Origin of the sequence: Streptomyces sp. NBC_00490 (assembly GCF_036013645.1) — a bacterium.
GTDB lineage: Bacteria > Actinomycetota > Actinomycetes > Streptomycetales > Streptomycetaceae > Streptomyces > Streptomyces canus_F.
In genome coordinates, this window is the sequence record NZ_CP107869.1 from 5,574,427 (window position 1) to 5,630,008 (window position 55,582).

General features: G+C 72.1%; 57 protein-coding genes (2 of these 57 running past the window's edge). 41 read left to right on the top strand and 16 right to left on the bottom strand.

Annotated features, from left to right (window positions below; genetic code table 11):
* Window positions 1–194, top strand: partial view of a YbjN domain-containing protein gene (locus OG381_RS25330; protein ID WP_327718358.1) — the 3' portion only. The gene continues 337 nt to the left of window position 1, outside the view; 194 of the gene's 531 nt are visible here — the last part of the coding sequence; its start codon lies off the left edge, out of view; it ends in the stop codon at window positions 192–194.
* Between the two features lie 26 nt (window positions 195–220).
* Here OG381_RS25330 and OG381_RS25335 read toward each other — a convergent pair whose 3' ends face one another.
* Together OG381_RS25335 and OG381_RS25340 are read right to left on the bottom strand one after the other, a co-directional pair.
* On the bottom strand, window positions 221–1,411 hold the full coding sequence (locus OG381_RS25335) for a hypothetical protein (protein ID WP_443061934.1): 1,191 nt from the start codon (window positions 1,409–1,411) through the stop codon (window positions 221–223).
* Between the two features lie 164 nt (window positions 1,412–1,575).
* Window positions 1,576–2,736 (bottom strand): pyridoxal phosphate-dependent aminotransferase, encoded by a 1,161-nt coding sequence (locus OG381_RS25340; RefSeq protein WP_307028046.1) that lies wholly within the window; start codon window positions 2,734–2,736, stop codon window positions 1,576–1,578.
* A 525-nt stretch (window positions 2,737–3,261) separates the two neighbouring features.
* On the opposite strand from OG381_RS25340, the gene OG381_RS25345 reads away from it, so the two are divergent.
* The 14 genes from OG381_RS25345 to OG381_RS25410 all read left to right on the top strand — a co-directional run bounded on the left by OG381_RS25345 (window position 3,262) and on the right by OG381_RS25410 (window position 17,667).
* On the top strand, window positions 3,262–3,492 hold the full coding sequence (locus tag OG381_RS25345) for a hypothetical protein (protein WP_327718360.1): 231 nt from the start codon (window positions 3,262–3,264) through the stop codon (window positions 3,490–3,492).
* A 383-nt stretch (window positions 3,493–3,875) separates the two neighbouring features.
* Window positions 3,876–4,412 carry a DUF2617 family protein gene (locus OG381_RS25350; protein WP_327718361.1) on the top strand — a complete coding sequence of 179 codons (537 nt, stop codon included), beginning with the start codon at window positions 3,876–3,878 and terminating at the stop codon, window positions 4,410–4,412.
* A 125-nt stretch (window positions 4,413–4,537) separates the two neighbouring features.
* On the top strand, window positions 4,538–6,169 hold the full coding sequence (locus tag OG381_RS25355) for a polyamine aminopropyltransferase (protein ID WP_327718362.1): 1,632 nt from the start codon (window positions 4,538–4,540) through the stop codon (window positions 6,167–6,169).
* Between the two features lie 74 nt (window positions 6,170–6,243).
* Window positions 6,244–7,467: an SRPBCC domain-containing protein gene (locus tag OG381_RS25360; RefSeq protein WP_327718363.1), complete on the top strand. Its 1,224-nt coding sequence runs from the start codon at window positions 6,244–6,246 to the stop codon at window positions 7,465–7,467.
* Between the two features lie 53 nt (window positions 7,468–7,520).
* Entirely contained in the window at window positions 7,521–8,309 is a 789-nt protein-coding gene (locus OG381_RS25365) for an aldose epimerase family protein (RefSeq protein WP_327718364.1), read from the top strand.
* A gap of 10 nt (window positions 8,310–8,319) precedes the next feature.
* Complete coding sequence (gene pyrE / locus OG381_RS25370; RefSeq protein WP_267015326.1) at window positions 8,320–8,871, top strand: orotate phosphoribosyltransferase; 552 nt, start codon at window positions 8,320–8,322, stop codon at window positions 8,869–8,871.
* A gap of 130 nt (window positions 8,872–9,001) precedes the next feature.
* Complete coding sequence (gene fbaA / locus OG381_RS25375; protein ID WP_307028028.1) at window positions 9,002–10,024, top strand: class II fructose-bisphosphate aldolase; 1,023 nt, start codon at window positions 9,002–9,004, stop codon at window positions 10,022–10,024.
* A gap of 61 nt (window positions 10,025–10,085) precedes the next feature.
* Window positions 10,086–11,552, top strand: coding sequence for an MFS transporter (locus OG381_RS25380; RefSeq protein ID WP_327718365.1), 1,467 nt, complete (start codon window positions 10,086–10,088; stop codon window positions 11,550–11,552).
* 41 nt (window positions 11,553–11,593) lie between these two features.
* Complete coding sequence (locus tag OG381_RS25385) at window positions 11,594–12,007, top strand: DUF3151 domain-containing protein (protein ID WP_307028024.1); 414 nt, start codon at window positions 11,594–11,596, stop codon at window positions 12,005–12,007.
* Between the two features lie 178 nt (window positions 12,008–12,185).
* Window positions 12,186–12,752: a hypothetical protein gene (locus tag OG381_RS25390; RefSeq protein WP_327718366.1), complete on the top strand. Its 567-nt coding sequence runs from the start codon at window positions 12,186–12,188 to the stop codon at window positions 12,750–12,752.
* A gap of 2 nt (window positions 12,753–12,754) precedes the next feature.
* Window positions 12,755–14,011, top strand: coding sequence for a peptidoglycan-binding domain-containing protein (locus OG381_RS25395; RefSeq protein ID WP_327718367.1), 1,257 nt, complete (start codon window positions 12,755–12,757; stop codon window positions 14,009–14,011).
* Window positions 14,008–14,718 (top strand): ABC transporter ATP-binding protein, encoded by a 711-nt coding sequence (locus OG381_RS25400; RefSeq protein WP_327718368.1) that lies wholly within the window; start codon window positions 14,008–14,010, stop codon window positions 14,716–14,718. The genes OG381_RS25395 and OG381_RS25400 overlap by 4 nt, the downstream gene beginning before the upstream one ends.
* Window positions 14,715–15,935: an ABC transporter permease gene (locus OG381_RS25405; protein ID WP_327718370.1), complete on the top strand. Its 1,221-nt coding sequence runs from the start codon at window positions 14,715–14,717 to the stop codon at window positions 15,933–15,935. Before OG381_RS25400 ends, OG381_RS25405 begins: the two co-directional genes overlap by 4 nt.
* Window positions 15,936–16,023: 88 nt before the next feature.
* A complete protein-coding gene (locus tag OG381_RS25410; protein ID WP_327718371.1) occupies window positions 16,024–17,667 on the top strand; it encodes a sensor histidine kinase in 1,644 nt (547 codons plus the stop codon).
* Here the strand turns inward: OG381_RS25410 and OG381_RS25415 are convergent.
* A complete protein-coding gene (locus OG381_RS25415) occupies window positions 17,653–18,360 on the bottom strand; it encodes a response regulator transcription factor (protein ID WP_327718372.1) in 708 nt (235 codons plus the stop codon). The two genes, OG381_RS25410 and OG381_RS25415, sit on opposite strands and share 15 nt — an antisense overlap.
* Window positions 18,361–18,571: 211 nt before the next feature.
* Between OG381_RS25415 and OG381_RS25420 the strand changes: the two genes are divergently transcribed.
* On the top strand, window positions 18,572–19,411 hold the full coding sequence (locus OG381_RS25420; protein ID WP_327718373.1) for a tryptophan 2,3-dioxygenase family protein: 840 nt from the start codon (window positions 18,572–18,574) through the stop codon (window positions 19,409–19,411).
* Window positions 19,404–20,588 (top strand): kynureninase, encoded by a 1,185-nt coding sequence (gene kynU / locus OG381_RS25425; protein WP_327718374.1) that lies wholly within the window; start codon window positions 19,404–19,406, stop codon window positions 20,586–20,588. The genes OG381_RS25420 and kynU overlap by 8 nt, the downstream gene beginning before the upstream one ends.
* 75 nt (window positions 20,589–20,663) lie before the next feature.
* Here kynU and OG381_RS25430 read toward each other — a convergent pair whose 3' ends face one another.
* Window positions 20,664–21,272, bottom strand: a complete 609-nt coding sequence (locus tag OG381_RS25430; RefSeq protein ID WP_327718375.1) for a TetR/AcrR family transcriptional regulator — start codon at window positions 21,270–21,272, stop codon at window positions 20,664–20,666.
* Window positions 21,273–21,471: 199 nt separating this feature from the next.
* Between OG381_RS25430 and OG381_RS25435 the strand changes: the two genes are divergently transcribed.
* Window positions 21,472–22,371 (top strand): alpha/beta hydrolase, encoded by a 900-nt coding sequence (locus OG381_RS25435; protein WP_327718376.1) that lies wholly within the window; start codon window positions 21,472–21,474, stop codon window positions 22,369–22,371.
* 58 nt (window positions 22,372–22,429) lie between these two features.
* Here OG381_RS25435 and OG381_RS25440 read toward each other — a convergent pair whose 3' ends face one another.
* Window positions 22,430–22,729 carry a hypothetical protein gene (locus OG381_RS25440; protein WP_327718377.1) on the bottom strand — a complete coding sequence of 100 codons (300 nt, stop codon included), beginning with the start codon at window positions 22,727–22,729 and terminating at the stop codon, window positions 22,430–22,432.
* Between OG381_RS25440 and OG381_RS25445 the strand changes: the two genes are divergently transcribed.
* The 8 genes from OG381_RS25445 (at window position 22,704) to OG381_RS25480 (ending at window position 30,854) form a co-directional block, all read left to right on the top strand.
* The gene (locus OG381_RS25445) at window positions 22,704–23,693 is read left to right on the top strand and encodes an alpha/beta hydrolase (RefSeq protein WP_327718378.1); all 990 of its coding nucleotides are present in this window, start codon (window positions 22,704–22,706) and stop codon (window positions 23,691–23,693) included. The genes OG381_RS25440 and OG381_RS25445 overlap by 26 nt on opposite strands.
* Complete coding sequence (locus tag OG381_RS25450; protein WP_327718379.1) at window positions 23,686–24,930, top strand: acyltransferase family protein; 1,245 nt, start codon at window positions 23,686–23,688, stop codon at window positions 24,928–24,930. The genes OG381_RS25445 and OG381_RS25450 overlap by 8 nt, the downstream gene beginning before the upstream one ends.
* Entirely contained in the window at window positions 24,923–26,260 is a 1,338-nt protein-coding gene (locus tag OG381_RS25455; RefSeq protein WP_443061935.1) for a sensor histidine kinase, read from the top strand. Before OG381_RS25450 ends, OG381_RS25455 begins: the two co-directional genes overlap by 8 nt.
* The gene (locus OG381_RS25460; protein ID WP_327718380.1) at window positions 26,257–26,931 is read left to right on the top strand and encodes a response regulator transcription factor; all 675 of its coding nucleotides are present in this window, start codon (window positions 26,257–26,259) and stop codon (window positions 26,929–26,931) included. Before OG381_RS25455 ends, OG381_RS25460 begins: the two co-directional genes overlap by 4 nt.
* A gap of 124 nt (window positions 26,932–27,055) precedes the next feature.
* On the top strand, window positions 27,056–28,396 hold the full coding sequence (locus OG381_RS25465; protein WP_327718381.1) for a sensor histidine kinase: 1,341 nt from the start codon (window positions 27,056–27,058) through the stop codon (window positions 28,394–28,396).
* The gene (locus OG381_RS25470) at window positions 28,393–29,067 is read left to right on the top strand and encodes a response regulator transcription factor (RefSeq protein WP_327718382.1); all 675 of its coding nucleotides are present in this window, start codon (window positions 28,393–28,395) and stop codon (window positions 29,065–29,067) included. Before OG381_RS25465 ends, OG381_RS25470 begins: the two co-directional genes overlap by 4 nt.
* 64 nt (window positions 29,068–29,131) lie before the next feature.
* Window positions 29,132–29,569 (top strand): VOC family protein, encoded by a 438-nt coding sequence (locus OG381_RS25475; RefSeq protein ID WP_327718383.1) that lies wholly within the window; start codon window positions 29,132–29,134, stop codon window positions 29,567–29,569.
* 82 nt (window positions 29,570–29,651) lie between these two features.
* On the top strand, window positions 29,652–30,854 hold the full coding sequence (locus OG381_RS25480) for a cytochrome P450 (RefSeq protein WP_327718384.1): 1,203 nt from the start codon (window positions 29,652–29,654) through the stop codon (window positions 30,852–30,854).
* On the opposite strand, the gene OG381_RS25485 is transcribed toward OG381_RS25480, so the two are convergent.
* The 3 genes from OG381_RS25485 to OG381_RS25495 all read right to left on the bottom strand — a co-directional run bounded on the left by OG381_RS25485 (window position 30,837) and on the right by OG381_RS25495 (window position 33,667).
* Complete coding sequence (locus OG381_RS25485) at window positions 30,837–31,112, bottom strand: hypothetical protein (protein ID WP_327718385.1); 276 nt, start codon at window positions 31,110–31,112, stop codon at window positions 30,837–30,839. The genes OG381_RS25480 and OG381_RS25485 overlap by 18 nt on opposite strands.
* A gap of 72 nt (window positions 31,113–31,184) precedes the next feature.
* Window positions 31,185–32,753: an ABC transporter permease gene (locus OG381_RS25490; protein ID WP_327718386.1), complete on the bottom strand. Its 1,569-nt coding sequence runs from the start codon at window positions 32,751–32,753 to the stop codon at window positions 31,185–31,187.
* Complete coding sequence (locus OG381_RS25495; RefSeq protein ID WP_327718387.1) at window positions 32,750–33,667, bottom strand: ABC transporter ATP-binding protein; 918 nt, start codon at window positions 33,665–33,667, stop codon at window positions 32,750–32,752. The genes OG381_RS25490 and OG381_RS25495 overlap by 4 nt, the downstream gene beginning before the upstream one ends.
* Window positions 33,668–33,740: 73 nt before the next feature.
* Between OG381_RS25495 and OG381_RS25500 the strand changes: the two genes are divergently transcribed.
* Window positions 33,741–34,235, top strand: a complete 495-nt coding sequence (locus OG381_RS25500; RefSeq protein ID WP_327718388.1) for a GbsR/MarR family transcriptional regulator — start codon at window positions 33,741–33,743, stop codon at window positions 34,233–34,235.
* Here OG381_RS25500 and OG381_RS25505 read toward each other — a convergent pair whose 3' ends face one another.
* Complete coding sequence (locus OG381_RS25505) at window positions 34,236–35,744, bottom strand: APC family permease (protein ID WP_327718389.1); 1,509 nt, start codon at window positions 35,742–35,744, stop codon at window positions 34,236–34,238.
* A gap of 150 nt (window positions 35,745–35,894) precedes the next feature.
* On the opposite strand from OG381_RS25505, the gene OG381_RS25510 reads away from it, so the two are divergent.
* The 3 genes from OG381_RS25510 to OG381_RS25520 are packed head-to-tail and all read left to right on the top strand — an operon-like array spanning window position 35,895 to window position 38,661.
* On the top strand, window positions 35,895–37,274 hold the full coding sequence (locus tag OG381_RS25510; RefSeq protein WP_327718390.1) for an ethanolamine ammonia-lyase subunit EutB: 1,380 nt from the start codon (window positions 35,895–35,897) through the stop codon (window positions 37,272–37,274).
* Window positions 37,271–38,029, top strand: coding sequence for an ethanolamine ammonia-lyase subunit EutC (gene eutC, locus OG381_RS25515; protein WP_327718391.1), 759 nt, complete (start codon window positions 37,271–37,273; stop codon window positions 38,027–38,029). Before OG381_RS25510 ends, eutC begins: the two co-directional genes overlap by 4 nt.
* Window positions 38,030–38,064: 35 nt before the next feature.
* The gene (locus OG381_RS25520; protein ID WP_327718392.1) at window positions 38,065–38,661 is read left to right on the top strand and encodes a Uma2 family endonuclease; all 597 of its coding nucleotides are present in this window, start codon (window positions 38,065–38,067) and stop codon (window positions 38,659–38,661) included.
* 159 nt (window positions 38,662–38,820) lie between these two features.
* On the opposite strand, the gene OG381_RS25525 is transcribed toward OG381_RS25520, so the two are convergent.
* Window positions 38,821–39,693, bottom strand: coding sequence for a diacylglycerol kinase (locus OG381_RS25525; protein WP_327718393.1), 873 nt, complete (start codon window positions 39,691–39,693; stop codon window positions 38,821–38,823).
* Between the two features lie 210 nt (window positions 39,694–39,903).
* On the opposite strand from OG381_RS25525, the gene OG381_RS25530 reads away from it, so the two are divergent.
* The 4 genes from OG381_RS25530 (at window position 39,904) to OG381_RS25545 (ending at window position 44,424) form a co-directional block, all read left to right on the top strand.
* A complete protein-coding gene (locus OG381_RS25530) occupies window positions 39,904–41,187 on the top strand; it encodes an adenylosuccinate synthase (RefSeq protein ID WP_327718394.1) in 1,284 nt (427 codons plus the stop codon).
* Between the two features lie 138 nt (window positions 41,188–41,325).
* Window positions 41,326–43,134 carry a bifunctional metallophosphatase/5'-nucleotidase gene (locus tag OG381_RS25535; protein WP_327718395.1) on the top strand — a complete coding sequence of 603 codons (1,809 nt, stop codon included), beginning with the start codon at window positions 41,326–41,328 and terminating at the stop codon, window positions 43,132–43,134.
* A gap of 25 nt (window positions 43,135–43,159) precedes the next feature.
* On the top strand, window positions 43,160–44,002 hold the full coding sequence (locus OG381_RS25540; protein WP_327722554.1) for a sigma-70 family RNA polymerase sigma factor: 843 nt from the start codon (window positions 43,160–43,162) through the stop codon (window positions 44,000–44,002).
* A gap of 128 nt (window positions 44,003–44,130) precedes the next feature.
* Window positions 44,131–44,424 (top strand): hypothetical protein, encoded by a 294-nt coding sequence (locus OG381_RS25545; protein WP_327718396.1) that lies wholly within the window; start codon window positions 44,131–44,133, stop codon window positions 44,422–44,424.
* Window positions 44,425–44,427: 3 nt separating this feature from the next.
* On the opposite strand, the gene OG381_RS25550 is transcribed toward OG381_RS25545, so the two are convergent.
* From OG381_RS25550 to OG381_RS25560, 3 genes are all read right to left on the bottom strand, one after another.
* Window positions 44,428–45,078, bottom strand: coding sequence for a hypothetical protein (locus OG381_RS25550; protein WP_327718397.1), 651 nt, complete (start codon window positions 45,076–45,078; stop codon window positions 44,428–44,430).
* A 144-nt stretch (window positions 45,079–45,222) separates the two neighbouring features.
* Window positions 45,223–45,927 (bottom strand): GntR family transcriptional regulator, encoded by a 705-nt coding sequence (locus OG381_RS25555; protein ID WP_327718398.1) that lies wholly within the window; start codon window positions 45,925–45,927, stop codon window positions 45,223–45,225.
* Window positions 45,928–46,049: 122 nt separating this feature from the next.
* Complete coding sequence (locus OG381_RS25560; protein ID WP_327718399.1) at window positions 46,050–47,405, bottom strand: aspartate aminotransferase family protein; 1,356 nt, start codon at window positions 47,403–47,405, stop codon at window positions 46,050–46,052.
* A 171-nt stretch (window positions 47,406–47,576) separates the two neighbouring features.
* Between OG381_RS25560 and OG381_RS25565 the strand changes: the two genes are divergently transcribed.
* The 3 genes from OG381_RS25565 (at window position 47,577) to OG381_RS25575 (ending at window position 50,739) form a co-directional block, all read left to right on the top strand.
* Window positions 47,577–48,176 (top strand): DJ-1/PfpI family protein, encoded by a 600-nt coding sequence (locus tag OG381_RS25565; RefSeq protein WP_327718400.1) that lies wholly within the window; start codon window positions 47,577–47,579, stop codon window positions 48,174–48,176.
* A complete protein-coding gene (locus OG381_RS25570; RefSeq protein WP_327718401.1) occupies window positions 48,173–48,652 on the top strand; it encodes a MarR family winged helix-turn-helix transcriptional regulator in 480 nt (159 codons plus the stop codon). Before OG381_RS25565 ends, OG381_RS25570 begins: the two co-directional genes overlap by 4 nt.
* Window positions 48,653–48,741: 89 nt before the next feature.
* Window positions 48,742–50,739, top strand: a complete 1,998-nt coding sequence (locus tag OG381_RS25575) for a serine/threonine-protein kinase (RefSeq protein ID WP_327718402.1) — start codon at window positions 48,742–48,744, stop codon at window positions 50,737–50,739.
* Window positions 50,740–50,748: 9 nt separating this feature from the next.
* On the opposite strand, the gene OG381_RS25580 is transcribed toward OG381_RS25575, so the two are convergent.
* Complete coding sequence (locus OG381_RS25580) at window positions 50,749–51,354, bottom strand: response regulator transcription factor (RefSeq protein WP_327718403.1); 606 nt, start codon at window positions 51,352–51,354, stop codon at window positions 50,749–50,751.
* Window positions 51,351–52,526 carry a sensor histidine kinase gene (locus OG381_RS25585; RefSeq protein ID WP_327718404.1) on the bottom strand — a complete coding sequence of 392 codons (1,176 nt, stop codon included), beginning with the start codon at window positions 52,524–52,526 and terminating at the stop codon, window positions 51,351–51,353. Before OG381_RS25585 ends, OG381_RS25580 begins: the two co-directional genes overlap by 4 nt.
* Before the next feature lie 135 nt (window positions 52,527–52,661).
* Here OG381_RS25585 and OG381_RS25590 point away from each other — a divergent pair, with 135 nt between their 5' ends.
* Together OG381_RS25590 and OG381_RS25595 are read left to right on the top strand one after the other, a co-directional pair.
* Window positions 52,662–53,054 carry a hypothetical protein gene (locus OG381_RS25590; RefSeq protein ID WP_327718405.1) on the top strand — a complete coding sequence of 131 codons (393 nt, stop codon included), beginning with the start codon at window positions 52,662–52,664 and terminating at the stop codon, window positions 53,052–53,054.
* Complete coding sequence (locus OG381_RS25595; protein ID WP_327718406.1) at window positions 53,051–53,602, top strand: hypothetical protein; 552 nt, start codon at window positions 53,051–53,053, stop codon at window positions 53,600–53,602. The genes OG381_RS25590 and OG381_RS25595 overlap by 4 nt, the downstream gene beginning before the upstream one ends.
* A 90-nt stretch (window positions 53,603–53,692) precedes the next feature.
* On the opposite strand, the gene OG381_RS25600 is transcribed toward OG381_RS25595, so the two are convergent.
* A complete protein-coding gene (locus tag OG381_RS25600; protein WP_327718407.1) occupies window positions 53,693–54,445 on the bottom strand; it encodes an SLATT domain-containing protein in 753 nt (250 codons plus the stop codon).
* A 255-nt stretch (window positions 54,446–54,700) separates the two neighbouring features.
* Between OG381_RS25600 and OG381_RS25605 the strand changes: the two genes are divergently transcribed.
* Window positions 54,701–55,039 carry a YbaB/EbfC family nucleoid-associated protein gene (locus tag OG381_RS25605; protein WP_079309378.1) on the top strand — a complete coding sequence of 113 codons (339 nt, stop codon included), beginning with the start codon at window positions 54,701–54,703 and terminating at the stop codon, window positions 55,037–55,039.
* A gap of 58 nt (window positions 55,040–55,097) precedes the next feature.
* Window positions 55,098–55,582, top strand: the 5' portion of a protein-coding gene (gene recR, locus OG381_RS25610; RefSeq protein WP_266824222.1) for a recombination mediator RecR. 115 nt of this gene lie beyond the right edge of the window; 485 of the gene's 600 nt are visible here — the first part of the coding sequence; its start codon is at window positions 55,098–55,100; the stop codon falls past the right edge of the window.

Sequence of the window (55,582 nt, forward strand, 5' to 3'; positions counted from 1 at the left end):
CCCATGACGACGGCACCGTCCGTCTGATCGGTGAGGCGCAGATGCTGATCGGCACCGGCGTCAGCCTGGAGCACTTCGTCTCCTCGACGGTCAGCTGGGTGCGGGCCGCCATCGAGTTCGACAAGTGGCTCGTCGAGCAGCTCGGCCTCGAGCAGGAGGTCAATGACGCGGAGAAGCCCGAGGACGAGGAGTAGATCCTCAGCCACCCTCGGCACCCCGACTACAGGGGCGTACCGGCGAGTACGACCAGATACGCGCCGTAGCCGAACGAGAGCCCGGCCAGGGCGCAGGCCAGTACGGCCGCGTGCCAGGGCCGGGCTCTCGCCGTCCGCACCAGCGCCCGCGCGAGCGGCAGCAGGAGCGGGAAGGCGGGGAGCAGGAAGCGGGGCTTCGACGCGAAGAAGCCCGAGCCGCCCAGTGTGATCAGCAGGAGGACACCGCTGTAGACCAGCAGGGGCAGCGGGGCGCGGTCGGCCAGCAGCAGCGCGTACAGCACGACCGCCGCCGCGACGATCAGCAGCGCCATGGGGAAGACCAGCCGGTCGCCCTGGAGCAGCAGACGGCGCACGACGTGCAGGGAACCCCGGCCGAAGTCGAAGCGTGAGCCCCAGCGGCGCTGCACCTCGAAGTAGCCGCCGAGCAGGTCGCCCTCGCGGTGCCCGACCCACAGCACGTACGCGCACCAGCCGAGCGGGGCGAGCGCGGCGCCCGTCCACAGCCTGTGGGTAACTTTTCCACGCCGCCTGCCGATCTCGCAGGCCGCCGTCACCAGCACCGCCGCCGCGACCGCGAACCCGTTCGGCCGGGCCAGGCCCGCCAGCGTGGCGAGCGTGCCCGCCCACAGCCAGCGGCCGGTGAGCACGGCGTACAGGGACCAGGCGGCGAACGCGGTCAGCAGGGGTTCGGTGTACGCCATCGACAGCACGACCGAGTGCGGCAGCAGGCCCCAGAGCAGGACGAGGGTCGCGGCGACAGCCCGGCCGTGGAGGTGTGCGCCGAGCGCGTAGAGGCCGGCGGCGGCGACGGCCGCGGCGGTCCAGGAGACCAGCAGGCCCGCCGCGCCGCCGCTCAGCGGGCTCAGCGCGGTCACCGCCCGCACCAGCGCCGGGTAGAGCGGGAAGAAGGCCAGGTCGCTGAAGACCAGGTCCGGGGGGACGCGCAGGGCGCGGCCGTAGCCGTGCTCGGCGATGCCCAGGTACCAGCGGGAGTCCCAGGACCGCCCGAGCAGGGCGAGCGGCCGGTGCCCGGTGGCCCAGGCGGTCGCCGCGAGCACGGCGGCGCCGGTGAGCCGGGCGAGCGCGAACAGGCCGAGAGCCGTACCGAGCGTCGCCGCGCGGGGGGCGCGCGGGGCGGCCCGCCCGGCGGCGGTGTGTGTGACGGCGGGCGGTGCGAGGGTACTGGCGTGAGTCACATCCGCACATTGCAGGGGAAAGCGGTCATAAGCGAGCATTGAGCGCCCGGGCGGGTGGGGATTCACCGCGCCCGGCGTGGCGGCGTGACGCGGCCCGCCGCCGACGTCACCGGGCTCCGGGGTCCGGCCCCTCGGACCGCGGACCCTGACCCCGCGTCGGCGCGCTACCGCAGAAGACGGGCGGCGGCGTCGCGCAGCACCTCGTCCCGCTTGCAGAACGCGAACCGCACCTGGCTGCGGCCGGCCTCCTTGTCGTCGTAGAAGACCGAGTTGGGGACGGCGACCACACCGGAGCGTTCCGGCAGGCCGCGGCAGAAGGCCAGCGCGTCCTTCTCGCCGAGCGCGGCGATGTCGGTGGTGATGAAGTACGTGCCCTGCGGCCGGAAGACCTCGAAGCCCGCCGCGGTGAGCCCGTCGGCGAGGATGTCGCGCTTGCCGCGCAGCTCCTCGCGGAAGCCGGTGAAGTAGCTGTCCGGCAGCCGCAGCGCCTCCGCGATCGCGTACTGGAACGGCCCGGACGACACATACGTCAGGAACTGCTTCGCCGTACGGACGGCGGCGATCAGCGGCGCGGCCGCGGTGATCCAGCCGACCTTCCAGCCGGTGAAGGAGAACGTCTTGCCCGCGGAGGAGATGGAGACCGTACGGTCGCGCATCCCCGGCAGCGAGATCAGCGGGATGTGCTCGGCGTCGTCGTAGGTCAGGTGCTCGTACACCTCGTCGGTCACCACGAGCAGATCCCGCTCGACCGCCAGCTCGGCGATGGCCGTCAGCTCCTCGCGGGTCAGCACCATGCCGGTCGGGTTGTGCGGGGAGTTGAGCAGCAGCAGCCGGGTGCGGTCGGTCACCGCGTCCCGGAGCGCGTCGAGGTCCGGGCGGAAGTCGGGGGCGCGCAGGGTCAGCGGGACGCGGGTGGCGCCGGCCATGCTGATGCACGCCGCGTAGGAGTCGTAGTACGGCTCGAAGGCGATGACCTCGTCGCCCGGCTCGAGGAGCGCGAGCATCGTGGCCGCGATGGCCTCCGTCGCGCCCGCGGTGACCAGGACCTCCGTGTCGGGGTCGAAGGTCAGGCCGTAGAAGCGGTGCTGGTGGTCGGTGACGGCCGTGCGCAGCTCGGGGACGCCGGGCCCGGGCGGGTACTGGTTGCCCCGCCCCTCGCGCAGCGCCCGCACCGCCGCCTCCCGTACGGCCTCGGGGCCGTCCGTGTCCGGGAAACCCTGCCCGAGGTTGATCGCGCCGGTCCGTACGGCCAGAGCCGACATCTCCGCGAAGATCGTCGTGCCGAATCCGTCCAGCCTGCGGTTCAGCAGCGCCCTGTCGCCCATGTCCCAGCCTTCTCCTCGCACGTCTCGCCGGCCGCCCGCACCGGCCCGCCCTCTCGCCGGTGCGGGAGAAGGCCGTCGCGGTCATCCTGCGCCCAAGCTCTGGATTCCCTCAACTCTGCTTTGGCTGGTGAGACACGGGGGCATCTCCCTCGCACGCACAACGCGAGGCGCCCACGGGGGGTCGTCTCGGGGAAACGGAAGGAGGGTGACGCCATGGTCATCGGCATCATCCTGGCGATTGCCGCAGTACTCGTCGTCGTACGCCTCAGTGTTCGGGGGGACAGGAGGGCCGCGCGGAGCCGGGCCGGGGCGCGGGGGCGCCGCCGGAGCGGGAACAGCAGTGGCAGCTGGTGGGCCGGGGGCGGGGCGAGCGGCGGTGTCGGCTCGTCGTGCGGCTCGTCCGGGTCATCCTCCTGTGGCAGCAGCTCCTCCTGTGGCAGCAGCTCGTCCTGCGGGGGCGGGTCCTCCTGCGGCGGCGGGGGCGGCTGCGGCGGCGGCAGCTGAGCCGCGGAAGAGGGGGACGTCATGCCCATGGCTCTCGGGATCATCGTGCTGGTTGTGTTCCTGGCCCTGCTCCTGATGGCCATCGCGGGGTCCGACCGCCGGCAGCCGGGTCACCGGTCGTCCGGCGGCAGCAACAACGGCAGCGGCAGCAGCGACAGCTGGGCCGACGCAGGAGACAGCGGCGGTTCGTCCTGCGGAGGCGGGTCGTCCTGCGGAGGGGGCGGTGGGGGCGGATGCGGTGGAGGCAGCTGACACGGGGCAGCTGAGCTTTCCGCATCCGGAACACGAGAGCCGGGCCCGCACGGGGGTGGGGCCCGGCTCTTCGTGTGCCGCGAGCACCCGGTCGCTCCGGCGCACGCTCTGGCGGGCCTGGCGTGCGCCGTAGTTGAACAGTTGAACTGTGGAGCCCTCTGAGGGATGGAAACCGCACGAAGTTGGGTAAAAACGCTGTGACGGCGCCACAGTTCATGATTCTCTCTAAATCACCTGACGCAGCGGCCCTTCGGACGTCCCAGAGCCACCCCTGCCGATCTTCCGACCGGGCCGACCGGGCCGAATCCCCGCCGGTGTCGACCCGAGCGCGTCGGACCCACACCCTCCCTTTTCTTCCTTTGTGTGCCTAGCGGAGCCGATCCATGCTCACGACCCTGACAACCTCGTACACCGACACGCGCGCGGCCGACCTCGCCTGGGCCCTGGGGCGCGAACCGCTCCCCGCACTGGCGACCCTCGACCTCGCGTTCGATGGCACGAAGCTGGAACTGAGACTCCTCGGAGCGTCCCATCAGGTGCTCCTGGAGGAGGAGCGGGGCACCTGTTCGGAGACGGTGGCGTGCATCCCGGGCAGCAGCACCCCGCTCCCCCTGGGCGTCGCCAAGCGGGTCGGCAACTGGGAGTACGAGTTCGCGGCCCGGGTGGAGGTCCTCTCGCCGGGCCAGTTCGCGGGCCGCGCCCAGGAGTTGCTGGCCCTCGTCTCCGACCACCCGCACGGCCTCGCCGGCGTCTTCCCCGGCAGCCCGCACGCCTTCACCGCACTGCTGGCCCAGCGCCAGGAGGGGCAGGTGCTGTGGCGGACCTGGCACGCCTACCCGCAGGACGGACAGCTGGTGGCGACCAGGACCCGGGTGGGGGTGAGAGCCCCCGCGGGCCGGCTCAGCCCGAGCGGCGTCTGACGGCACGCCCGGGATCCCGGGCGAGATCACCCTTCACGTCGTACAAACGCCACGCGCCCGATCGACCCGCAGTTCCACACGTGTGGGTGACGAAGCGTGAACCGGGCATGACGTACCGTCGCAACGTGATCGAACCGCACGCGCCCGCTCCACCCGGCACCACGCCGCCCTGGGCCGGGCCCGCGCGGCTTCCCGTCCGGCCCGGGATCGGCAGGTTCCTGGTCCTCGCCTGCGTCTTCGTCTGCGCCGCGTGCGGACTGGTGTACGAACTCGAACTGGTCGCCCTCGCCTCGTACTTGATCGGCGACTCGGTCACCCAGGCCTCCGTCGTGCTGTCCGTCATGGTCTTCGCGATGGGCATCGGCTCGCTCCTCGCCAAGCGGCTGCGCTGGCACGCGGCCGCCGCCTTCGGCGCGATCGAGGCCGCCCTCGCCCTCGTGGGCGGCCTCAGCGCGATGGCCCTGTACGCCGCCTTCGCCTGGACCGGCGACTGGGGCGGCATCTGGGCGAACGGCTCGCGCTGCCTCCTCGTCGCCTTCTCCCTCGCCATCGGTCTGCTGATCGGCGCCGAGGTCCCGCTGCTGATGGAGCTCATCCAGCGCGTCCGCCGCCAGGACCCGGGCGGCGCGGTGGCGGACCTGTTCGCGGCGGACTACGTGGGCGCGCTGGTCGGGGGCCTGGCCTTCCCGTTCCTGCTGCTGCCGCTGCTGGGCCAGCTGACGGGCGCCCTGATCACCGGCACGGTGAACGTGATCGTGGGCGGCGCGCTGGTGCTGGGCCTCTTCCGCCGGGACCTGTCCTGCCGGGCCCGCTGTCTGCTGCTGATCACCAACCTCGTCGTGCTCGGCACCCTGGCCGCGGCCGCCGTCCTGGTCGACGACTTCGAACGGGCGGCCCGTCAGGCGGTGTACGGCGACGACGTACGCGTGGCCCTCCAGACCGACGTCCAGGAGGTCGTCCTCACCGGCGGCACGCGAGGGCGTCCCCTCGACCTCTTCCTCGACGGCCGGCTGCGGGTCAGCGGCCGCGACGAACACCGCTACCACGAGGCGCTGGTCCACCCCGCGATGCACGGCGAGCACGCGCGCGTACTGATCCTGGGCGGCGGGGACGGCCTGGCGGCCCGCGAGGTGCTGCGCCATCCGGATGTGCACCGGGTGGACGTCGTGGAACTCGACGCGGGGGTGGTGCGGCTGGCCCGCGAGGACCCGGCACTGTCCGCGCTCAACGGACACGCGTACGACGACCGGCGCGTCCAGGTCACCACGGGCGACGCCTTCAACTGGCTGCGGGGAGCGCCGCGGGGCGTCTACGACGTGGTGATCGCGGACCTGCCCGACCCCGGGATCACGGCCAGCACGAAGCTGTACTCCCAGGAGTTCTACGGCCTGGTCAGGCGGGCGCTGGCTCCGGGCGGCCGCGTGGTGGTGCACGCCGGTCCGGTGTCGAGCCGCCCCCGCGCCTTCTGGACTGTGGACAGGACGATCCGCGCGGCGGGGCTGAGGACGGTGCCGTACTGCGTGGGCGGCCGCGACTCCGGCTTCGCGGCGGGCCCGGACCGCACGACGGGGGCGAGCCGGGCGCCGCGGGACTGGGGGTTCGTCCTGGCCTCCACTCACCGCCCGGACCTCCGGCTCGACGCCGAGGGGTCGGAGCGGACGCTGACCCGGGCGGGCCTGGAGGCGGACAGGAGGGCGGCGGAGAAGACGCGGGTCAGGGGGTCGGAGGTGTCGACGCTGGTGCATCCGCGCTATTGAGGCCCGCGCCGACGCGCGGTCACTTTCAACCAACCAGGGTGCGCGGCGGCGCCCACTGGGTAGGCTCGGTGACCATGGAGCATGAGGTGTTCGTTCCGGTTCCGGCCGAGCGGCTCAGGGAGGCGCTGGCCGATCCCGTTCGGTTCGCCCGGGCTGTTCCCGGGCTCCAGCAGGACGCAGGCGCCGAGCCCGTCAGCGGGCGGCTGAAAGTACGCGTCGGCGGCCACACCATCACCTACCGCGGCTCGGCCCGCCTCTCCGCCCGGGACGACGGTTCCCACGTCGTCGAGGGCGACGCCACCGAGGCCCGTGGCACCGGCGTGGTGAAACTCGCCCTCACTCTGAGGGTGGACGAGGCCGACGGCGGCTCCCGGCTCACCTTCTCCGGCACCGCCTCCGCCGACGGTCGCATCAAGGAGCTTCCGGCGGATGCCGTCACCTCGGCCGTCACCCGCCTGCTGAACCGTTTCGCGGAGCACCTGGGCTCGACGACGGAACCCAAACGGGGCCCGCAGCCCGCACACACCACCGACCCGACCGAGCCTCCGGCCGACGGGGACGCAAAGCAGGCCGAACCTTCGGCCGCCGAGACCCCCGGGCGCGACGAGCCTGCGGCTGGCGGGGGTGCGGAGCAGGACGAGCCTTCGGCCGCCGAGTCGCGGACGGCCAAGGGCACCGAGTCCCCGGCCGCCGAGAGTGCCGGGCGTGACGGGCCTTCGACCGCCGAGAACACCGGGCGCGACGAGCCTGCGGCTGGCGGGGGTGCGGAGCAGGACGGGCCTTCGGCCGCCGAGCCGTCGACAGCCAAGGGCACCGAGTCCTCGGCCGCCGAAGGCGCCGGCGTTCCGGACTCCGCCGACGCCGGCCCGGCGGCGACTCAGGACGGCGACACCACCGGGCCCGCCGCCCCCCTCGCCCCCGAAGCCACCGGAGACTCCGCACCCTCCGCGACGGGCGACTCCGAGGCCGGTCCCGACGCCGACGGCACACCCGCCACCCCCGAAGCCCCGCACACCCCGGACGCCCTCGACGAGCCCGCCCCCGTACCCGTCGAACCCGAACCCGCCCCCGTCGGCTTCACCCCCGACCTCCCCGCCGAAGCCGCGCACGCGCGCCGCACGATGATCGGCCGGAGTGCGGAGGAGGTCGACCACGCCCCGCCGCGCGGCCGGTACGCGCCCGTGCCCGCTCCGCACACCGGTGCCCCGCACTCCGCCCTGCGCTGGGCGGCCCCCGCGGCGGCCGTCGTCGTCGCGTCGGCGATCGTCGTCAGCCGGGTGCTGCGCAAGCGGCACTGAGGAATCGGGGATGGCCGGAAGCACCCCCTTGATCACCGCAGTAGGGTCGTCCCGTGAGTAACGAACCCATCACGCTGACCGCGGGCGACGCGGAGGTGACCGTGCTGCCGGGAAACGGCGGCCGGATCGGCGGACTGCGCGTCGGCGGTACCGAACTGCTGCGGCAGGGCGAGCGCTTCGGCTGTTTCCCGATGGTGCCCTGGTGCGGGCGGATCAGGGACGGCCGTTTCCGGGACGGGGCGACGGTCCATCAGATGCCGCTCAACTCCCCGCCGCACGCCATCCACGGCACCGCCCGCGACGGCGCCTGGCGCGTCGCGCGCACGACGACGGACGAGGCGGTCATCACGTACGACCTGGTCGAGCCCTGGCCCTACCCGGGCCGGGTCACGCAGCAGGTCGCCCTCACACCGGACGCCGTGACGCTCACGATGTCCGTCGAGACGTACGACTCCTCCTTCCCGGCCCAGATCGGCTGGCACCCGTGGTTCAACAGGAACCTCGGTGGCGAGGACGTGCGGCTGGCCTTCTCCGCCGCCTGGCAGGAGGAGCGCGGCGACGACCACCTGCCCACCGGCAACCGTCTCGACCCCAAGCCCGGCCCCTGGGACGACTGCTTCGGGATGCCCGGCGGCGTGGACGTCACCCTCACCTGGCCGGGACGGCTGGAGCTCACCGTCGCCTCCCGCGAGGAGTGGGTCGTGGTCTACGACGAGCAGGCCGAGGCGGTCTGCGTGGAACCGCAGACCGGGCCGCCCAACGGACTGAACACCGCCCCCCGCCTGGTCACGCCCCTGGAGCCGCTGGAGGCCTCGACGACCTGGAGCTGGCGCCGCCTCTAAGCTGGCAGGCATGACGGACGACGTACGCGGCGCGCTGCTGCAGCAGATCAAGGACAAGGCCGTGGTCCACGGCAAGGTGACCCTCTCCTCGGGCCTGGAGGCCGACTACTACGTCGACCTGCGCCGCATCACCCTGGACGGGGAAGCCGCCCCGCTGGTCGGGCAGGTGCTCCTGGACCTCACCGCCGACCTCGACTTCGACGCGGTGGGCGGCCTGACGATGGGCGCCGACCCGGTCGCCGCCGCCATGCTGCACGCGGCCGCCGCCCGCGGCCAGAAGCTCGACGCCTTCGTCGTCCGCAAGGCCGCCAAGGCGCACGGCCTCCAGCGCCGCGTCGAGGGCCCCGACATCGCGGGCCGCCGGGTCCTGGTCGTCGAGGACACCTCCACCACCGGCGGCTCCCCGCTCACCGCGGTCGAGGCCGTGCGGGAGGCGGGCGCCGAGGTCGTCGCCGTCGCCACGATCGTGGACCGCGCGACCGGTGCGGCGGAGAAGATTCAGGAGGGCGCGGGGGTTCCGTATCGCTTCGCCTTCTCCAAGGATGAGCTGGGCCTCGACTGAGTTATCCACAGGCTGAGACGTGAGGGCGGACCATCCGGTCAAGTCTGGAAAGATGGGGCCGACGATGACGTCGCCCCCTAGGTCAGGGCCGTAAGGAACCAGCCAACCCGCACAATCAAGGAGCGGTCAGATGCCCATCGCAACTCCCGAGGTCTACAACGAGATGCTCGACCGGGCGAAGGCGGGCAAGTTCGCCTACCCGGCCATCAACGTCACCTCGACGCAGACCCTGCACGCGGCGCTGCGCGGCTTCGCCGAGGCCGAGAGCGACGGCATCATCCAGATCTCGACCGGTGGCGCCGAGTTCCTGGGCGGTCAGTACAACAAGGACATGGTCACCGGTTCGGTGGCTCTTGCCGAGTTCGCGCACATCGTCGCCAAGAAGTACGACATCACCGTCGCGCTGCACACGGACCACTGCCCCAAGGACAAGCTCGACGGGTATGTACGTCCGCTGCTCGCGGTGTCGGAGGAGCGCGTCGCCCGCGGCGAGAACCCGCTCTTCCAGTCGCACATGTGGGACGGCTCGGCCGAGACCCTCGCGGACAACCTGACCATCGCGCAGGAGCTCCTCGAGCGCGCCCGCGCCGCGAAGATCATCCTCGAGGTCGAGATCACCCCGACCGGTGGCGAGGAGGACGGCGTCTCGCACGAGATCAACGACTCCCTCTACACCACGGTCGACGACGCGATCCGTACCGTCGAGGCCCTCGGCCTCGGTGAGAAGGGCCGCTACCTGCTCGCCGCCTCCTTCGGCAACGTGCACGGTGTCTACAAGCCGGGCAACGTCGTCCTGCGCCCCGAGCTCCTCAAGGAGCTGAACGAGGGCGTGGCCGCCAAGTACGGCAAGGCGTCCCCGTTCGACTTCGTCTTCCACGGCGGCTCCGGCTCCACCGAGGCGGAGATCGCGCTCGCGCTGGACAACGGCGTCGTGAAGATGAACATCGACACGGACACGCAGTACGCCTTCACCCGCCCGGTCGCGGACCACATGTTCCGCAACTACGACGGTGTCCTGAAGGTCGACGGCGAGGTCGGCTCCAAGAAGACCTACGACCCGCGCACCTGGGGCAAGCTGGCCGAGGCGAGCATGGCCGCGCGCGTGACGGAGGCCTGCGCCAACCTGCGTTCCACGGGTACGAAGCTCAAGTAACCCGAGATCCTCACGAGCCCGGCGTCTGTCTACGGCGCCGGGCTCGCTGTATACCTGGGGCATGTCCGATGTCCGGCTGTCCTCGCCGCAAGGCAAGTGGATCCTGCTGACCACTGTGCTCGGCTCCAGCATGGCCCTGCTGGACTCGACCGTCGTCAACGTGGCGCTTCCCCGTATCGGCGAAGACCTGGACGCGGATCTCGCCGCCCTCCAGTGGACGGTCAACGCGTACATGCTGACGCTGGCCGGGCTGATCCTGCTGGGGGGATCGCTCGGGGACCGCTACGGGCGGCGCAAGGTCTTCGTCGTGGGCGTGGTCTGGTTCGCCGCCGCCTCCCTGCTGTGCGGACTCGCGCCGAACGCCGGTGTCCTGATCGCCGCCCGCGCCCTGCAAGGGGTCGGCGGCGCGCTCCTCACCCCCGGCTCGCTCGCCCTCATCCAGGCCTCCTTCCACCCCGACGACCGGGGCCGGGCCGTCGGCCTGTGGTCCGGGTTCGGCGGCATCGGAGCAGCGGTGGGGCCGTTCCTGGGCGGCTGGCTGGTGGACGGACCGGGCTGGCGCTGGGTGTTCCTGCTGAACGTGCCGGTGGCGCTGCTGTGCGCCCCGATCGCGGTGCGTCATGTCCCGGAGTCCGGGGACGGGCGGGTCCACACCCGTTTCGACGTGCTCGGCGCGGTACTGGGCGCGCTGGCCCTGGCGTTCGTGACGTACGCGCTGATCGAGGCGCGCGGGGGGTCCGTGGCGGTCGTCGTCGCGGCGGTCGCCGGGGTGGCCGCGGGGGTGGCCTTCGTGGTCGTCGAGAAGCGCCGCCCGGACCCGATGATGCCGCTCGACATCTTCGCGTCGAGGCAGTTCACCGCCGTCAACCTCGTCACGCTCTGCGTCTACGCGGCCTTCGGCGGCTTCTTCTTCCTGGCCGCGCTCCAGCTCCAGGTCGTCTCCGGCTACACGGCCCTCGGCGCGGGGACGGCCCTGCTGCCGACCACCGCCCTGATGCTGCTGTTCTCCGCCCGCTCGGGCGCCCTCGCCGACCGCATCGGCCCCCGCATCCCGCTGACCGTCGGGCCGCTGCTGTGCGCGGCGGGGATGCTGCTGATGCTGCGGGTCGGCGAGGACGCCTCGTACGTCGCCGACGTCCTGCCCGCCCTGCTGGTCCTGGGCCTCGGCATGGTCGGCCTGGTCGCCCCGCTGACCGCGACCGTCCTGGCCTCCGTGGACGTGGGACGGGCGGGTCTGGCCAGCGGTGTCAACAACGCGGCCGCCCGGGCGGCGGGCCTGATCGCGGTGGCCGCGCTGCCGCTGATCGCCGGGATGGGGGAGGAGGCGTACCGGTCGCCGGCCGCCTTCGACGAGGCGTTCGGGCGGGCGATGACGGTGTGTGCCGGGCTGCTGGTGCTGGGAGCGGGCGTGGCCTTCGCGACCGTACGCACCCTGCCGCCGGACTGTGTCCGGCCGGAGTGCCTCCACCACGGGTCCGTCATGGCGCCTCCGCTGGAGGGTCGGCCGGCGCGGAAGCGTCTGGTCTAGCGGGGCCCTCGGCCGCCCCGCCGATGGAGGAGACTTGACCCATGTCGATTCACGAAAATCTCCTCGGGGGACCGCCCCCGACCCACCTCCCCGACGACCCCGGGCCGCGTGAGCTGCTGGCCGCCGGTACCGCGCCCGCCGATGTCGCCGCGAAGTACCCGACGTCCTCGCTGGCCTGGGCCCGGCTGGCCGACGACGCCTTCGAGCGGGGCAGCGTCGTGGAGTCGTACGCCTACGCCCGTACGGGCTACCACCGCGGTCTGGACTCGCTGCGCCGCAACGGCTGGAAGGGCCACGGCCCGGTGCCGTGGGAGCACGAGCCGAACCGCGGTTTCCTGCGCGCCCTGCACGCCCTCGCCCGCGCCGCGGGGTCGATCGGTGAGCAGGAGGAGTACGAGCGCTGCTCGCAGTTCCTGAAGGACTCCTCGCCCACGGCGGCACAGACGCTGGGCTAGGGAAGGCTCCGGTGCGGGGCCCGTCCGGCGGTGACCGGGCGGGCCCCGCGCTTTTCCCGCCCCCTCGCGGCCGCATGACCGGCTGACAGGTTCTTCAACAGTTCTTCATCGGCTCCGCCCTACGGTCGGCCTGCCCGGCGCGGTCGCGGACGGGTTCGACAGGAGAGCGGGAGAACCGATGGGGACGTATCGGATACTGCCGGCCGTGGCGGCCTCGGTCGTGGTGTTCGTGGTCGGCGGCTGCGGGAGCGGTGACGAGGGGGCGGGGGTCCCGACGGCAGACGGCGGCACGGGCGTGTCGGCCTCGCAGAGCGCCGGGGACGACGTGGCCGCGTATGTGCAGGCCCGGCGGGAGTACGTGAAGTGCCTCCGGGAGAACGGCGTCGACGCCCCGGACCCGGACGCCAAGGGGAACATCGACTTCGGCGGCGCCGACATTCTGCGCGCCCTGAAGAAGGACCCCAAGTTCCTGACCGCCACCCAGAAGTGCGGCAAGGACCTGCCCGCCGTGCCCGAGAGCCTCGAGAAGGGCAACCAGCCCCCGCTCTCCGCCGAGCAGATCGAGGTGGAGCGCGAGTACGCCGCGTGCATGCAGAAGAACGGCGCCGCCGACTTCCCCGACCCGGGGCCCGACGGTCTCGGCCAGGGCGAGTGGGACCAGACCTCGGCCGGTGCGAAGCGGGCCACCCGTATCTGCGGGCCGATCATCGGGGTTCCGGCGACTCCGAGCCCCGGCAAGGGCTGATCATGGCGGATGTGGACACCACGGACACGGCGGGAGCGGCCGGTGCGGTGCCGCTGCCGGCGCGCGGCGGACCGAGGCGGCGTACGGCGCTCCTCGCCTCCGCCGGGGCCGTCGTCGTGACGGCCGTCGCCGTCGTCGGAGCTCTCGGGCTCGGCGGTGGCGCGGAGGAGGGCCCGAGCGCACCCTCCCGGGCCGGCTCGGTCGTCGCGGTCACCCGCGCGACACTGACCGAACGCACCCAGGTGGACGGCCGGTTGGGCTACGGCACGGAGATACCGCTGCCGGTCAGGGCGACGGGCACGGTGACCTGGCTGCCGGAGCAGGGTGTCACGGTGCGGCGCGGTGGCGCGCTGCTCCGTGTCGACGACCGCCCCGTGGTGCTCCTGTACGGGAGGCTGCCCATGTACCGGGACCTGGGGCTGACCGCCACGACCGATACGACGGGCACGACCGACCCGACCGACTCCGAGTCCACCGAGGCCTCGGGATCCGGGGCCGACGGTGAACGCGCCGCGCCGACCGAGCCGCCGGCCTCGGCCGAGCCGTCCGCGCCGACGGAGCTCAAGGGCATGGATGTCCTCCAGTTCGAGACCAACCTGGCCGCACTCGGCTACACCGGCTTCACGGTGGACGAGACGTTCACCGCGAAGACGGCCCAGGCGGTCGAGCGCTGGCAGAGGTCGCTCGGGCTGCCCGAGACCGGGACGGTCGGCATCGGTGACGTCGTCTACTCCACGGGCCTGGTCCGGATCGGTCGGCCGGGCGTCCGGCTCGGCGGCGCCGCCGGAGAGAACACCCTCACCTACACCGGTACCGCCCGGAAGGTCGTCGTCGACGCCTCCGCCGCGGACGCCGCCTGGGCCGTACGCGGTACGGGGGTCCGCGTCCGGCTGCCCGACGGGACGACCGTGAAGGGCGAGGTGGCGTCGGTGGGGAAGCAGGCGGCGCCCGAGGGGGGCGGCGAGGGCGACCCGGAGCAGGGCGGCGCCACGGTGCCGGTGACCGTCACCATCCGGGACCAGAAGTCCGTGGGGCGCCTGGAGAGCGGGCCCGTCACCGTCGAGTACGTGGGGCGTGAGGCCAAGGACGTCCTCGCCGTACCGGTCGCCGCGCTGGTCGCCCTCGCCGAGGGCGGGCACGGACTGGAGACCGAGCAGGGCCGGTTCGTCGCCGTACGGACGGGGCTGTTCGCCGACGGCAAGGTGGAGGTCAGCGGTCCCGCGGTCCGCGAGGGCATGAAGGTGAGGATCCCGGAGTGAGTGAACGTCCGCCCGCGGTCGTGGAGTTCGACGCGGTCTCCAAGACGTATCCCGGCCCGGTGACCGCGGTCCGTGACGTGAGTCTGCGCATCGGGCGCGGCGAACTGGTCGGCGTGGTCGGCCCGTCGGGCTCCGGCAAGTCCAGCGTGCTCCACCTCATGGGCAGCCTCGACCGGCCCTCCGCCGGCCGTGTCCTGATCGACGGCCACGACGTGGCGCGGCTGTCCGACCGCGAGGTCTCCGCGCTGCGGGCCACCCGGATCGGCTTCGTCTTCCAGCAGTTCCACCTGGCGGTCGGCGTCCCGGTACTCGACTCGGTGGCCGACGGCCTGCTCTACGCGGGCGTCCCGGTGCGCCGCCGCCGGGCCAGGGCCGCCGCCGCGCTGGCCCGGGTCGGGCTCAGCCACCGCGTCCACCATCTGCCGCACCAGCTCTCCGGCGGCGAGCGGCAGCGCGTCGCGGTCGCCCGCGCGGTGGTCGGCGGACCGGCGGTGCTGCTGGCGGACGAACCGACCGGAAACCTCGACTCCGCGTCGGGAGCCGCCGTACTGGACCTGCTGCGCGAACTGCACGAGGGCGGTACGACGGTCGTGGTCATCACCCATGACCGGGAGATCGCCGCCCGGCTGCCCCGCCGTATCGAGATGCGCGACGGCCGGCTGGTCGGCGACCCGGTGCGCGGCACGACGAGCGGAGCGCACCGGTGAAGGACAGCGTGCCGAACCCCGCCCTGCGGGAACCGCCGCGCGCCGCGCGGTTGCGGCCCGCCGATGTCGTACGGCTCGGCGGGACCGGTCTGCGGACCCGGCCGTTGCGGGTCTTCCTGTCCGCGCTCGGTATCGCCATCGGTGTCGCCGCCATGATCGCGGTGGTCGGCATCTCCGGCTCCGGACAGGCGGAGGTGGACCGGCGGCTCGACGCCCTCGGTACCAACCTGCTGCGGGTCGCCCCCGGCGAGTCCCTCGCGGGGGAGAAGGCCGAACTGCCCTACGAGGCCGTCCCGATGATCCGCCGGATCCCGCCGGTGCGGCAGGTCGCGGCGACCGGCGCGACCGACGCCCACGTGTACCGCAACGAGCGCATCGCCATCGGCCGCACCGGCTCACTGACCGTTCTCGCGGCCGGGCGCGAGCTCCTTCCCGCCGTCGGCGGTCAGGTCCGCCGGGGCCGCTGGCTGGACTCCGCGACCGGCGAGTACCCCGCCGTCGTCCTCGGCGCCACGGCCGCCCGGCGGCTCGACGTGTACTCCCCGGGAACCCGTCTCTGGCTCGGCGGCCGCTGGTTCTCGCTGATCGGCGTCCTCGACCCGGTGCCGCTCGCTCCGGAGCTCGACAGTGCCGCCCTGGTCGGCTGGTCGGCGGCCCGGACCTATCTGCGCTTCGAGGGCCACCCGTCGACGGTGTACGTCCGCGCCGAGGACAGCGAGGTCACCGCGGTACGGGCGGTGCTCCCGGCCACGGCCCACCCCGAGAATCCGGGCGAGGTACGCATCTCACGGCCCTCCGACGCGCTCGCCGCCCGGGAGGCCACCGAGTCCGCGCTGACCGGACTGCTGCTCGGCCTCGGAGGGGTCGCCCTGCTCGTCGGCGGTGTGGGTGTGGGCAACACCATGGTCATCTCGGTCCTGGAGCGGCGCGGGGAGATCGGTCTGCGCCGCGCCCTCGGGGCGACCCGGGGCCAGATCCGCACGCAGTTCGTGACGGAGTCCCTGCTGCTCTCCCTCATCGGCGGCCTCGCCGGAACGGTCCTCGGCACCCTCATCACCGCGGGCTATGCCCTCAGCCGCGACTGGCCTACGGTCGTCCCGGTCTGGGCGAGCGTGGCGGGCGTCGCCGCGACACTGCTCATCGGCGTCATCGCCGGCCTGTACCCGGCGGTCCGGGCGAGCGGGCTGGCGCCGACGGAGGCGCTGGCCGGCACATGAGTACCGTCGGACATTCCGCGCCGACGGTCCCGTACGGAACAGGAGTCACGTTGAGTCCCTGCGCTGCGGCAGCCGAGGGCGGATGGCGATGAGCTTCCGGATCAGGGTTCTCGGTCTGCTCATGGTGGTCGCGCTGGCCGCCACCGCCGCCACCGCCTGGCTGACCCTGCGGCAGGCCAACCGCCAGGTGCAGGAGACCGCCGCGGCGGGCCGTCAGGAGGTCGCCCGGATCACCGGCGAACTGCGCGCCTACGGATTCGCCCACGGCACCTGGGAGGGGCTGTCGCCGACCGTGGCCGAGCTCGCCCGGGACACCGGCCAGCGCATCCGGGTCGCCACCGAGACCGGCAGCCTGCTCGTCGACTCCGATGCCCTCTCCGGCCGCACCCCCCGGGCGCTGAGCGGTCAGCCCGCGGTGCTGGTCGACGCGCGCCCCGTCCTGAGCGTCCCCGAGGGCAAGGTGCCCCGGATGTCGCTGAAGCGGACGGCCATCGTGATCTCCGACTACCGCGCCGCCGTGGTGTACGCGGCCTGTCTGACGCGGGCGGGAGCCGAGGTGACGGCCCGGCCGGGCGCGACCGGTGTCCCCCGGATCAGCACGGACCGTCGCCCCTCGCAGTGCCGGGAGCCGAGCGGAACGGCGGATCCGAGGACCCAGCAGGATCTCGACGCGCTCCGGCCGTGCGAGTCCGAGCAGCCGATCGCCACCTGCCTCCAGCGGGTCTTCAACGAGCGCGTCGGCGCCACCGCCCCACCGCGCCTGGAGATCCGCCTCGGCTTCCGGAACGAGTCACCGCCCACCCTGGCCACCGCGCCCACCGTGGCCGTCGCGGTGGGGGTCGCCCTCGCGGTCATCCTCGGTGCCCTGCTGCTGAGCCGGGCCGTACTGCATCCGGTGCGGGCCATGACACTCGCGGCGAAGGAGCTGGGCGAGGGCGACCTGGCCAGGCGGGTCCCCGTCTCCGGCCGGGACGAGATCGCGCAGCTCGGCGGCGCCTTCAACCGTATGGCCGACTCCCTCCAGGCGGGCGAGGAGCGCCAGCGCCGCCTCACCGGTGACATCGCGCACGAGCTGCGCACCCCGCTGGCCAATCTGCGCGGCTATCTGGAGGCCCTGCGGGACGGTGTCGTGGAGCCGACCCCGGAACTGCTCGCCTCGCTCCACGAGGAGGCACTGCTGCAGCAGCGGGTCGTGGACGACCTCCAGGATCTCGCCCTCGCGGAGGCCGGCGCGCTCACCTACCACCCCGTCGCGGTCGATCTGCGTGACCTCCTGGAGGCCGCCCGCACCGCCCACCGCGCCCAGGCCGAGGCGGCGGGCGTGAGGCTGGAGCTGCGGGCGCCGGGGTCCGTGATCGTGACCGCGGACCCGGACCGGCTGCGCCAGGTCGTCGGCAACCTGGTCGGCAACGCGCTGCGGGCCACCGCGGCGGGCGGGACCGTGACCCTGGCCCTGAACGTGCGGGGCGGGCCGGCCGTCGTGGAGGTACGGGACACCGGCAAGGGGATATCGGCCGAGGACCTGGAGCATCTCTTCGACCGATTCTGGCGGGCGGACGCTTCCCGGGGACGGGCGACCGGCGGCAGCGGCCTGGGGCTGTCCATCGCCCGCCAGATCGTCACCGACCACCGGGGCACGATCGAGGTGCGCAGCGCGGTCGGTGTCGGCACGGTCTTCACGGTCGTCCTGCCCGCCGCACCGGACGGCGTCGGCGGTTCAGGAGCGGGCTGAGTCCGAGCCCTCCGCGAGGCGGTAGCCCCGGCCGTACACCGTCTCCAGGAGGCGGGGCCGCTGCGGGTCCGCCTCCACTTTGCGGCGCATGTTCATCATGTGGGCGTCGACGGTCCGCTCCATCACGTCCCGGTCGAAGCCGAAGACGCGCTCGATGATCTGCGCCCGGGTGAAGACCCGGCCCGGTTCCCGCGCCAGCATCTCCAGGATGGCGAACTCCTTCGCGGTCAGCGTCACCGGCCGTCCGGCCACGCGGACCTCGAAGCGCGCGGTGTCCAGCTCCACCGCACCGACGCGCAGCACCGCGGGCTCCGCGGCACCGCCCGAGTTCCTGGAGCGGCGCAGCAACGCCCGGACCCGCGCGGTCAGTTCGCGGGGGCTGTACGGCTTGGTGAGGTAGTCGTCGGCACCGAGGTCGAGGCCCAGGAGCATGTCCTCCTCGGTGGTGCGGGCGGTCAGCAGCAGAATCGGGACGGCCGACTCGGTGCGCAGGATGCGGCAGACGTCGAGCCCGTCGACCAGCGGGAGCATCACGTCGAGCACGATGAGATCCGGCTTCGAGGAACGAGCCCGTTCCAGCGCGGCGCGGCCGTCGGCCACGACGTGCACCGCGTTTCCCTCCCGCTCCAGATAGATCCGGATCAGTCGGGACTGCTTCTCGTCGTCCTCGGCCACCAGAATCCGAGCGCTCAACGCTTCTCCCCCAGCACAGACCTTCCCCCGGCGCGGTCCCGCGCGCTCCAGAACCGTAGTACAGGCGGCCGCGCCGGGTCCGCCGGGTGTGATGGGGCGAACCTTGCCATTTCGCGGGACCATCGAAGAGGATGCCTGGCGGGGACCGGGGCCCCCGTGTCGGTAACGGCAGGGGCGGACCGCTACCCGGAGTACATAACAGGAGACAGCGATGTCCCACGAGGCTCATGACATTCAGGAGCCAGAGACTCCGCATCTCGACTTCGAAGGCACGACGCCGTACGAGGACTACGTCAAGGCGGACGTGCTCACCCACCTCCAGCACACCCTCTCCGACGATCCCGGAGAGATGGTCTTCCTGGTCACGACCCAGGTCATGGAGCTGTGGTTCACCGTCATCGTCCACGAGTGGGAGACCGCCGCGCGAGCGCTCCGCTCCGACGACGTGCCGGTCGCGGTGGACGCCCTGAAGCGTTCCGTACGCGAGCTGGAGGCGCTGAACGCCTCCTGGAAGCCGCTCGGACAGCTCACGCCGGCCCAGTTCAACTCCTACCGTGCCGCCCTCGGCGAGGGCTCCGGCTTCCAGTCCGCGATGTACCGCCGGATGGAGTTCCTGCTCGGCGACAAGTCCGCGTCCATGCTGGTGCCCCACCGTGGCGCGCCGCGTGTGCACGCGGAGCTGGAGAAGGCGCTGCACGAGCCGAGCCTGTACGACGAGGTGCTGCGGCTGATGGCGCGGCGCGGGCATGCGATCCCGCAGCCGGTGCTCAGCCGTGACGTGTCGCGGCGGTACGAGCCGTCCGCCGAGGTCGAGGCGGCCTGGACCGCCGTCTACTCCGGTGACGCCACGGACGAGGTCGCCCGGCTGGGCGAGGCGCTGACCGACGTCGCCGAGCTGGTGTGGCGCTGGCGCAACGACCACCTGGTGGCCACGCGGCGCGCGATGGGCGCCAAGGCGGGCACGGGCGGTTCGGCCGGTGTGGCCTGGCTGGAGAAGCGCGCGCAGAAGAACGTCTTCCCCGAGCTGTGGACGGCACGGTCCCATGTCTGAACTCATCGCGCGCGCCGAGAAGTCGGACGCCGCCGACGAACTGGCGGGACTGCGTGCGCAGTTCGTGCTCGACGATGTCGTGTACCTGGACGGGAACTCGCTCGGTGCGCTGCCCGCCGCCGTTCCGGGGCGGGTCGAGGACGTCGTACGACGTCAGTGGGGCGCGTTGCGCATCCGGTCCTGGGACGAGAGCGGCTGGTGGACCGCGCCCGAGCGGATCGGCGATCTGATCGCCCCGCTGGTGGGGGCGGCGGCCGGGCAGATCGTGGTCGGAGACTCCACAAGTGTCAACGTCTTCAAGGCACTTGTGGCGGCGGTCAGGATGGCGGGGCCCGGCCGGGACGAGATCGTGGTCGACGCGACCACCTTCCCCACCGACGGGTACATCGCCGGGTCCGCGGCCCGGATGACCGGCTGCACGCTGCGTCCCGTGACACCGTCCGAGGTGCCGGGAGTGCTGGGTGAGCGTACGGCGGCCGTGCTGCTGAACCATGTCGACTACCGCACGGGCCGGCTGCACGACCTGCCCGCGCTGACGGCGGCCGTGCACGCGGCCGGTGCCGTGGTGGTCTGGGACCTGTGCCACAGCGCGGGCGCGCTGCCGGTGGGGCTGGACGAGCACGGGGTCGACCTCGCGGTCGGCTGCACCTACAAGTACCTGAACGGCGGCCCCGGTTCACCGGCGTACCTCTATGTGCGCTCCGGTCTCCAGGACCGTTTCGACTCCCCGCTGCCCGGCTGGAACTCCCACGCGGAGCCCTTCGGGATGCGGCCCGACTACGAGGCGGCGCCGGGTGCGCTGCGCGGGCGGGTCGGGACGCCGGACATCCTGTCGATGCTGGCGCTGGAGGCGGCCCTCGAGGTGTGGGACGGCGTCTCCGTCGAGGCGGTGCGCGCCAAGTCCCTCGCGCTGACGGACTTCTTCCTGGAGTGCGTCGCCGCGTACGTGCCCGCGGGGCGGGTGGAGTCGCTGACTCCGGCGGCCCACGCGGAACGCGGCAGTCAGGTGGCGTTGCGCTGTGAGGACGCCGGGGACGTGATGAAGCGGCTGATCGAGCGGGGTGTGGTCGGCGACTTCCGGTCCCCGGACGTGCTGCGGTTCGGGTTCACACCGCTGTACGTCGGGTTCGCGGACGTGGAGCGGGCGGCCCGGGTGCTGGGGGAGGTCGTGGCGTGAGGGGGTGCTGTCGCGGTCCGGCGGTCGCCGGTTGAGCGCCGGGTCGCGACAGCCTGCCGGTGCGGGGCACGCCGGTCAGCTGCCGGTGGCGTACACCCCGGCCAGGGCCGCCGCGTGGGCCGCCCTGGCGGCGCGGTCGGCCGCTGCCGGGTCCGGTGGCGTGCCGGTGGTCAGCAGCGCGTAGTAGAGCGGTGCCGACACCGCCCGTACGACGGCCGCCGCGTCGGTGCCCCGCGGCAACTCCCCGCGCTGCACGCCCTGTTCGACGCAGGGGGCCCACTCCGCGACCCGGACGTCGTAGAAGCGGCGCAGGGCCTGTGCCGTACGTTCGTCGCAGGCGGCCGCCGCGATCACCGCGCGGAACAGGGCGCCCTGGCGGGGGTCGGCGAGAGTGCGCTGCACCAGACGGGAGTTGGCCTGGAGGTCGCCCAGGACCGACCCGGTCTCCTCGCGCGGCAGCGACTGCTCGGCCATGTCGGCGAGCAGATCGGCGACCAGTGCGGTGACGGAGCCCCACCGCCGGTACACGGTGGTCTTGCCGACCTCGGCCCGGCGGGCGACGTCCGCGAGATCGAGATGCGCGAATCCCTGCTCGGCGAGCACGTCACCGGCAGCCCGCAGCACGGCCGCACGGACACGTGCGGTACGCCCTCCGGGACGCAGGGTGCCGGGCTCGGCGGACATAACGGCCTCCTTGGTGCGCGCTGGCCTTCCGGCGCCCAGAGTAACGACACAGCAGAACCGTTTACCCCTCACCGAGCGTGACATCCGCGTTGTCCGTGCACGTCACCGGCCTGGTACCGTCCCGGCCAACGGCCGAATTCTCTCCAGGTCCGCCACATCCGTCTCGCCCAAATACGTTACGTCGCTGAGAGGTTGGAGCATGCCGGACGACTCCGCAGCAGCCCGCGCCGCCGCCGAGGAGGAGTCGGCCTTCTCCCACCCGCCCGTCGACCCCGACGTCAGCGCCGCGTACGGGGACCACCCCGACCAAGTGATCGACTTCTACACACCGAAGGGCGACGTCAGCCTGGCGCCGCTCGTGATCGTGCTGCACGGGGGTGCGTGGCGCGCACCGTACGACCGGCGCCACATCACCCCGTTCGCGGACTTCCTGACGCGGCGGGGGTTCGCGGTGGCCAACGTCGAGTACCGCAGGGGTGCGATGCTGCCCGGGCAGAGCGGGCCCGAGCCGGGCGCGGGGTCCGGCGCGGGGCCCGTCGCGGGGCGGTGGCCGGACACGTTCGACGACGTCGCGGCGGCGCTGGACGCGCTTCCCGATCTCGTACGGCAACTCGTGCCGCAGGCCGATCCGCGGCGCATGGTGATCACCGGGCACTCGGCGGGCGGTCACCTGGCGCTGTGGGCGGCGGCGCGTCATCTGCTGCCCGCGGACGCCCCGTGGCGCACGGACCGGCCCACACCGCTGCGGGGCGTGGTGGCGCTGGCGCCGATCGCGGACTTCACGGTCGCGGGGAAGCTGGACGTGTGCGGGGGCGCCGCGCTGCAACTCCTCGGCGGGGAGGCGCACTTCGGGGAGCGCCAACCGTACGCGGACCCCGCGCTGCTGCTGCCGACCGGCATCGCGACGACGCTCGTCCAGGGGCGTACGGACGTGGATGTGCCGGAGGCCGTCGCCGAGGCGTACGCGGACGCGGCGGCGAAGGCGGGGGAGGTGGTGGGGCTGACGTTGCTGGAGGACGTCGGTCACTTCCCGCTGATCGATCCGGCGGCGGACGCGTGTGCGGTGGTCGTGGAGGAGATCGCGCAGTTGGCGTGGTGACGGGCCGGGGCTGACCCGGCGCTGACCCGGCACCTCTGATACCCGTAATACCTGAGAGCTACGTCGGGAGTTGGCTCCCCGGCGGGACGTGGACGACGTGGTCCGATCCGTAACTTCCCCACCAGGCAAGCCCGATGGACGGGCGGTCTGGGAGGGAGGCGGCCGTGGGGTTCGCGACGGGGGTCAGGGCGACGGGGGGCAGGGCGGCGGCGTCGAGGGTGGCCGCGCGGGTCGGACGCGGCGGGCGGGCAGAGCCGCGCAGGGATGAGCCGTCGCCGCCGCGCACCTCGTCGGTGTCATCGGTGGGTGCGGCGGTGTCGGCGTCGTTGTCGGTGTCCGCGAGCGTCCCCGCCCCCACCCGGCCCCCACACCGCCGCACCCACCGATGGCGCCGAGCCACCCTTGCCGCCCTCATCACCGGAGCTGTGGTGTTCCCCCTCTCCGCCGCCACCCACGCCGAGATCCCGGCCCCGGCCCCCGCGACCCTCGCCCCCTTGACGGCCACGACCCTGGACGAGGCCTACTCGGCCAACCGCGCCAACGCCGCCGAGGCGTCCCGCATGGCCGCGGCCCACGGCGACGACGCGAGAGCCGCCGCCGACCGAGCCCTGGCGGCCCCCTCCCGCCACTTCCTCCACTTCGACGGCCGGGGCTCCGGCCGGGCCACGGAGGTCTTCGGCGACCTCGCCCACGCGAACCACATCGCCGTCCTCGTCCCCGGCTCCGACACCTCCCTGGACACCTACGACCGCTTCCACAGGGCCGCGGCCGCCCTCCACGAGCAGCTGACCCGCACCGGCCCCCGCACGGCCGTCATCGCCTGGCTCGGCTACGAAACCCCGGCCACGATCAGCCCGGCCGTCACCACCACCGGCCGAGCCGACCAGGCCGCCCCCCACCTGCGCGGATTCCTGCGCCAACTCCACGGCATCACCGGGCGGCAGGCCACCGTCTCCCTCCTCTGCCACAGCTACGGCTCGGTCGTCTGCGCCCGAGCCGCCACCGGCCCGGACGCGACCGACCTGGTCCTCCTCGGCAGTCCCGGCACCGGCGCCGACGACGCGGCGGCCCTGCACACCCGCGCCCGCGTCTGGGCGGCACGCGGCAGCGACGACTGGGTGGGCGAGGTCCCGCACGTCAGGACCGACCTGTTCGGCATCACCGTCGGCTTCGGCACCGACCCCGTGTCCCCGGCCTTCGGCGCGCAGGTGTTCGCCGCGGGCGACGGCGGCCACAGCGACTACTTCACCCCGGGCTCGGTCTCCCTGACCAACCTGGCCCGGATCGTCCTGGGACACACCTCGGAGGTGACCCGTGCGTGACACGACCCCGCGCCCCACCAGCGGCATACGACAGGGCTGGGCGGCCGTACGCGAGGGCGCCGTCCGCGTCGACGAGGCCACGCCCGCCGGCCGCGACCGCGCGGTGGATGCCCTGCGCGCCTTCGCGATCCTCGGCGTGGTCCTCGGCCACTGGCTGGTGACCGCCCTGGTCGCCGACGGCCGTACCCTGCACGCCGCGAGCCCGCTCCAGCACCTGCCCCGGCTCGCCCCCATCTCCTGGGCCTTCCAGACCCTCGCGGTGTTCTTCCTGGTCGGCGGCCATGTGGCGACCAAGAGCCACGCCTCGGCACAGGCGCGCGGCACGACGTACGGCGCGTGGCTGACCGCCCGGCTGTTCCGGCTGTTCCGACCGGTCGCCGCCGTCCTCACCCTGTGGACGGTGATCGCCGCCGGTCTGCTGCTCACGGGCGCGGAGTTCGGGACGGTCCACACCCTGGTGAAGCTGGCCCTGTCGCCCCTGTGGTTCCTCGTCGTGTTCGCCGCGCTGACGGCGGCGACCCCCTTGCTGACCCGGCTGAGCCCTCTGTGGCCGCTGGCCGTCGTCCTCCACGTCGACCTGGTCCGCTTCGGTCTCGGAGGCCCGTCCTGGCTCGGCTGGGTCAATGTGGCGGCGGGCTGGCTCGTCCCGTACACCCTTGGCGCGGCCTGGACCCGCGGCGAACTGGACCGCCGACGCTCGGGCTGGATCCTGCTGACCGGCGGCGCGGCGGTGACCGCATTCCTGATCGTTCGGGCGGGCTACCCGGCGTCGATGGTCGGCGTCCCGGGCGCCCCGCTCTCCAATCTCAACCCGCCCACGCTGGCCGCCGTCACCTTCGGCCTGGCCCAGTGCGGTCTGGCCCTGCTGCTGCGCGACCGGCTGCGGAGGGCGATGCGCCGCCCGACGGCCTGGGCGGCGATCGCCCTGGTGAACCTCTCCGCGATGACGATCTTCCTCTGGCACCAGACGGCCCTGATGGCGACCACGGCCACCGGTCTCCTCGCCGGCCGCCTCCCGGGTCTGCACACCGTGCCGGACGGCCTCGGCTGGGTCGCCGCCCGTCTCGCCTGGCTGCCGGTGTTCGCCCTCGTCCTCACTGTCTGCTGGACCGCGTTCCGCTCCTGCGAACAGGGCGGCCGCCGGAGCCGGACGCCGCGGAAGGCGGGCAGCTCACGGGTGGTCCGAGCACACCGTCCGTCCGACCGGGAGACATCGGCGGGGGTGACCCGTGTCTAGGGTGGGGCGCGTGACGGAAACGGGGATCCAGCACGTGGTCATGGGCCGTGTGCGGCGCTGGCTGCGCGTGCTGCGCGAGGACCTGTGGACCGCCCGCGCGGATCCGCTGCCCGCGTCGGTGTGGCTGCGCTGGCTGCCGCACGGCCTGCTCTGGCTGGCCGCGTTCGGCGTCACGATCGGCGCACTGCCCCAGCTTCAGGACAACGCCGGAATTCCCTTCGGTTGGGCCTCCCTCGTCGCACTCGGCCAGGGCGGCGCGGTGGTCCTCGCGATGTGGCGGCCCATTCCGGCGTGGTGGCTGTCCATGACGGCCACCGTGATGGGAGCCGTCGCCGTGCACGGGAAGCTCGGGGGGCCGGCGGGCGGCTTCACCTGGCCCTGGACGGCGGCCGGGATCATCGGCCACCTGCTCGTGCTCCTGCTGCTCGCCCTGCGCGTCCGCACCCGGATCGCCGCGGAGGCACTCGCCCTGACCGCACTGGCCACCTACGCCCTGCAAGGGCTGTGGGGCGGCCCGGACTACCAGCCCACCGGGGTCATCGCGGTCGCCCTCGCCACGGTCGTCGTGGTGCTCGGCATCGCCCTGCGCGGCCGCCGCGAGGCCCGTCAGGAACTCGTCGAGCAGACCACCCTCACCACCGAGGAGCGTGCCCGCCGCACCCTGCTGGAGGAGCGCAGCCGGATCGCCCGCGAACTGCACGACGTGGTCGCCCACCACATGTCGGTGATCTCCATCCAGGCCCAGGTCGCCCCGCACCTGGTCGAGAACCCGTCCGAGGAGCTCAAGGAGAACCTCGCCGGCATCCGGCAGAACGCGCTGGAGGCGCTCACCGAACTCCGCCGCGTCCTGGGCGTCCTGCGCTCCGAGCACCCCGACTCCCCGGACCCCGTGGAGCCCGGCACCGGCGCCGCCCCGCACACCCCGCAGCCCACCCTCGACCGGCTCGACGCGCTGGTGGAGAACACCAGGGCGGCCGGACTGCGCGTCGAGGTCGACGTGCGGGGCGAGCAGCGCGCGCTGCCGCCCGGCCTGGAGCTGTCGGCGTACCGGATCGTGCAGGAGGCCCTCAGCAATGTCCTGCGGCACGCGCCGGGCGCGGTCGCCCATGTCGAACTCCGATACACCGCCTACGGGTTGATCGTGGAGGTCGTCAACTCGCCGCCGACACAGGCAGCGGCGCCCTCACCCGGCGCCGGGCACGGACTGCTCGGCATGCGGGAACGGGTCGGGATGCTCGATGGTTCCATGACGGCACACCCTCTTCCGGACGGCGGCTACAAGGTGTTCGCGTTCCTCCCGACCGGCGATCTCAAGGACGGCACCGTATGACGAGCAGCCCCATCCGCGTACTCATCGCCGACGACCAGCAGATGGTCCGGCAGGGCTTCACCGTGCTGCTCAACACCCAGCCGGACATCGACGTGGTCGGCCAGGCGGTCGACGGTCTGGACGCCGTGGCGAAGGTCGCCGAACTCGCCCCGGACGTCGTGCTGATGGACATCCGCATGCCCGAGCTCGGCGGCATCGAGGCCACCCGCCGCATCACCCGGGCGACCCCCGGGATCAGGGTGCTCGTGCTGACCACCTTCGACCTCGACGAGTACGTCTACGAGGCACTGCGCGCCGGTGCCTCCGGCTTCCTCCTCAAGGACGCCTCCGCGGACCAGCTGGCCGAGGCGGTCCGGGTGGTGGCGGCCGGCGACGCCCTCCTCGCGCCCGGCATCACACGGCGCCTGATCACCGAGTTCTCCCGCCTCGGCGATCGCCCCCGCGGCCCGCTCAAGGAACGCGTCGGCGACCTCACCGAGCGCGAGACCGAGGTTCTGGCGCTCATCGCGGCGGGCCTGTCGAACGCGGAGATCGCCGAGCGGCTGGTGGTGGCGGAGCAGACGGTGAAGACCCATGTGGGGCGGATCCTGGTGAAGCTGGGGCTGCGGGACCGCACCCAGGCGGCGGTGTTCGCGTACGAGTCGGGGCTGGTGCGGCCGTCGGGGTACTGAGCGGGCGGCAGCGGGCCGTCCCGGTCACGGGCCCGGGCAGGACCCGTAGTACCTGAGACGGATCCCGAAGGACCCCTCTCACTGGTGACGACCCCGGCCCCCGCCTCCGCCTACGGTTCTGTATGTGACCGAGACGACCCACATGCAGACACCGCCACCGGGGGACGGGGCCAAGCCGCGCAGCCCGGAGTACCGGCTGGCCGCGAACGCCCTGCGCGGGCTGCGGCAGGACCTCTTCCACGACGCCTTCGCCTACCGGCCGCTGCCCCGCATGCGGGTCGACGGCCCGCTGACCCGGCGGCTGCCCGGCCGCCTGCGCGAGTACGTGGTCTGGACACCGCACGCCGTGATCACCATGAGCGCCGTGATCACACTGGTCATGGCCACGGTCGACACCGGCGACGCGGGCCTGGTGCTCGGTCCGCTCGCCGTGCTCCCGATCCTGCTGAGCATGCTCCGGCCGGTCGGGGCGTTCTGGCTGTCCATGGCCGCCACTCCGGTCAGCCAGGTCTTCGGCAACACCTATGAGGGCTATCCCTGGCTGCCGGCCAGCTTCGCCTGCCATCTGACCGTGTTGACGGTCGTGGCCCTGCGCACCAGACCGCGCACGGCCGCGTACCTGTGGGCCGTCACCGCGGCGTACGGCTTCGTGGCGGAGGTGGCCTTCGGGCCGGCTTCCTACTACGGCGACGACACCGCCCCCATGCTGGTCTTCTCCGCACTGGTCCTGCTCGTCGTCGCCGTCTGGCACACCCGCCGGGAGGCCCGGCAGGAGGTGACCGCGCAGCAGACGGTGACCGCGCAGGAGCGCTCCAAGCGCACCCTGCTGGAGGAGCGCACCACCATCGCCCGCGAGCTGCACGACGTGGTCGCCCACCACATGTCGGTCGTCGCCATCCAGGCCGAGGCCGCGCCCTACCGGGTGGAGAACCCGCCGCCGGAGCTGGAGCGGGCCTTCGCGACGATCCGGGAGAACGCGGTGGCGGCCCTCACCGAACTCCGCCGCGTCCTGGGCGTGGTCCGCGCCGAGGACTACGAGGCCCCGGACGCCCCCCAGCCCACCCTCGCCGACCTCGACGCGCTGCTCGCCAATGTGCGGGACACCGGCCTGAGCGTGGACAAGACGGTGACCGGGGCGGTGCGTGAACTGCCGCCGGGCGTGGAGCTGTCGGCGTACCGCATAGTCCAGGAGGCCCTGAGCAACACCCTGCGCCACGCGCCCGGCGCGAGCGCCCGAGTGGAGATCGGCTATGTCCTGGGCGGCCTGGGCCTGCGCATAGTCAACGGCCCGCCGCCGGCGCGGGCGCTGCTGAAGCCCTCGCCCGGCGCCGGGCACGGCATCACGGGCATGCGGGAGCGGGTGTCGATGCTGAACGGCGAGATGACGGCGGTCCCGACGGACGACGGAGGGTACGAGGTGACGGTGTTCCTCCCCGTCGCCCTGGCGAGCGAAGGTGAGGCATGAGGCAGGGCACCATCCGCGTGCTGATCGCGGACGACCAGATGATGGTGCGCGAGGGTTTCTCCGTCCTGCTCAACGCGATGCCGGACATCGAGGTCGTCGGCGAGGCGGTCAACGGCCGCGAGGCGGTGGACCGGGTCCGTGAACTCGCCCCGGACGTCGTGCTGATGGACATCCGCATGCCCGAGCTGAACGGGATCGAGGCGACGCGGGAGATCGTCGCGGCGGACGGTGCGGCGAAAGTGCTGGTGCTGACGACGTTCGACCTCGACGAGTACGTGTACCAGGCGCTTCGGGCGGGCGCCTCGGGCTTCCTGCTGAAGGACGCCTCGGCCCGTCAACTGGCGGACGGCGTGCGGGTGGTGGCCTCCGGCGAGGCCCTGCTGGCGCCCTCGGTCACCAGACGCCTGATCACGGAGTTCTCGAAGCTCTCCGACTCCCCCCGCCTGATGTCCTCCGCCCACGCGGCGTACGGCGAACTGACCGAGCGCGAGACGGAGGTCCTGGTCCTGATCGCCCAGGGTCTGTCGAACGCGGAGATAGCCGAGCGCCTGGTGGTCGCGGAGTCCACGATCAAGACCCACGTCAGCCGGGTCCTGGTCAAGCTCGGGCTGCGGGACCGCACCCAGGCGGCGGTCTTCGCCTACGAAGCCCGCCTGGTGACGCCGGGCTAGCCGGATCTGCCGGTCACCGCGATGCGGCCTGTCACGGGAAGCCGGAGGTCCCTACCCTCCAGGTATGGAACAGAGAGTCACTCTGATCACCCTCGGTGTCTCCGATCTCGGACGGGCCAAGGCCTTCTACGAGGCTCTCGGGTGGCGGGGGCAGGAGGTCCAGGAGACCGTCTTCTTCCAGGCCGGCGGGCTGGGGCTGGTGCTGTGGGGGAGGGACGAGCTGGCGGCGGACTGTGGGCTGGAGGCCGGTTCGCCGGGCGGTTTCGGAGGGATCGTCCTCGCGCACAACGTGCGGTCCGAGGCGGAGGTCGACGAGCTGCTCGCCGTGGTGGAGCGAGCCGGCGGGACGGTGACCAGGCCCGCCGCCGTGAACGCCATCGGGTTCTACGCCGGCGCCTTCACCGATCCGGACGGCCACGCCTGGGAGGTCGCTCACAACCCGGGCTTCCCGCTCGCCGAGGACGGCACGCTCACGCTGCCGGACTTCGGCGCCGGAGACTGATCCTCCCCGTCCGCCTGGCCGTGCCGGTGGTCCGCTGAGACACCCCTGGTCAGGAGGGGGGCCGTCGGTCTAACGTCCGTCCATGGCAGCCTTCGACCCGTGGGACCCGGCGTTCCTCGCCGACCCGTACCCCTCCTACGCCGACCTGCGCGGCAAGGGCCGCGTGCACTTCTACGAGCCGACGCGGCAGTGGCTCGTCCCGCACCACGCCGAGGTGTCGGCGCTGCTGCGCGAGCGGCGGCTCGGGCGGACGTACCAGCACCGGTTCTCGCACGAGGACTTCGGGCGGACGGCGCCTCCCGCCGAGCACGAGCCGTTCCACACGCTCAACGACCACGGGATGCTCGACCTGGAGCCGCCGGACCACACCCGGATCCGGCGGCTGGTGTCGAAGGCGTTCACGCCCCGGACGGTGGAGCAGCTCAAGCCGTATGTGACCCGGCTGGCCGGCGAGCTGGTGGACCAGCTCGTGCAGAAGGGCTCCGGTGACCTGCTCACCGATGTCGCCGAGCCGCTCCCGGTCGCCGTCATCGCCGAGATGCTGGGCATCCCGGAGGCCGACCGGGCGCCGCTGCGTCCCTGGTCGGCGGACATCTGCGGGATGTACGAGCTGAACCCGCCGCAGGACGTGGCGGCGCGGGCGGTGCGGGCCTCGGTCGAGTTCTCCGGGTATCTGCGGGAGCTGATCGCCGAGCGGCGCGAGAACCCCGGCGACGATCTGATCTCCGGGCTCATCGCCGCCCACGACGAGGACGACCGGCTCACCGAGCAGGAGATGATCTCGACCTGTGTCCTGCTGCTCAACGCGGGGCACGAGGCCACGGTGAACGCCACCGTCAACGGCTGGTACGCCCTCTTCCGCAACCCCGACCAGCTCGCGGCCCTCCGCGCGGACCACACCCTGATCCCGTCCGCGATCGAAGAGCTCATGCGCTACGACACCCCGCTCCAGCTCTTCGAGCGCTGGGTGCTGGACGACATCGAGATCGACGGGACCACGATCCCGAGGGGCGCGGAGATCGCGATGCTCTTCGGCTCCGCCAACCACGACCCGGCTGTCTTCCAGGCCCCCGAGAAGCTCGACCTCGCCCGCAAGGACAACCCGCACATCTCCTTCAGCGCCGGTATCCACTACTGCATCGGTGCCCCGCTGGCCCGTATCGAGCTGGCGGCCTCGATGGCGGCGCTGCTGGAGAAGGCGCCGGGACTCGCTCTCGCCGCCGAGCCGGAGCGGAAGCCGAACTTCGTGATCCGGGGGCTGGAAGGGCTAGCGGTGGAGGTCTGACCGCCGGCCCACCAGATACGCGATCACGACGGAGAGGAGCGCCGGCGGGAGCGCTCCGGCGAGGGCGACGAGGGGGAGTTCGACGAGGACGGCGCCGTAGTCGGTGCCCTCGCCCTCGAAGCCGCCGCCCAGATGACGTGCGGTGCGGGGCGAGGCGGCCCACACGAGGGTCGCCACCAGCGCGCCCACCGCCGACAGCAGACAGCCGCCGCACGTCACCGCGTTCCGACGGTCCCGGGGGTCCGGCCGCTGTCCCATGCCCGGAGGGACGCGCCCGCTCCTCCCGCGGTTCTCACAGGAGGAGCGCGAGGCCCCGGCCGGCCCGTTCCGTCACGTCGTCATGTCCCGCCTGCGCAGCCCCGCCAGCCCGGCGGCCACCAGCACCACCGCCAGCCCGACCAGCACCAGTACCGGCCCCCAGCTCATCTCCCCGCCCGGCAACTTCGGCAGATGCCCGAACGGCGACACGTCCAACACCGCCTGCGGAGCGTCCAGCGCCGGTCCGACCCAGCCGATGAGCAGGACCGCGCCCGCGACGCCCCAGGCCGCCGGTGCCAGGCGCGGCAGCAGCCCGTACAGCGCGACCGCCAGCCCGCCGATCACCCACACCGCGGCCACCTGGACCAGGCACGCCCCGAGGATGGGCCCGACCTGTCTGCCGTAGCCCACGGCGAAGCCCAGACCGGTGAGCAGCATGATCAGCACCGCTCCGCCGAACGCCACGGTCAGGTGGCCGGCGGCCCACCGCATCCGGCCCACCGCGTTCGCCAGCACCGGCTCCGCGCGGCCCGAGGTCTCCTCGCCGTGCAGCCGCAGCACCGAACCGACCACGTACAGGGCCGCGATCAGGCCCATCATGCCGACCATCGATCCCAGGAACGCGTCCGTCAGACCGCTCTGGCCGCCCATCCGCTCGAAGATCTCGCGGGCGCCGGCGTTGTCGCCGACCAGGTCGGCCACGCCGTCCGTCAGGCCGCCGTAGACGACGCCGACGACGAAGAAGGCGAGGCTCCAGCCGTACACGCTGCCCCGCTGCAACCGCCAGGCCAGCGCGCCCGCACTGCCCAGTCGGCCCGCAGCCGGTCCCGGGCGGGTCGGCAGGAAGCTCATGCCCACGTCCCGGCGGCCCGCCAACCCGTAGGCCACCGTCCCCTGCACGGCCACCGCCGCGGCGAACAGCGCCAGCACCCACCAGCGTTCACCGGCGTACGGGCGCAGGTTCTCCAGCCAGCCCAGCGGGGAGAGCCAGGTCAGTGCCGAACTGCCGTCGTCCGTCGCCGAGTCGCCCGCCGCCCGCAGGACGAAGGCCGCGCCCAGCACCCCGGCCGTCAGCCCCCGTGCCAGCCGTGCGCTCTCCGTCAGCTGCGCGACGATCGCGGCCGTCGTGGCGAAGACCATGCCGACACAGGCGATCCCGAGACCGAGGGCCAAGGCCCCGGTGACACCCTGTCCGGCCAGGCCCGCCGTCACCAGCAGGGCCAGCACGCCGTTCGCGACGCCCGCCGCCAGCAGCGCCGCCGTCAGGGACGCCCGGCGGCCCACCACCCCGGACGCCACCAGCTCCTGGCGGCCGCTCTCCTCCTCGTCCCGGGTGTGCCGTACGACGACCAGCAGGCTCGTCACCGCCGCGAGCAGCCCCGCGTAGACGCCGACGCGCCAGGCCGTCAGGGCGCCCAGGGAGGTGTCGAAGACCGGTCCGATCAGCGCCCGGAAGGAGGCGTTGGTCGCCACCTGGTGGACGAGGTCGGTGCGTTCCGCCGGGGTGCCGTACAGGCTCTTCAGGCTGCCCGGCATGGAGAGCACCATCAGCGCGTTCACCGCGACCCAGGCCGGGACCATCACCCGGTCGCGGCGCAGGGAGAAGCGCAGCAGTACGCCCGTGCCCGCGAGGGTGCTCATCGGGCCGTCGCCTCTTCCTCCTGGTAGTGGCGCAGGAACAGCTCCTCCAGCGTGGGCGGGGTCGAGGTCAGGGACCGTACGCCGGTCTCGCTCAACGAGCGCAGTACGGCGTCGAGTCGGTCGGTGTCGACCTGGAACCGGACGCGATGGCCCTGGCCCCCATCCCTTGCCTGGAGGTCGAGATCGTGCACGCCGGGGAGCTGCGCCAATCCGTTGGGTGGGCCCGCGAGTTCGGCCGTCACGCTGGTGCGGGTGAGGTGGCGCAGCTCGGTCAGGGAGCCCGACTCCACGGTGCGTCCGCGCCGGATGATGCTGACCCGGTCGCACAACTCCTCGACCTCGCTCAGGATGTGGGACGAGAGCAGGACGGTCCGTCCCCGGTCCCGCTCCTCCGCCACGCACCGCTGGAAGACCTCCTCCATCAGCGGGTCGAGGCCCGACGTCGGCTCGTCCAGGATCAGCAGGTCCACGTCCGAGGCGAACGCGGCGACGAGGGCGACCTTCTGGCGGTTGCCCTTCGAGTAGGTGCGGCCCTTTTTGGTGGGGTCCAGCTCGAAGCGTTCGAGCAGCTCGGCGCGGCGCCCGGTGTCGAGGCCGCCGCGCAGCCGGCCGTAGAGGTCGATGACCTCGCCGCCGGACAGGTTGCGCCACAGGGTGACGTCGCCGGGGACGTACGCGATCCGGCGGTGCACCTCGACCGCGTCCGCCCATGGGTCCCGGCCGAGCACCTGCGCGGCGCCGGAGTCGGCGCGCAGCAGGCCGAGCAGGACGCGGATGGTGGTCGACTTGCCGGAGCCGTTGGGGCCGAGGAAGCCGTGGACCTCGCCGGTCTCGACGTCCAGGTCGAGTCCGTCCAGTGCGTGCGTCTTGCCGAAGGACTTGTGAAGCCCCGAGACGCTGATGGCCTTCGTCATGGATCCGAACGTACGCTTCCTTCAGAAATTTGTGAAGTTAAGGAAGCCTGTGAAGCCCCGATAGGATGGGTCCATGACGGAAGCAGCTGGTGGGCGGGACGCCGAGGCCGTCTCGAAGTTCGTCGAGTCCTTCGCGGCGCAGCTCGTCGAGGCCGGGATGCAGCGCATGGCGGCGCGGGTCTTCGCCGCGCTCCTCTCCTCCGACGAGGGCGTCATGACCTCCGCCGAGCTGGGCGAACAGCTCCGGATCAGCCCCGCGGGGGTCTCCGGGGCGGTGCGCTACCTGGCCCAGACGCACATGGTCGCGCGCGAGCGGGAGCCCGGCTCGCGCCGGGAGCGTTACCGGGTGCAGGGCGACCAGTGGTACGAGGCGCTGACCAATCGCGAGGCCGTCCTCAAGCGCTGGGAAGCGGCCCTGCGGGACGGCGTCGCCAGCCTCGGCGCCGAGACACCGGCCGGACGCCGCATGGCCGAGACGCTCGCCTTCTTCGAATTTCTCGACGGCGAGGTCGCGGCCATGATGGAGCGGTGGCGGGCGCACCGCCAAGAGATGTTCGGCGAAGGGTAGTTACCGCTCCTTGGTCTCCTCCAGCACCGTCCGGCCCAGCAGCAGATACCGCTCCGGTGACCGTCGCTTCAGATACTGCGCGTAGCCGATCCCGCTCGCCGCGACCAGCGCCACCAGCCACGGTGTCGCCTTCAGGACCAGCGAGCCGGACTCGGTGCCCGCCGCCGCGCCCATGTTGGACACCAGCAGCGCGACCACCGCGAGCATCGCGACGCCGCCGAGGAGAGGGGCGGTGAAGGTGCGGAACCAGTGCCGGCTCTCGGGGTGGTGCTTGCGGAAGTAGGCCAGCACCGCGAAGGAGCAGACGGCCTGCACGACGAGGATCGCCATGGTGCCGAGGATGGCGAGCAGGACGTACGTACCGGTGTACGGGTCCTTGCCCGCCGCCCAGAACGCGATCAGCAGCAGGGCGGTCACCACGGTCTGGACCAGGCCCGCGATGTGCGGGGAGCCGTGCCGGTCGTGGGTGCGGCCGAGGGTGTTCTTCAGGGAGGGCAGGACGCCCTCGCGGCCCAGCGCGTACATGTAGCGGGCGGCGCAGTTGTGGAAGGCCATGCCGCAGGCGAGCGAGCCGGTGATCATCAGCCACTGCATGACGTCGACCGCCCAGTGGCCCACGTACTGCTCGGTGGGGCCGAAGAAGAGGCCGAGGGGGTTCTCGGTGGCGACCTTCACGGCGTTCGCCTCGCCGGTGCCGGTGATCGCCATCCAGGAGACGAAGACGTAGAAGACGCCGACGCCGAGGACCGAGATCATCGTCGCCTTGGGGATGATCTTCTTCGGGTTGCGGGACTCCTCGCCGTACATCGCCGTCGACTCGAAGCCGACCCACGACCAGAAGGCGAAGAACAGTCCGAGCCCGGCGCTGGTGCCGTGGAAGGCGTTGACGGGGTTGACCGGGTCGAGGCTGAAGCCGTCCGGGCCGCCGCCGTGCAGCGCGACCGAGATCGCCATGGCCGCGAGGATCGTCACCTCGGTCGCGAGGAGGACGACGAGCAGCTTCTCGGCGACCGAGACACCGAACCAGGTGCCGGTCGCGTTGACCGCGAGCATCAGTGCCGCGAACGCCCACCAGGGGACGGAGACCCCCGTCTGGTCCTTCAGCGTCTCCGTCGCGAAGGTCGAGAAGATGCCGATCAGGGCCGGCTCGAAGACGACGTACGCGAAGGTCGCGAGGAGTCCCGAGGCGAGGCCGATCGTGCGGCCGAGGCCGTAGGAGATGAAGCCGTAGAAGGCTCCGGTGGAGGTGATGTGCTTGGCCATCGACGTGAAGCCGACGGCAAAGATTGCCAGGACGACCATTGCGACGAGGTAGCTCGCCGGGGCGCCGATGCCGTTGCCCGCCGACACCATGAAGGGCACGTTGCCGGTCATCGCGGTGATCGGCGCTGCGGTCGCCACGGCCATGAAGACCACGCCGAGCAGGCCGATGGCGTTGGGCTTCAACCGGTGGACGGTGCCGCCCTCGTCTGTCTGTGCCGCCGGGGCGACTCCCTCGTCCACTGCCATCGAGATGGCCCCTCTCCTGCCGTTGTGCTGGTGTGCTCGACCGGAACTCTGTAGGCGAAATGAGTCGGCCAAGGGTCTCGGGGCGTTAAATGTTTGTCAACCAGACCTTTAGAAATCTGTCGGCAATATGCGGCTCGTACGGTCCCCGGCATGAGCTACACGTCCACCCTCGGCGGCGAACGCCACCGCTTCGACTCCCTCGCCCGCCTCCTCGCCGCCGCGAGCCCGGAGCGTTCCGGCGACCATCTCGCCGGGCTCGCGGCGACCAGCGCACGGCAACGGGTCGCGGCACGCTGGGCGTTGGCCGAGGTGCCGCTCACGACGTTCCTGACCGAGCCGCTGATCCCGTACGAGAGCGACGACGTGACCCGGCTGATCCTGGACACGCACGACACGGCGGCCTTCGCGCCGGTGGCCGGGCTGACGGTCGGCGAGTTCAGGGAGTGGCTGCTGACGGCCGACTCCCCCGCGCTCACGGCCGTGGCCCCCGGGCTCACACCCGAGATGGTGGCGGCCGTCTCCAAGCTCATGGGGAACGCCGATCTGGTCGCGGTGGCGCGGAAGGTGCGCGTCGTGACGGGGTTCCGGTCCACGATCGGGCTGCCCGGGCGGCTCGCGACCCGCCTTCAGCCCAACCACCCGACCGACGACCCGGCGGGCGTGGCGGCGGCCCTGCTGGACGGACTGCTGCTGGGATCGGGAGACGCCGTCATCGGCATCAACCCGGCCACGGACAGCCCGAAGGCGGTGCGCGAGCTGCTGGAGCTGCTGGACGGGGTGATCCGGCGGTACGCCATCCCGACCCAGTCCTGCGTGCTGTGCCACGTCACCACGAGCGTGGACCTGATGGAGCGCGGCGCCCCGGTGGACCTGGTCTTCCAGTCGATCGCGGGGACGCAGGCGGCGAACGCGTCCTTCGGCGTGACCCTGGGCCTGCTCGACGAGGCGTACGAGGCCGCCCTCAAGCTGGAGCGGGGCACGGTCGGCCGGAACGTCATGTACTTCGAGACCGGCCAGGGCGCCGCGCTCTCCGCCGACGCCCACCACGGCGTGGACCAGCAGACGGTCGAGGCGAGGGCGTACGCGGTGGCCCGGCGCTATGACCCGTTGCTGGTCAACACGGTCGTCGGCTTCATCGGCCCGGAGTACCTGTACGACGGCCGCCAGATCCTGCGCGCCGCCCTGGAGGACCACTTCTGCGGCAAGCTGCTCGGTCTGCCGATGGGCCTGGACATCTGCTACACCAACCACGCGGACGCCGATGACGACGACGTGGCGACCATGCTGACCATGCTCGGCGTCGCCGGTGCCTCCTTCGTGATCTGCACGCCGGGCGGCGACGACATCATGCTGAACTACCAATCGGCCTCGTACCACGACGCGTTGTACCTGCGGGAGGTGCTGGGGCTGCGCCCGGCACCGGAGTTCGAGGCATGGCTGGAGTCGATGGGGCTGCTGGACGAACGCGGCGGCATCCGCGAGGTCGGCTCCCACGCACTGACGGCCATCGGGAAGGAGCTCGCGGCATGAGTGAAGTGACCCTGGACAACGACGAGTTGTGGATCTCGCTGCGCCGCCACACCCAGGCCCGGATCGGCCTCGGCCGCTCCGGCTCCGCGCTGCCCACCCGGCACCGCCTGGAACTCCAGACCGCGCACGCCGCCGCCCGGGACGCGGTGCACTCGCCGTTCGAGCCGGACACGGTCGCGGCCGGGCTGGCGGGGATGGCGACGGTGCGGGTGCGCAGTGCGGCCGGAGACCGGCTGACGTACCTCCAGCGACCCGACCTGGGCCGCCGCCTCGATCCCACCGACCGGGCGCATCTGCCGACGGGGGAGTGGGACGTGGCGTTCGTCGTCGCGGACGGACTGTCCAGCCGGGCGGTGCACGAGCACGCGGCGGCGGTGGTGCGGGAGACGGCGGCGCTCCTGGCCGGGTGGCGGATCGCCCCGGTCGTGCTGGCCGAACAGGCCCGGGTCGCCCTCGGGGACGACGTCGGGGCGGCGATGGGTGCGGAGATGGTGGTCGTGCTGGTGGGGGAGCGGCCCGGGATGTCGGCGGCGGACTCGCTGGGGGCGTATCTGACCTACCGGCCGGTGCCGGGCGTGACCACGGACGCCGACCGGAACTGCCTGTCCAACATCCGCCCGCCGTCCGGGCTGTCGTACGAGGGGGCGGCGGTGAAGTTGGCGGGGTTGATGGGGCGGGGGCGGGAGCTTGGGGTTACGGGGGTGGGGTTGAAGGACGAATCCGATCACGGAGACGTGAGCGGACGGCTACTCTGAGTTGCGAGTGGTTCGCGGCGAGGGGAGGGCGCATCATGACACTGATGACTGAGCGACCGACGATAAGCGGCACCGAGCCCCGCAGCTTCGAGGCGTTGCTGGCCGACCTCGACGAGCTGGTTCTGCCTGACGGCTACAGGGCCGAAATCATCCGGGGGAGCATCGTCTTGTCGCCGTGGTCGAAGGGGTACTACCACCGTGTCATGGGGCTGATCTGTGACCGGCTGAGGCCGCATCTCCCACAAGGGCACGACATCAGTGGTGGCCCTTTCCTGTACGTCTTCCCAGGCGATGAGCGAGCTTACGGGCCTGACATTCATGCCGCGCACGAGCAGACGTTCGAGACGACGAGTAATCACCTGGACGGCGAGGCCCTTTCCTTCGTCGCCGAACTCACATCCTCGTCCACGCGGGACGACGACCTGACCGACAAGGTCGTTGTCTACGGGAGGGCAGGCGTGCCGATCTATCTCCTCCTCGATATGCAGGAGGAGCAGGCCACCGTGTTCTCGACCCCCTCCGCCAAGGGATACGAGTCACGCTGCACGAGGCCGTTCGGGGAAGAGCTCCCTCTCCCGGCACCGTTCGACTGCACCCTCGACACCACCGGCTTCCAGGCACCGGAGAAGTAAGCCGTCCGCCTGGCGCGGCATCCGGCGTCAAAGCGGACCCGCCCGTTCCCGCAGCCGTCCGCATGACTGCCCCTCCCGGCCGTGCTCACGGACGGGCACAGTAACCGCCTGACCCACCCGTGACCGGCCCCGGACCCAGCCCCGGCTGGGGCTCCCCCGTCAGTCGCCGTTCAGCCCCGGCCAGTCCCCGGGAAGGGTCAGTCCCAGGGCCCCCTCCCACACCGTCCACGTCCGCCTTCGTACCGGCCCCCACACGCCCGAGTCCGCCCGGTAGCGGAAGTCCGCCCCCGACACCGTCACCCGCCGCCCACGGGCCAGCAGGGGCGACGCCTCCGCGCCCACCGACACCGGCCGCACCTCCACCGCCGCCGCCCCGGAACCCCCCGGGGTCACGGAGACCGCCTCCACGGGCTGGTCCAGGTCGACGAGGATCTCCCCGTCCACCTCGACCCGCAGCCGGGTGGGGCCGGCCACGGGGGACGGCTGGGCGGGCCGGAGCGGACGGGCGGGCACCAGGGTCCGGACCAGCGACTGACAGGTCCGCAGCCACGGCCGGCCGGCGTCCTCCGGATCCCCCCGCGGAGCGAGCGGCGGGATCCGCAGCGCGCCCAGGACCACCCCGTCGCTGTCGTCGACCAGCAGATCGAGCCGCCGCGCCGCCCCGTCCAGGACCGCCCGCGCCGCCGCCACCGCGCCCGTGGGCACGCCCAGGGACCGCGCGACGGTGAGCACACCGCCCACCGGCACGACCGACAGCACACATCCGGCCAGCTCCCGCTGCCGGTGCAGCAGGGACACCGCCCGCAGCAGCGCCCGGTCGTCGCCGACGACCACCGGCCGCCGCGAACCGCGCCGGGCCAGCACCCGGGCGAACTCCTCGGCGTCCGCCGGCAGACACACCTTCGCCCCCGGCGCACCCGCGCTGAGCACGTCTTTCGCGATACGGACGGACTCCCCGTCCATCCTGTGGGCAACCGGATCGATGACCACCAACAGCTGATCTGAAGACGCTGAAGTCGCCACCTCGGTCATGCCTCGCTTCCTCGGGTAGCATCTTTGTGCAAGAGCCCCTTGCGCTATTGCGCCAGGGGCTTCGTCTATTCCGGGGCATCCGGGTCCGACGGGTTCACGGCCGACCACGGCCGTCGGTGGCCGAAGCAGGTCGCCAGGGTACGAGGCACAAGGCCGTGTCGCGTACGCCCCTGACCTTGGACATGCCCCGCCCGGAAGGGGTGTACGCGCGTGCCCGCACTTGTGCTGCTCGGTGCTCAGTGGGGTGACGAAGGCAAGGGAAAGGCGACGGACCTGCTCGGCGGATCCGTTGACTATGTGGTGCGCTACCAGGGCGGCAACAACGCCGGCCACACGGTAGTCGTGGGCGATCAGAAGTACGCCCTTCACCTGCTCCCTTCCGGAATCCTCACCCCGGAGTGCACTCCGGTCATCGGCAACGGTGTCGTCATCGACCCGTCGGTCCTGTTCTCCGAGCTGAACGGGCTGAACGAGCGCGGCGTCGACACGTCCAAGCTCCTGATCAGCGGTAACGCTCACGTCATCACGCCTTACAACGTGACCGTGGACAAGGTGACGGAACGCTTCCTCGGGAAGCGGAAGATCGGCACCACCGGACGGGGCATCGGGCCCACCTACGCGGACAAGATCAACCGCGTCGGCATCCGGATCCAGGACCTGTACGACGAGTCGATCCTCACACAGAAGGTGGAGGCGGCCCTCGACGGCAAGAACCAGCTCCTCACCAAGGTCTTCAACCGCCGCGCCATCGAGGTCGGCCAGGTCGTCGAGGAGCTGCTGTCCTACGCGGACCGGCTGAAGCCGTACGTCGCCGACACGGTCCTGATCCTCAACCAGGCCCTGGAGGACGACAAGGTCGTGCTCTTCGAGGGCGGCCAGGGCACTCTCCTTGACATCGACCACGGCACGTACCCCTTCGTGACGTCGTCGAACCCGACCGCGGGCGGTGCCTGCACCGGCGCCGGCGTCGGCCCCACGAAGATCAGCCGGGTCATCGGCATCCTGAAGGCGTACACCACCCGTGTCGGCTCGGGCCCGTTCCCGACGGAGCTCTTCGACGAGGACGGCGAGGCGCTGCGCCGCATCGGCGGCGAGCGGGGCGTGACGACCGGCCGTGACCGTCGCTGCGGCTGGTTCGACGCGGTCATCGCCCGCTACGCGACCCGCGTGAACGGCCTGACCGACTTCTTCCTCACCAAGCTCGACGTCCTCACCGGCTGGGAGCAGATCCCGGTCTGCGTGGCCTACGAGATCGACGGCAAGCGCGTCGAGGAGCTCCCGTACTCCCAGACCGACTTCCACCACGCGAAGCCGATCTACGAGACCCTCCCCGGCTGGTCCGAGGACATCACCAAGGCGAAGTCCTTCTCCGACCTCCCGAAGAACGCCCAGGCATACGTCAAGGCGCTCGAGGACATGTCCGGCGCCCCGATCTCCGCGATCGGCGTGGGCCCGGGCCGGGACGAGACGATCGAGATCAACTCGTTCATCTAGGACGCGGGCACATGGGCCGGTCAAGGATTTCCTTGACCGGCCCATGGCCTTTTCCTGGTTCCGCCCGGAAGCGGGGGAGCGCAACTATCTACGCGGGTAGTTGTGCCCCTCCCCCCTCTCCAGTCCCAGGAGCCCCATATGCCCGTCAGTCCCATGAACCGGCGTGAGTTCGTGCAGAAGTCGGCCGTCACCGGTGCGGCCGTGGCCGTCGCGGGAGCGGTCGCCGCCCCTGCCGCGCAGGCCGCCGAGCGCGAGCCCGTCGCCAGGGCGCCCAAGACCTGGTCGTTCTCCGTCCTCGGCACCACAGACCTGCACAGCCATGTCTTCGACTGGGACTACTACAAGGACGCGGCCTACAGCGACGCCAAGGGCAACTCCGTCGGCGTCGCGCGCGTCGCCACGCTCATCAAGCAGCAGCGCGAGGCCAAGGGCGAGGAGCGGGTGCTGCTGGTCGATGCCGGCGACATCATCCAGGGCACCTCGCTCGCGTACTACTTCGCGCGCGTGCAGCCCATCACCGGCAAGGGCGTCAAGCACCCGATGGCCGTCGCCATGAACCACATGCGCTACGACGCCGCCGCCCTCGGCAACCACGAGTTCAACTACGGCATCGAGACCCTGCGCAGGTTCGAGAGCCAGTGCCGCTTCCCGCTGCTCGGCGCCAACGCGCTGGACGCCAAGACCCTGAAGCCCGCCTTCGCGCCGTACACCGTGAAGCGGATCTGTGTGCCGGGCGCCCCCGACATCAAGGTCGGCATCCTCGGCCTCACCAATCCGGGCATCGCGCTGTGGGACAAGGACAACGTCAGCGGGAAGATGGTCTTCCCGGGACTGGTCGAGCAGGCGAAGAAGTACGTGCCGCGGCTGCGGGCGCTCGGCTGCGACGTGGTCTTCCTGACCGACCACTCGGGCCTCGACGGCTCGACGTCCTACGGCGACGCGCTCCCCTACGTCGAGAACGCCTCCAACCTCGTCGCCGAGCAGGTCCCGGGCATCGACGCGATCCTGGTCGGCCACACCCACGTCGAGGTGCCCTCGTACACCGTGAAGAACGCCGAGACCGGCGACGAGGTGCTGCTGTCGGAGCCGTACTGCTGGGGCTACCGGCTGAGCGTCTTCGACTTCGAGGTCGAGCTGGAGCACGGCCGCTGGAAGGTCACCAAGAAGACCGCGCAGACCCTCGACCCCAAGTCCGTGGACGAGGACCCGGAGATCAGGAAGCTCCTGGAGGCCGACCACGACCTGGTGGTGAAGTACGTCAACACCGCCGTGGGCACCTGCACCGAGGACCTCTCGGCCGCCGAGTCCTGCTGGAAGGACGTCCCCATCATGGACTTCATCCACCAGGTCCAGATGGACACGGTGAAGGCCGGCCTGTCGGCGTCCGACGCGGCCCTCCCGCTGATCTCGGTCGCCGCACCCTTCTCCCGCACCGCCGACATCCCCGCGGGCAGCGTGACCATCAAGGACATCGCCGGGCTCTACATCTACGACAACACCCTGTACGGCAAGAAGCTCACAGGTGCGCAGCTCAGGGACTACCTGGAGTTCGCGGCGAAGTACTACCACCAGGTGCCCGCCGGCACGAAGGTCGACACCGCGACCCTCACCAACGCCAACAGCTTCTGGGACTACATGTACGACACCGCGGCCGGCGTCTCGTACGACATCGACATCGCGGCCGCCGAGGGCTCGCGGATCAAGAACCTGACCTACGGCGGCACGGCGGTGGCCGACGACCAGGTCTTCGTCGTCGCCGTCAACAACTACCGGGCCAACGGCGGTTCGGGGTATCCGCACATCGCGGCCGCGGACATCGCGTACAGCTCGACGAACGAGATCCGCCAGCTGATGATCGACTACGTGACGGCGAAGGGGGCCCTGGACCCGGCGGACTTCGCGGTCACCAACTGGAAGCTGACGCAGGGCGGTACGCCCGTGTTCTAAGGTCCCGGGGGTGAACGGGGGGATCATGACCGAGGAGTTCGAGGCGCACCGGGCGCGGCTGCGTGCCGTGGCCTACCGCATGCTCGGGTCGACCGGCGAGGCCGACGACGCCTTGCAGGACGCGTGGTTGCGGGTCAGCCGGGCGGACACGGGGGACGTCGAGAACCCGGCGGCATGGCTGACGACGGTGGTCGCGCGGGTGTGTCTGAACATGCTGCGCTCGCGTGAGCACCGGCGCGAGGAGCCGCTGGAGCGCGCCGCCGCCGTGGGGGTGGCCGACCCCGCGGAGGAGGCGCTGCTCGCCGACTCGGTGGGCCTGGCCCTGCTGGTCGTCCTGGACACCCTCGCCCCGGCGGAACGGCTGGCCTTCGTCCTCCATGACATGTTCCAGGTCCCCTTCGACGAGATCGCCCCGATGCTCGAGAAGACCCCGGCGGCGACACGGCAGTTGGCGAGCCGTGCCCGCCGCCGCGTCAAGGGGGCGCCGTCGCCCTCGGCCGACCTGCCGCGGCAGCGCCGGGTGGTCGGCGCGTACCTCGCCGCGACCCGCGGCGGCGACTTCGACGCGCTGCTCGCCCTGCTCCACCCCGACGTGGTCCTGCGCGCCGACCGCGCGGTCGTACCGACGCCCGAGCCGATCCTCGTCGCCGGGGCCCGGCCGGTGGCGGAGGGGGCCATGGCTTCCCTGGGACGGGCACAGCTCGCCGGCCTCGTCCTGGCCGACGGCCGGGTGGCCGTGGCGATGCTGGAGCACGGCCGCCTGCGTGTCCTGCTCCGCTTCACCTTCGACGGCGACCTGATCTCCGGGATCGATGTGGTCGCGGAGCGGGAGCGGCTGGCGGAGATCGAGGTGGGGGTGGTGGGGTGATTGAGCGGCGGGCAAGGAGGCACCCGCCGTGCTCCCCAGGGCTGCTTCACGCATTTCGTGCAGGCCGAACGTGTATCTACCAACGGGGCATATCGGGCATAGGCTGACCGTGGAAGAAGGTGACTGCCATGCGCGTGTTGCTCAAGGTGTCCATGGACACGGAGAAGGCGAACGAGGCCATCGGCAACGGCACCCTGCCGAAACTGATCGAGAGCTCACTGGAGCAGATCAAGCCCGAGGCGGCCTATTTCACCACCGACAACGGTCAGCGCACCGCCTACCTGTTCTTCGACATGCAGGACAGCTCGCAGATGCCGGTGATCAGCGAGCCGTTCTTCATGAACCTGGGCGCGAAGATCAGCTATACCCCGGTGATGAACTACGACGACGTACAGAAGGGCCTGTCCCAGCTGGGGCGCTGACCCTCAACTGAAGATGATCATCGACCCCTGTGCCAGGCTCCGGGTCGCCGCCGCGTGCAGGCCCAGCCACACATGCCGCTCACGGGCGAAGGGGCTGGGATCGTACGGCGCGGGGACGGCCGGCTCCTCCAGTTCCGTGGGGCCCAGCGGCGGTTGGGGCGCCGCCGGAGGGTTGGCCGGGTCGATGCCGATCGAGGGGCCCACCAGCTCCAGCTCCCGCAGCAGCGTCTGCGAGGAACCCAAGGGGCCGCCGCCGGCCAGGAGTTCCTCGTTGGCCAGCGGGTGCGGGAAGTCCACCGGGACATAGGCGCCGGCGTGGTCGTAGTGCCAGACCAGATGGGACTGCTGGGCCGTCGTCTCGAACATCTCCAGCAACTGCTCGTAGTCCCCGCCCAGTTCGTCCACCGGCGTCACCGGCAGACCGCACATCTGGAGGAGGTACGCGCGGCGCAGGAAGTGCAGCGCGTCGTAGTCGAAGCCGGCCACCGGGGCGACCTCACCGGACAGGCCCGGCATGTACTGGTACACCGGCACCGGCGGCAGCCCGGCCTCGGCGAGCACCTTGTTGTATTGCGCGAGTTCCTCGGCGAACGGGTTGTCGGGCGTGTGGCACAACACGTCGACGAGCGGTACCAGCCACAGGTCACAGGCCAAAGAAGGCTCCTCGCATAGCACGGTGTAGCGAAGCGGTCAGGGAAGAGTAATCGGTCCGGCGCGCCGTGGCTTCCCCCTGTGCGGGGTCAGCCGCTCTGCTCCTGGTCCCATACCCACACCCGCCGCCGGCTCACGTAGGGCGGCTCATCCGCCGGCCAGCCGCTCGACCACCGCGAGCGAGTGCGCGTTGTACGCGGCCACTATCTCCCGTGCCGCCGTGGTGTCCCGGTGGACGAGCGCGTCGACCAGTTCGGTGTGCTCGGCCCACAGCTGTCCGCGCAGGTCCGTGAGGCGGCGCAGGTGCTGTACCGCGCACACCCAGGACTGGACGCGCAGCCGGTGCAGGAAGTCGGCGAGGTAGGGGTTGCCGAACACGGCGCTCAACTCGCGCCAGAACCGCAGGTCGTAGCCGATCAGCACGATGACGTCCCCGGCGAGGGCGGCCCGTTGCGCCTCCTCGCCCCGCCGTCGCACCCCGGCGAGGGCGGCGAGGACACGGGAGTTGTCGGGGTCGTGGACGAACCCCTGGTGGCCGCCGTCCAGCGCGTGGAACATGCCGTCGATGACCAGGCTGCGGGCCTCGATGATGCCCTGGTAGTCGGCCAGGGAGTACTCGTGCACGCGGAAACCGCGATGCTGGTCCGCCTCCAGGAGACCTTGAGCGGACAGGTCGACGAGCGCCTCGCGGACCGGGGTCGCGGAGACCCCGTACTGCTCGGCGATCTCCTTGACCGTGAACTCCTGACCCGGCTGGAGACGTCCCGCGAGCACCTCGTCGCGGAGCGCGTCGGCGATCTGCTGCCGCAGGGTGCTGCGGGTCACGGCGCCGTTGCCGCTGCTGCCGGGCATGGTCGGCCTCTCCCTGGTGGCGGTCGGGTGGCGTGCTCGTACACGTATGTCTACGAGCACGCCACCTTACGCGTTCGGGTTTTCGGCGTTTACCCGCGTAGCATGCGTCACAGGGCCCGCGGCTACCGGGTGTGTTCGTCCGCCACGGAGAGCGCCGCGTCCAGTGCCGAGAGGCCTTCCTTCAGCTCGGACTCGGTGATGTTGCACGGCGGCACGACATGGGTGCGGTTCATGTTGATGAACGGCCAGATGCCGTGCTTCTTGGCGGCGGCGCCGAACGCGAGCATCGGGGCGTTGGCCTCACCGGCCGCGTTGTACGGCACCAGCGGCTCGCGGGTCTCCTTGTCCTTGACCAGGTCGAGCGCCCAGAACATGCCGACACCGCGGACCTCGCCGACCGAGGGGTGGCGCTCCGCGAGGTCCCGCAGCGCGGGCTCCAGGACCGCGGAACCGAGCCGGGCGGCGTTCTCGACGACTCCTTCCTCCTCCATCACGTTGATCGTGGCGACGGCGGCGGCGCAGGCCAGCGGGTGCCCGGAGTACGTCAGACCACCGGGGTAGGGCCGCTTGCCGAAGGTCTCCGCGATCTCGCCGGAGATGGCGACCCCGCCGAGCGGCACGTATCCGCTGTTCACGCCCTTGGCGAAGGTCATCAGGTCGGGCGTGACATCGAACAGGTCGGCCGCGAACCACTCACCGGTCCGCCCGAACCCGGCCATGACCTCGTCCAGGATGAAGACGATCCCGTACTTGTCGCAGATCTCGCGCACCCCGGCGAGGTAGCCGGGCGGCGGGACCATGATTCCGGCGGTGCCGGGGATCGTCTCCAGGATGATCGCGGCGACCGTGGCCGGCCCCTCGAAGGCGATCGTCGTCTCCAGGTGCTCCAGCGCCCGCGCGCACTCCTGCTCCTCCGTCTCCGCGTAGAAGCGGGAGCGGTACAGGTACGGCGCCCAGAAGTGGACCACGCCCGCGGAGGCGCTGTCGGAGGCCCAGCGGCGCGGGTCACCGGTGAGGTTGATCGCCTGCTGGGTGCCGCCGTGGTACGAGCGGTAGGCGGCGAGCACCTTGGACCGGCCGGTGTGCAGACGGGCCATGCGCACCGCGTGCTCGACGGCGTCGGCGCCGGCGTTGGTGAAGAAGATCTTGTCCAGGTCGCCGGGCGTCCGCTCGGCGATCAGCCGGGCCGCCTCGGAACGGGCCTCGACGGCGAAGGCGGGCGCGAACGTGGACAGGGTCGCGGCCTGTTCCTGGATCGCGGCGACGACCTTCGGGTGCTGGTAGCCGATGTTGGTGTAGACGAGCCCGCTGGTGAAGTCGAGGTACTTGTTGCCGTCGTAGTCCCAGAAGTACGACCCCTCGGCGCCGGCGACGGCGAGCGGGTCGATGAGCTCCTGTGCGGACCAGGAGTGGAACACATGAGCGCGGTCCGCGGCCTTGACGGCGGCGCCGACCTCGGGGTTTGGCTGAGGGGTCATGCCGGTGAGCGTAAATGTCCGCGATACGGAAGCGGTATCGGCGTCCTGTCTGTGGACGCGGGCTTTCCGCGACAGGTTGTCCAGGGAGGCTCGTAGCGATCAGTTGACAGCATCCTGTCGAAGTGACAGTATGTTGTCATCGAAGGGTGGAGAACGACCGAGGAGGCAGCCATGAGCCGCAAGCCCGTGCATCTCGCCGTGTACGACACCTATGCCGACTGGGAGACCGGCCACGCGACGGCGTATCTCGCCCGCGCCGGGTACGAGATCCGCACGGTCGGCCCGAGCCACGAGCCGGTGACCTCCATCGGAGGGCTGCGGATCCAGCCCGCGGACGCCCTGGACGACGTACGACCCGACGCCAGCTCTCTCTTGATCCTCCCGGGCGCCGATCTCTGGGACGCGGGCGACCAGTTGGCGCCCTTCGCCCGCAAGGCGCGGGAGTTCCTGGCCGCCGGAGTGCCCGTCGCCGCGATCTGCGGGGCGACCGCGGGGCTCGCGCGCGAAGGCCTGCTCGACGAGCGGGAACACACCAGCGCGATCTCCTTCTATCTCGCGGCCACCGAGTACAAGGGCGGTTCCCGGTACATGGACGCCGACGCCGTCACCGACCGCGGACTGATCACCGCCGGGCCCACCGAGCCCGTCGCCTTCGCGCGGGAGATCCTCGGACTTCTCGGGGTGTACGAGGGCGAGGTGCTGGACGCCTGGTACCGGCTCTTCCACGACTCCGACGTGACGGCGTACGCCGTGTTGGAGGGGGCTCGGTGAGCGGGGAGCGGCAGGAGCTGCTCAGCCGTGGTGCGCTCGGGGTCTTCCGGCTCAACGGCCAGTTCCTGGGCGTCGCCGAGGAGCTGGCGAAGCCCGCCGGGCTCACCGCCGCCTGGTGGCAGGTGCTCGGGGCGGTGCTCGGGGAGCCGTTGCCGGTCTCCGGGATCGCCCGGGCGATGGGGATCACCCGGCAGAGCGTGCAGCGCATCGCCGATCTGCTGGTCGAGCGCGGGCTCGCCGAGTACCGCGACAACCCCGCCCACCGCCGCGCCAAGCTCCTCGCGGCCACCGAGGAGGGGCTCGCGGCGGTCCGGCGGATCAACCCCGGACACGCGGTCTTCGCCGACCGGCTCGCCGAGGCCTTCGGCGAGGACGAACTGGCGGACGCCGTAAGGCTTCTGGAACGGCTGTCGAAGGTGCTCGAGCAACTCGGCCCGCCGGTGACGCAACCGGATCGCTCCGTTACGGAACCGTAGAACGCGCGGCGCCGACCTCCCCGTACGCCCGCACTATCGTGGTCAGTCGCACTGGGGCACGCACGGGGGAGTTCGGGGGAGGGGCTGCGATGGAGAGCCTGGGGGCGGGGGATCCGCAGAGGATCGGGGCGTACCGGCTGCTGGCGCGGCTCGGGGCCGGCGGCATGGGGCAGGTGTATCTCGCCAGGTCGGACCGGGGCCGCACCGTCGCCGTCAAGCTGGTGCGCGAGGAGCTCGCCGCGCAGGAGGAGTTCCGGGCGCGGTTCCGGCAGGAGGTGCAGGCCGCCCGGCAGGTCGGCGGGTACTGGACCGCGCCCGTCCTCGACGCCGACACCGAGGCCGACGTGCCCTGGGTCGCCACCGGGTATGTCGCCGGGCCCAGCCTCCAGCAGGTCGTCGGACACGACCACGGGGCGCTGCCCGAGCGGTCGGTGAAGATCCTCGCCGCCGGGCTCGCGCACGCACTCGAGGACATCCACGCGGCCGGGATCGTGCACCGGGATCTCAAGCCGTCCAATGTGCTGGTGACGATCGACGGCCCCCGTGTCATCGACTTCGGCATCGCACGGGCCCTGGAGACGGTGACCGACGGAGGGCTGACGCGGACCGGCGCGCTCGTCGGGTCGCCCGGGTTCATGGCGCCCGAGCAGGTGCGGGGCGACCGGATCACCCCGGCCTGCGATGTGTTCTGCCTCGGCTCCGTGCTCGCGTACGCCGCCACCGGCAAGCTTCCCTTCGGGGCCGGGGGGAGTGGGGTGCACGCCCTGATGTTCCGGATCGCCCAGGAGGAACCCGACCTGGAGGGCATGCCCGAGGGGATCGCCGAGCTCGTCCGCGACTGCCTGAAGAAGGACCCTGCGAAACGGCCGACGCTGGACCAGGTGCTGGAGCGGACCGGGGCCGAGGACACGGTGTCCGACGGACGGTCGCGGGACCCGTGGCTGCCGAGCGCGCTGGTGGCACAACTCGGGCGGCACGCGGTGCAGTTGCTGGACGCGGAGGATCCGGAGGGGCCGGGTGCGGAAGCGGGCGCGGGCGCAGGCTCCGGTCCCGGCACGGCCCCCGGCTCCGCCGAAGCCTCGCCCGAGCACGCGTCTGCCCCTGCCGACGGCACCCCGCCCACCCCGGGCCGGCCGGGCGGGGGAGCGCCGCTGAACCACCTGCCCACGGTCGTCGCCGGACAGGGCGCCCAGACTCCCCCGCCGGTGCCGACGAGCGGGCCACAGCCCCCGTACGGCCCGCCGCCCGCCCACCCCGGCTACGGCGCCGGCCCGCAGACGCCCGCGCCGTACGGCCCCGCACCCGGTCACCCCGCCTACGGCCATCCCCAGCAGCACCCGCAACACCCCCAGGCCCAGCCCCCGGCGTACGGCTACCCCCAGCAACCGCAGGCCCCGGCGTTCGGCCACCCGTCCCAGCCCGGCGCCCCTTCGCCGTACAACCCCTACGGCGGCCCCGGCCACACCCCGCCCTACGGCCCAGGCCCCACCCCGCCCTACGGCCCCGGCTTCACCCCGCCTCCCGAACCCCAGCGCCGCAACGGCCGTTCCACCGCCGCCCTGGTCGCCGTCGCCCTGGTCGTCGCGCTCGGCGCGGGCGGCTCGGTCTACGCGCTGATGAACAGCGACGGCGGCGACGACGACAAGGCCGGCCCCACGCCCACCCCCACCCAAAGCGCCCCCACGACACCGGGCCCCACCACCCCGGAGCCCTCGCCGACGCCGACCACCTCGGCTCCGGCGGACGGCAGCATCCCGGCCGGCTATCTCGGCACCTGGACCAGCACCATCGACAACGCCGACGGCTCGCACGCCCGTCAACTCACCATCCAGGAGGGCGAGGTGGGCGACACCGTCCTCTCGCTCGTCGCGGACGGCCCCGACTACCACTGCGTGTTCGAGGCCGCCCTGACCGAAGAGCCCGCCGGCAACGGCCCGTTGCGGATCGGCCCGTCCACGGTGACGGTCGGCGAGCCCGCCTCCTCCTGCTCGCCGGGCGCGGCCAGCGAGGTCACCCTGCTGTCGAACGGCACCCTGGAGCGCGTGAACGCGAGCAACGGGGAGAAGCTGATCTACACGAAGCAGTGACCCGAACTCCTAGATCCACCCCTGCTGCCAGGCGTGATGGGCCGCCGCGTGCCGCGTGGTGGCCCCCAGCTTGGACATGGCGGCCGAGAGGTAGTTGCGCACGGTCCCCTGAGCCAGATGCACCTGCGCGGCGATCTCGGCCACCGACGCCCCCGTACGGGCCGCCCGCAACACCTCCAGCTCCCGCTCGCTGAGCGGACAGTCGTCCTCCGACAGCGCGGACGCGGCGATGTCCGGATCGACGTAGCGGCGCCCGGCGGCGATGTCGCGGAGGATCTCCGCGAGCCGGGCCGCGGGGGTCGTCTTGGGCACGAACCCGCGGACCCCGGCGGCCAGCGCGCGGCGCAGGACGGCCGGCCGGGCGTGCCGGGTCACGATGACGACGTGGGTGTCCCGGCGGGCGGCCCGGATCTCCTCGGCGGCCCGCAGCCCGTCCGTGGGCGGCATCTCCAGATCCAGTACGGCGATGTCGGGCCGGTGCTCCAGGGCGAGCCGGACGGCATCGGTGGAGGTGGCGGCCTCCGCGACCACCGTGAGGTCGTCCTCCAAAGAGAGGAGTGCGACGAGGGCGCCGCGCAGTAGATCCTCGTCGTCGGCGAGGAGGAGCCGGATCACTCTTCGATCCTCTGTACGGGCAGGGTCGCGGTCACCACGAAACGGTCGCCGTCCGCCCGTTCCCAGGTCAACTCCCCGCCCGCGGAGCGCAGTCGCTCGGCGAGGCCGAGGAGGCCGGTGCCGTCGCCGGTGCCGGGGTGGGCGTGGGCCTGGTCGTTGGTGATCCGCAGCAGGGCCTGTTCCCCGCTGACGCGGTAGTCGACCTCCGTGTGCCGGGCCTGACTGTGGCGGAGCACATTGGTGGTGGCCTCACGCATGACGAGACCGAGGAGCTGACGGGTGGGGTCGCTCAACTCCTCCTGAAGGGCGGCCGGTTCCAGGTTCATGCGCGCGTCGATTCCGGCCGCCGCCAGCACCCGGGTGGCGTTGGCGATCTCGCCGTCGAGGGTGGTCCGGCGAATCCCCCGCACCACGGCGCGCGTGTCCCGCAGCGCGTCCGCGCACAGCCGCCGTATCTCCTGCATCTCGCCCGAGGCGCGCGCGGGGTCGACCTCGGCGATCCGGGAGGCCAACTCCGCCTTCAGCGCGATGACTTGCAGATGATGCCCCTGGATGTCATGCAGGTCGGAGGCGAACCGCAGCCGCTCGTCCTTCACCGCCAGCTCCGCCTCCAGCCGCCGCGCCCGGTCGAGCCGCCCCGCGATCCGCCAGGCCCACAGCGGCCCGAGCACGGTCCACACGGTGAACGCGGTCAGACAGGCCGGGAAGAGAGCGGCATACGCCAACTCCTCGTCCCCAGCGAGCAGATTCACGGCACTGCCCGGCACCAGCGCGAGGACGACGGCACCGCCGATCAGCCACCGCTTCCCGGCCGCGGAGAGATGGACGGCCACGATCGCCACGGTCACGGCCGGGGCGACCGCCCACAGCCCGTAGTTGTGCCGGGCCAGCGGCAGCACGGCGAGCGCCGCCGCGGCGAGACAGGCGGTGACCAGCCACCCCGCGAGCGGCCGCAGGACCGGCGTGCGGTCCTCCATCGCCCCGCCGAGGAGCACGGCGGCGGCCACGGCATGCACGCCCAGCGCCGGGACCACGGGCGCCCGCGCCCACAGCGGCACGTCCCCGTCCAGGGCCCAGCTGCCGTACGCCAGCACCAGCACACAGACGACGGTCCCGGGCACGGCCCACCACGTGTAGCGCCGGAAACCCGTGAGCCCCGCCCCGTTGTCCACAGGGCCATTGTGGCAGTGCCCGGATGACAGATGTCATACGACGACGTGCACGGCCGGCACTACTGGCGCTCCCTCGGTCCCGCCACTCTGAAGGCATGGGGACATACCCCACCCCGGTACCCTCGAGGAGGCGCCATGCACCACGTACGGCACCACGGTTTCGCCCGCCACTACGTCGAGATGATCCTCGCGATGCTGGCCGGCATGCTCGTCCTCGGCGCGGCCCTGCGGGGCGTCCTGGCGCTCACGGACATCACGTACGACATGTCCCGCCGGCCCCGGCTGGTCACGCTGGAGATGGCGTTCACGATGTCCGCCGGCATGGCGTTCTGGATGCGCCGCCGCGGTCACGCCTGGCCCGGCATCGCCGAGATGTGCGGGGCGATGTTCCTCCCCGCGCTGGTCCTCGTACCGCTGCTGTCCCTGGACGCCGTGGACCCCGGCGCGGCGATGGCGTGGGAGCACCTCGCGATGCTGCCGCTGATGTTCGCCGTCATGCTGCGGCGGCGCACGGAGTACGGCGCGTGAACGCCCACGCGGTGAGCCGCCGTTGGCCCACCTGCCTGGCCGTCGCGATCTGGGCCGCCCAGGCCGCCGCGGGCGCCTCCGACACCCTGGACGAGTCGGTCACCGGCTTCGGCGAGGTCCTGCCGCTGCTGCCACTGCTGTACGTGGTGATCAACCAGCTCGGCACGCCCCGCTCGACCTGGCCGGTGCTCGGCGCAGGCCTGCTGCTCGTGTTCGGCCTCCAGGCACTGGACCTGGTGTCGCCGGCGGGGGCGATGGTCGGGATCGCGTTGGGGGTGCTGCTGTGGGGGGCGGTGCGGGGTGCTCCACACCCGCCGGCCGTTCAGGCCGTAGGGGTGGCCGTCTTCGGGACGCTGGCCGTGACCGGCCTTCTGGTCGACCCGGAGGTGGGCCGCTGGCTGGTGGCGGCCGGCTGGTTCTTCCACGGGCTGTGGGACTTGGCGCACCTGACGATGGAGCGACTCAAGGGCATCGTGGCGCCGACCTTCGCGGAGTGGTGCGCGGTGGTGGATGTCCTGGTAGGGGTCGAACTTCTCGTCCTACGGTGAGGCGGACCCACCCAGGGGCGCCGGGAACTGCGCGACCAGCCACGACGGCGCCGCACCCCTACGCGGACCCCAGCCCCGATGGCGCCCCCCTCACCGAGGCTCCGGAGGCCGCTGCCGAGGCATGTTCGGCCGCGCACCCCCCGCCCCGGGCGGCAACGGGAACCGCCCCTGGACCACGTTCCCGTCCCCCCGGCCCGCCCCCGCGACACCCCCCTGGATCCCCAACGGCGCCGACCCCGTCCGGAACTCCACCATCCAGTCCGCGGTCTCCACCCGCACCAACTCGGTCACGTCCTCGGAGAACCTCCGCAGCACCCCGAGACACCGGTCGGCCGCCTCCCCCGCGGTCCCCTCGGCCGGCCCCAGAACCTCCCGCACACTCTCCGAGGCCCAGTCGAACTGCAGCACCTGCAACCGCCGCTGCACGGCCTGCGCGGTGGCCACATCCCTTATCCAGCCGGACGTCACCCCGAAGAACCGGTCCACGGCCACGCACGCGACGGCGAGCAGCAGCGCCAGGTACCCCCAGCCCGCGCCCCCGCCGACGACCCCCGTGAGGTCCAGAAGGGGCAGCGACGCACCGGCCACCGCCCCGGCCGCGGCCCCGCACCGCAGGGCCCGCGCGCCCCGCCGCTTCCACACCCGGTCCGCGAGGTACCACGCGGCGGTGTCGAGCGCCCCGCGCTCCACCCACCGGTACAGCTCGTCGAGACGGAGCGCGGGCTCGCCCCAGTCCCCGAGCGGAAACGTCCGTCCCGTCAGGTCGCCCGGCCGCGGCCCGACCGCCTCCCCGCCCCGCCCGTCCTGAGGCGGACCCTCGGGCTGCATCTCCGGCTGACCCACCCGGCACTCCCTACTGATCACGGACGATCACGCTGTGTGAAGCATGGTGCTGACGCGCCGGGTCTTTCCTACCGCCCAATGGGTGGCGAAGGGACGGCTTTCACTCCTTTTCCGCCCGGAAGTAGGCCTTGATCAGGTATAGGACTCGACAACATCTCACTCGAAAGAGTGCCGGAGCGATGGCTGCGTGGAGCACGTAGGCTCGTCACAGAGGACGAGAACGAGAAGACACAGACCTATGAGCGGGAGCTGATCGTGATCCCCGGTGGTGGCCAGCCCAATATGCAGCAGCTGCTCCAGCAGGCCCAGAAGATGCAGCAGGACCTGGCGAACGCGCAGGAGGAACTGGCGCGGACCGAGGTCGACGGCCAGGCGGGCGGCGGCCTGGTCAAGGCGACGGTCACCGGCTCCGGTGAACTCCGCGCCCTGAAGATCGACCCGAAGGCGGTGGACCCGGAGGACACCGAGACCCTCGCCGACCTGATCGTCGCGGCCGTACAGGCGGCCAACGAGAACGCCCAGACGCTCCAGCAGCAGAAGCTGGGCCCGCTGGCCCAGGGCTTGGGCGGCGGTATTCCGGGTCTGCCTTTCTAAGTAGGGCGTCCGCCAACTACCGTACGTACCCAAGGAACCCAGGAAGGACGGCAGTCCGTTGTACGAAGGCGTGGTGCAGGACCTCATCGACGAACTGGGGCGGCTCCCCGGCGTCGGTCCCAAGAGCGCCCAGCGGATCGCCTTTCACATCCTGCAGGCGGAACCGACGGACGTACGGCGGCTCGCGCAGTGCCTGATGGAGGTCAAGGCGAAGGTCCGCTTCTGCGCGACCTGCGGAAACGTGGCACAGGAAGAGCTGTGCAACATCTGCCGCGACACGCGCCGCGACCTCTCGGTCATCTGCGTGGTGGAGGAGCCGAAGGACGTGGTGGCCATCGAACGCACCCGCGAGTTCAGAGGCCGCTACCACGTGCTCGGCGGAGCGATCAGCCCCATCGAAGGTGTGGGACCGGACGACCTGCGTATACGAGAACTTCTCGCGCGGTTGGCCGACGGTACGGTCACGGAGCTGATCCTGGCCACGGACCCGAACCTGGAGGGCGAGGCCACGGCCACGTACCTCGCCCGCATGATCAAGCCCAT

What these genes read in the sequence shown, in the direction of transcription:
- OG381_RS25340 (WP_307028046.1), bottom strand. Translation starts at nt 2,736, where the DNA reads ATGGGCGACAGGGCGCTGCTGAACCGCAGGCTGGACGGATTCGGCACG.
- OG381_RS25345 (WP_327718360.1), top strand. Translation starts at nt 3,262, where the DNA reads ATGCCCATGGCTCTCGGGATCATCGTGCTGGTTGTGTTCCTGGCCCTG.
- OG381_RS25350 (WP_327718361.1), top strand. Translation starts at nt 3,876, where the DNA reads ATGCTCACGACCCTGACAACCTCGTACACCGACACGCGCGCGGCCGAC.
- OG381_RS25360 (WP_327718363.1), top strand. Translation starts at nt 6,244, where the DNA reads ATGGAGCATGAGGTGTTCGTTCCGGTTCCGGCCGAGCGGCTCAGGGAG.
- pyrE (WP_267015326.1), top strand. Translation starts at nt 8,320, where the DNA reads ATGACGGACGACGTACGCGGCGCGCTGCTGCAGCAGATCAAGGACAAG.
- fbaA (WP_307028028.1), top strand. Translation starts at nt 9,002, where the DNA reads ATGCCCATCGCAACTCCCGAGGTCTACAACGAGATGCTCGACCGGGCG.
- OG381_RS25380 (WP_327718365.1), top strand. Translation starts at nt 10,086, where the DNA reads ATGTCCGATGTCCGGCTGTCCTCGCCGCAAGGCAAGTGGATCCTGCTG.
- OG381_RS25385 (WP_307028024.1), top strand. Translation starts at nt 11,594, where the DNA reads ATGTCGATTCACGAAAATCTCCTCGGGGGACCGCCCCCGACCCACCTC.
- OG381_RS25390 (WP_327718366.1), top strand. Translation starts at nt 12,186, where the DNA reads ATGGGGACGTATCGGATACTGCCGGCCGTGGCGGCCTCGGTCGTGGTG.
- OG381_RS25395 (WP_327718367.1), top strand. Translation starts at nt 12,755, where the DNA reads ATGGCGGATGTGGACACCACGGACACGGCGGGAGCGGCCGGTGCGGTG.
- OG381_RS25410 (WP_327718371.1), top strand. Translation starts at nt 16,024, where the DNA reads ATGAGCTTCCGGATCAGGGTTCTCGGTCTGCTCATGGTGGTCGCGCTG.
- OG381_RS25420 (WP_327718373.1), top strand. Translation starts at nt 18,572, where the DNA reads ATGTCCCACGAGGCTCATGACATTCAGGAGCCAGAGACTCCGCATCTC.
- kynU (WP_327718374.1), top strand. Translation starts at nt 19,404, where the DNA reads ATGTCTGAACTCATCGCGCGCGCCGAGAAGTCGGACGCCGCCGACGAA.
- OG381_RS25430 (WP_327718375.1), bottom strand. Translation starts at nt 21,272, where the DNA reads ATGTCCGCCGAGCCCGGCACCCTGCGTCCCGGAGGGCGTACCGCACGT.
- OG381_RS25435 (WP_327718376.1), top strand. Translation starts at nt 21,472, where the DNA reads ATGCCGGACGACTCCGCAGCAGCCCGCGCCGCCGCCGAGGAGGAGTCG.
- OG381_RS25460 (WP_327718380.1), top strand. Translation starts at nt 26,257, where the DNA reads ATGACGAGCAGCCCCATCCGCGTACTCATCGCCGACGACCAGCAGATG.
- OG381_RS25470 (WP_327718382.1), top strand. Translation starts at nt 28,393, where the DNA reads ATGAGGCAGGGCACCATCCGCGTGCTGATCGCGGACGACCAGATGATG.
- OG381_RS25475 (WP_327718383.1), top strand. Translation starts at nt 29,132, where the DNA reads ATGGAACAGAGAGTCACTCTGATCACCCTCGGTGTCTCCGATCTCGGA.
- OG381_RS25480 (WP_327718384.1), top strand. Translation starts at nt 29,652, where the DNA reads ATGGCAGCCTTCGACCCGTGGGACCCGGCGTTCCTCGCCGACCCGTAC.
- OG381_RS25485 (WP_327718385.1), bottom strand. Translation starts at nt 31,112, where the DNA reads ATGGGACAGCGGCCGGACCCCCGGGACCGTCGGAACGCGGTGACGTGC.
- OG381_RS25490 (WP_327718386.1), bottom strand. Translation starts at nt 32,753, where the DNA reads ATGAGCACCCTCGCGGGCACGGGCGTACTGCTGCGCTTCTCCCTGCGC.
- OG381_RS25495 (WP_327718387.1), bottom strand. Translation starts at nt 33,667, where the DNA reads ATGACGAAGGCCATCAGCGTCTCGGGGCTTCACAAGTCCTTCGGCAAG.
- OG381_RS25500 (WP_327718388.1), top strand. Translation starts at nt 33,741, where the DNA reads ATGACGGAAGCAGCTGGTGGGCGGGACGCCGAGGCCGTCTCGAAGTTC.
- OG381_RS25505 (WP_327718389.1), bottom strand. Translation starts at nt 35,744, where the DNA reads ATGGCAGTGGACGAGGGAGTCGCCCCGGCGGCACAGACAGACGAGGGC.
- OG381_RS25510 (WP_327718390.1), top strand. Translation starts at nt 35,895, where the DNA reads ATGAGCTACACGTCCACCCTCGGCGGCGAACGCCACCGCTTCGACTCC.
- eutC (WP_327718391.1), top strand. Translation starts at nt 37,271, where the DNA reads ATGAGTGAAGTGACCCTGGACAACGACGAGTTGTGGATCTCGCTGCGC.
- OG381_RS25520 (WP_327718392.1), top strand. Translation starts at nt 38,065, where the DNA reads ATGACACTGATGACTGAGCGACCGACGATAAGCGGCACCGAGCCCCGC.
- OG381_RS25525 (WP_327718393.1), bottom strand. Translation starts at nt 39,693, where the DNA reads ATGACCGAGGTGGCGACTTCAGCGTCTTCAGATCAGCTGTTGGTGGTC.
- OG381_RS25535 (WP_327718395.1), top strand. Translation starts at nt 41,326, where the DNA reads ATGCCCGTCAGTCCCATGAACCGGCGTGAGTTCGTGCAGAAGTCGGCC.
- OG381_RS25540 (WP_327722554.1), top strand. Translation starts at nt 43,160, where the DNA reads ATGACCGAGGAGTTCGAGGCGCACCGGGCGCGGCTGCGTGCCGTGGCC.
- OG381_RS25545 (WP_327718396.1), top strand. Translation starts at nt 44,131, where the DNA reads ATGCGCGTGTTGCTCAAGGTGTCCATGGACACGGAGAAGGCGAACGAG.
- OG381_RS25555 (WP_327718398.1), bottom strand. Translation starts at nt 45,927, where the DNA reads ATGCCCGGCAGCAGCGGCAACGGCGCCGTGACCCGCAGCACCCTGCGG.
- OG381_RS25560 (WP_327718399.1), bottom strand. Translation starts at nt 47,405, where the DNA reads ATGACCCCTCAGCCAAACCCCGAGGTCGGCGCCGCCGTCAAGGCCGCG.
- OG381_RS25565 (WP_327718400.1), top strand. Translation starts at nt 47,577, where the DNA reads ATGAGCCGCAAGCCCGTGCATCTCGCCGTGTACGACACCTATGCCGAC.
- OG381_RS25575 (WP_327718402.1), top strand. Translation starts at nt 48,742, where the DNA reads ATGGAGAGCCTGGGGGCGGGGGATCCGCAGAGGATCGGGGCGTACCGG.
- OG381_RS25590 (WP_327718405.1), top strand. Translation starts at nt 52,662, where the DNA reads ATGCACCACGTACGGCACCACGGTTTCGCCCGCCACTACGTCGAGATG.